Origin of the sequence: Glutamicibacter sp. JL.03c, assembly GCF_025854375.1 — a bacterium.
Lineage (GTDB): Bacteria > Actinomycetota > Actinomycetes > Actinomycetales > Micrococcaceae > Glutamicibacter.
Genome location: NZ_CP107575.1, coordinates 3268287 through 3325957, shown reverse-complemented (window position 1 = coordinate 3325957; position 57671 = coordinate 3268287). Strand labels below are relative to the sequence as shown.

Annotated in this window: 43 protein-coding genes and 5 pseudogenes (2 of these 48 cut by a window edge); 28 read left to right on the top strand and 20 right to left on the bottom strand. The window is 58.4% G+C overall.

The annotated features are described in order from the left end of the window. The 4 genes from OF385_RS15380 to OF385_RS15365 all read left to right on the top strand — a co-directional run. Window positions 1-903, top strand: partial view of an APC family permease gene (locus OF385_RS15380; protein ID WP_264276173.1) — the 3' portion only. 528 nt of this gene lie to the left of the window's left edge; 903 of the gene's 1431 nt are visible here — the last part of the coding sequence; the start codon falls outside the window, past its left edge; the stop codon is at window positions 901-903. Between the two features lie 232 nt (window positions 904-1135). After that, window positions 1136-1456 carry a hypothetical protein gene (locus OF385_RS15375; protein ID WP_264276172.1) on the top strand — a complete coding sequence of 107 codons (321 nt, stop codon included), beginning with the start codon at window positions 1136-1138 and terminating at the stop codon, window positions 1454-1456. A gap of 87 nt (window positions 1457-1543) precedes the next feature. Then, window positions 1544-2074, top strand: a complete 531-nt coding sequence (locus OF385_RS15370) for an ASCH domain-containing protein (protein ID WP_264276171.1) — start codon at window positions 1544-1546, stop codon at window positions 2072-2074. 117 nt (window positions 2075-2191) lie between these two features. Beyond that, window positions 2192-2488, top strand: coding sequence for an antibiotic biosynthesis monooxygenase family protein (locus OF385_RS15365; RefSeq protein ID WP_264276170.1), 297 nt, complete (start codon window positions 2192-2194; stop codon window positions 2486-2488). Window positions 2489-2559: 71 nt separating this feature from the next. Here OF385_RS15365 and OF385_RS15360 read toward each other — a convergent pair whose 3' ends face one another. After that, a complete protein-coding gene (locus OF385_RS15360; protein ID WP_264276169.1) occupies window positions 2560-3972 on the bottom strand; it encodes an MFS transporter in 1413 nt (470 codons plus the stop codon). Continuing rightward, on the bottom strand, window positions 3969-4403 hold the full coding sequence (locus OF385_RS15355) for a MarR family winged helix-turn-helix transcriptional regulator (RefSeq protein ID WP_264276168.1): 435 nt from the start codon (window positions 4401-4403) through the stop codon (window positions 3969-3971). The genes OF385_RS15360 and OF385_RS15355 overlap by 4 nt, the downstream gene beginning before the upstream one ends. 528 nt (window positions 4404-4931) lie before the next feature. On the opposite strand from OF385_RS15355, the gene OF385_RS15350 reads away from it, so the two are divergent. After that, window positions 4932-5555, top strand: coding sequence for a cyclodeaminase/cyclohydrolase family protein (locus OF385_RS15350; RefSeq protein WP_264276167.1), 624 nt, complete (start codon window positions 4932-4934; stop codon window positions 5553-5555). Then, entirely contained in the window at window positions 5552-6439 is an 888-nt protein-coding gene (locus tag OF385_RS15345) for a bifunctional 5,10-methylenetetrahydrofolate dehydrogenase/5,10-methenyltetrahydrofolate cyclohydrolase (protein WP_264276166.1), read from the top strand. The genes OF385_RS15350 and OF385_RS15345 overlap by 4 nt, the downstream gene beginning before the upstream one ends. Before the next feature lie 397 nt (window positions 6440-6836). Here the strand turns inward: OF385_RS15345 and OF385_RS15340 are convergent, their stop codons facing one another. The 3 genes from OF385_RS15340 to glyA form a co-directional block, all read right to left on the bottom strand. Further along, window positions 6837-7796: a 2-hydroxyacid dehydrogenase gene (locus OF385_RS15340; protein ID WP_264276165.1), complete on the bottom strand. Its 960-nt coding sequence runs from the start codon at window positions 7794-7796 to the stop codon at window positions 6837-6839. Further along, complete coding sequence (locus tag OF385_RS15335) at window positions 7796-8992, bottom strand: pyridoxal phosphate-dependent aminotransferase (protein WP_264276164.1); 1197 nt, start codon at window positions 8990-8992, stop codon at window positions 7796-7798. The genes OF385_RS15340 and OF385_RS15335 overlap by 1 nt, the downstream gene beginning before the upstream one ends. Before the next feature lie 115 nt (window positions 8993-9107). Then, window positions 9108-10424: a serine hydroxymethyltransferase gene (glyA, locus tag OF385_RS15330; protein ID WP_319019151.1), complete on the bottom strand. Its 1317-nt coding sequence runs from the start codon at window positions 10422-10424 to the stop codon at window positions 9108-9110. A gap of 211 nt (window positions 10425-10635) precedes the next feature. Here glyA and OF385_RS15325 point away from each other — a divergent pair, with 211 nt between their 5' ends. Genes OF385_RS15325 through OF385_RS15310 form a run of 4 tightly spaced genes read left to right on the top strand, consistent with a single transcriptional unit; the run spans window position 10636 to window position 16457 of the window. Then, window positions 10636-10842 (top strand): hypothetical protein, encoded by a 207-nt coding sequence (locus tag OF385_RS15325; protein ID WP_264276163.1) that lies wholly within the window; start codon window positions 10636-10638, stop codon window positions 10840-10842. A 29-nt stretch (window positions 10843-10871) separates the two neighbouring features. After that, the gene (locus tag OF385_RS15320; RefSeq protein ID WP_264276162.1) at window positions 10872-12821 is read left to right on the top strand and encodes a cellulose biosynthesis cyclic di-GMP-binding regulatory protein BcsB; all 1950 of its coding nucleotides are present in this window, start codon (window positions 10872-10874) and stop codon (window positions 12819-12821) included. Continuing rightward, window positions 12811-14499 carry an ArnT family glycosyltransferase gene (locus tag OF385_RS15315; protein ID WP_264276161.1) on the top strand — a complete coding sequence of 563 codons (1689 nt, stop codon included), beginning with the start codon at window positions 12811-12813 and terminating at the stop codon, window positions 14497-14499. Before OF385_RS15320 ends, OF385_RS15315 begins: the two co-directional genes overlap by 11 nt. Next, a complete protein-coding gene (locus OF385_RS15310; protein WP_264276160.1) occupies window positions 14499-16457 on the top strand; it encodes a glycosyltransferase in 1959 nt (652 codons plus the stop codon). Before OF385_RS15315 ends, OF385_RS15310 begins: the two co-directional genes overlap by 1 nt. 35 nt (window positions 16458-16492) lie before the next feature. Here OF385_RS15310 and OF385_RS15305 read toward each other — a convergent pair whose 3' ends face one another. Beyond that, window positions 16493-16687 (bottom strand): hypothetical protein, encoded by a 195-nt coding sequence (locus OF385_RS15305; protein WP_264276159.1) that lies wholly within the window; start codon window positions 16685-16687, stop codon window positions 16493-16495. A 790-nt stretch (window positions 16688-17477) separates the two neighbouring features. On the opposite strand from OF385_RS15305, the gene OF385_RS15300 reads away from it, so the two are divergent. Continuing rightward, window positions 17478-19124, top strand: a complete 1647-nt coding sequence (locus OF385_RS15300; RefSeq protein WP_264276158.1) for an ATP-binding protein — start codon at window positions 17478-17480, stop codon at window positions 19122-19124. 120 nt (window positions 19125-19244) lie between these two features. Here OF385_RS15300 and OF385_RS16765 read toward each other — a convergent pair whose 3' ends face one another. The 4 genes and pseudogenes from OF385_RS16765 to OF385_RS15285 form a co-directional block, all read right to left on the bottom strand. Continuing rightward, a complete protein-coding gene (locus tag OF385_RS16765) occupies window positions 19245-19706 on the bottom strand; it encodes a DDE-type integrase/transposase/recombinase (protein ID WP_413468166.1) in 462 nt (153 codons plus the stop codon). Window positions 19707-19942: 236 nt separating this feature from the next. Next, window positions 19943-20254 carry a transposase gene (locus OF385_RS15295; protein WP_264276157.1) on the bottom strand — a complete coding sequence of 104 codons (312 nt, stop codon included), beginning with the start codon at window positions 20252-20254 and terminating at the stop codon, window positions 19943-19945. A 742-nt stretch (window positions 20255-20996) separates the two neighbouring features. Beyond that, a complete protein-coding gene (locus OF385_RS15290; protein WP_264276156.1) occupies window positions 20997-22073 on the bottom strand; it encodes a DUF3238 domain-containing protein in 1077 nt (358 codons plus the stop codon). 1005 nt (window positions 22074-23078) lie between these two features. After that, window positions 23079-24124: pseudogene (locus OF385_RS15285) on the bottom strand (IS110 family transposase). A gap of 316 nt (window positions 24125-24440) precedes the next feature. On the opposite strand from OF385_RS15285, the pseudogene OF385_RS15280 reads away from it, so the two are divergent. Then, window positions 24441-25656 (top strand): annotated as a pseudogene (locus OF385_RS15280) (IS3 family transposase). A 290-nt stretch (window positions 25657-25946) separates the two neighbouring features. On the opposite strand, the gene OF385_RS15275 reads toward OF385_RS15280, so the two are convergent. Further along, window positions 25947-26111, bottom strand: a complete 165-nt coding sequence (locus OF385_RS15275; RefSeq protein ID WP_264276155.1) for a hypothetical protein — start codon at window positions 26109-26111, stop codon at window positions 25947-25949. 134 nt (window positions 26112-26245) lie between these two features. Here OF385_RS15275 and OF385_RS15270 point away from each other — a divergent pair, with 134 nt between their 5' ends. The 4 genes from OF385_RS15270 to OF385_RS15255 all read left to right on the top strand — a co-directional run bounded on the left by OF385_RS15270 (window position 26246) and on the right by OF385_RS15255 (window position 29736). Further along, window positions 26246-27256 (top strand): hypothetical protein, encoded by a 1011-nt coding sequence (locus OF385_RS15270; protein ID WP_264276154.1) that lies wholly within the window; start codon window positions 26246-26248, stop codon window positions 27254-27256. After that, window positions 27237-28745, top strand: coding sequence for an EAL domain-containing protein (locus tag OF385_RS15265; protein WP_264276153.1), 1509 nt, complete (start codon window positions 27237-27239; stop codon window positions 28743-28745). Before OF385_RS15270 ends, OF385_RS15265 begins: the two co-directional genes overlap by 20 nt. Before the next feature lie 81 nt (window positions 28746-28826). Next, window positions 28827-29246: a hypothetical protein gene (locus OF385_RS15260; protein ID WP_264276152.1), complete on the top strand. Its 420-nt coding sequence runs from the start codon at window positions 28827-28829 to the stop codon at window positions 29244-29246. 247 nt (window positions 29247-29493) lie between these two features. Continuing rightward, window positions 29494-29736 (top strand): hypothetical protein, encoded by a 243-nt coding sequence (locus tag OF385_RS15255; protein ID WP_264276151.1) that lies wholly within the window; start codon window positions 29494-29496, stop codon window positions 29734-29736. Between the two features lie 904 nt (window positions 29737-30640). On the opposite strand, the gene OF385_RS15250 is transcribed toward OF385_RS15255, so the two are convergent. Further along, window positions 30641-30898: a metal-sensitive transcriptional regulator gene (locus OF385_RS15250; protein ID WP_264276150.1), complete on the bottom strand. Its 258-nt coding sequence runs from the start codon at window positions 30896-30898 to the stop codon at window positions 30641-30643. Between the two features lie 514 nt (window positions 30899-31412). On the opposite strand from OF385_RS15250, the gene OF385_RS15245 reads away from it, so the two are divergent. The 6 genes and pseudogenes from OF385_RS15245 (at window position 31413) to OF385_RS15220 (ending at window position 36763) form a co-directional block, all read left to right on the top strand. Continuing rightward, window positions 31413-32810 carry an MBL fold metallo-hydrolase gene (locus OF385_RS15245; RefSeq protein ID WP_264276149.1) on the top strand — a complete coding sequence of 466 codons (1398 nt, stop codon included), beginning with the start codon at window positions 31413-31415 and terminating at the stop codon, window positions 32808-32810. A 115-nt stretch (window positions 32811-32925) separates the two neighbouring features. Beyond that, window positions 32926-33510: a rhodanese-like domain-containing protein gene (locus OF385_RS15240; protein ID WP_264276148.1), complete on the top strand. Its 585-nt coding sequence runs from the start codon at window positions 32926-32928 to the stop codon at window positions 33508-33510. 118 nt (window positions 33511-33628) lie between these two features. Beyond that, window positions 33629-33925 (top strand): rhodanese-like domain-containing protein, encoded by a 297-nt coding sequence (locus OF385_RS15235; protein ID WP_264276147.1) that lies wholly within the window; start codon window positions 33629-33631, stop codon window positions 33923-33925. Window positions 33926-33983: 58 nt separating this feature from the next. Next, on the top strand, window positions 33984-34880 hold the full coding sequence (locus OF385_RS15230; RefSeq protein WP_264276146.1) for a sulfite exporter TauE/SafE family protein: 897 nt from the start codon (window positions 33984-33986) through the stop codon (window positions 34878-34880). Between the two features lie 54 nt (window positions 34881-34934). After that, a pseudogene (locus OF385_RS15225) lies at window positions 34935-36255 on the top strand (MFS transporter). An 88-nt stretch (window positions 36256-36343) separates the two neighbouring features. Continuing rightward, window positions 36344-36763 (top strand): DUF302 domain-containing protein, encoded by a 420-nt coding sequence (locus tag OF385_RS15220; protein WP_264276145.1) that lies wholly within the window; start codon window positions 36344-36346, stop codon window positions 36761-36763. Window positions 36764-36792: 29 nt separating this feature from the next. Here the strand turns inward: OF385_RS15220 and OF385_RS15215 are convergent. Next, window positions 36793-37543 (bottom strand): annotated as a pseudogene (locus OF385_RS15215) (hypothetical protein); the annotation flags it as partial. A 1343-nt stretch (window positions 37544-38886) separates the two neighbouring features. Here OF385_RS15215 and OF385_RS15210 point away from each other — a divergent pair. From OF385_RS15210 to OF385_RS15195, 4 genes are all read left to right on the top strand, one after another. Further along, complete coding sequence (locus tag OF385_RS15210) at window positions 38887-39555, top strand: response regulator transcription factor (RefSeq protein WP_264276144.1); 669 nt, start codon at window positions 38887-38889, stop codon at window positions 39553-39555. Window positions 39556-39941: 386 nt separating this feature from the next. After that, window positions 39942-40430, top strand: a complete 489-nt coding sequence (locus tag OF385_RS15205; RefSeq protein ID WP_264276143.1) for a hypothetical protein — start codon at window positions 39942-39944, stop codon at window positions 40428-40430. Window positions 40431-40587: 157 nt separating this feature from the next. Further along, window positions 40588-40731 carry a hypothetical protein gene (locus OF385_RS15200; RefSeq protein ID WP_264276142.1) on the top strand — a complete coding sequence of 48 codons (144 nt, stop codon included), beginning with the start codon at window positions 40588-40590 and terminating at the stop codon, window positions 40729-40731. Further along, window positions 40728-41174 carry a DUF4913 domain-containing protein gene (locus OF385_RS15195; protein ID WP_264276141.1) on the top strand — a complete coding sequence of 149 codons (447 nt, stop codon included), beginning with the start codon at window positions 40728-40730 and terminating at the stop codon, window positions 41172-41174. Before OF385_RS15200 ends, OF385_RS15195 begins: the two co-directional genes overlap by 4 nt. A gap of 465 nt (window positions 41175-41639) precedes the next feature. Here OF385_RS15195 and OF385_RS15190 read toward each other — a convergent pair whose 3' ends face one another. The 4 genes from OF385_RS15190 to OF385_RS15175 all read right to left on the bottom strand — a co-directional run bounded on the left by OF385_RS15190 (window position 41640) and on the right by OF385_RS15175 (window position 50575). Further along, a complete protein-coding gene (locus tag OF385_RS15190) occupies window positions 41640-42374 on the bottom strand; it encodes a hypothetical protein (RefSeq protein ID WP_264276140.1) in 735 nt (244 codons plus the stop codon). 340 nt (window positions 42375-42714) lie between these two features. Continuing rightward, window positions 42715-42990, bottom strand: coding sequence for a hypothetical protein (locus OF385_RS15185; RefSeq protein ID WP_264276139.1), 276 nt, complete (start codon window positions 42988-42990; stop codon window positions 42715-42717). Between the two features lies 1 nt (window position 42991). Then, window positions 42992-49927: a DNRLRE domain-containing protein gene (locus tag OF385_RS15180; protein ID WP_264276138.1), complete on the bottom strand. Its 6936-nt coding sequence runs from the start codon at window positions 49925-49927 to the stop codon at window positions 42992-42994. Between the two features lie 261 nt (window positions 49928-50188). Beyond that, window positions 50189-50575, bottom strand: coding sequence for a TraG/TraD/VirD4 family protein (locus OF385_RS15175; protein ID WP_264276137.1), 387 nt, complete (start codon window positions 50573-50575; stop codon window positions 50189-50191). 231 nt (window positions 50576-50806) lie between these two features. Here OF385_RS15175 and OF385_RS15170 point away from each other — a divergent pair, with 231 nt between their 5' ends. Together OF385_RS15170 and OF385_RS15165 are read left to right on the top strand one after the other, a co-directional pair. After that, window positions 50807-51286 (top strand): hypothetical protein, encoded by a 480-nt coding sequence (locus OF385_RS15170; RefSeq protein ID WP_264276136.1) that lies wholly within the window; start codon window positions 50807-50809, stop codon window positions 51284-51286. A 416-nt stretch (window positions 51287-51702) separates the two neighbouring features. Next, window positions 51703-52671 carry a GGDEF domain-containing protein gene (locus OF385_RS15165; RefSeq protein ID WP_264276135.1) on the top strand — a complete coding sequence of 323 codons (969 nt, stop codon included), beginning with the start codon at window positions 51703-51705 and terminating at the stop codon, window positions 52669-52671. 450 nt (window positions 52672-53121) lie between these two features. Here the strand turns inward: OF385_RS15165 and OF385_RS15160 are convergent. The 3 genes and pseudogenes from OF385_RS15160 to OF385_RS15150 all read right to left on the bottom strand — a co-directional run. Next, window positions 53122-53952: pseudogene (locus OF385_RS15160) on the bottom strand (IS3 family transposase); the annotation flags it as partial. 132 nt (window positions 53953-54084) lie between these two features. Continuing rightward, a complete protein-coding gene (locus OF385_RS15155; RefSeq protein ID WP_264277950.1) occupies window positions 54085-56298 on the bottom strand; it encodes a SulP family inorganic anion transporter in 2214 nt (737 codons plus the stop codon). Between the two features lie 1000 nt (window positions 56299-57298). Continuing rightward, window positions 57299-57671, bottom strand: partial view of a PepSY-associated TM helix domain-containing protein gene (locus tag OF385_RS15150; protein ID WP_319019149.1) — the end only. Its footprint extends 689 nt past the window's final position; 373 of the gene's 1062 nt are visible here — the last part of the coding sequence; its start codon lies off the right edge, out of view; its stop codon occupies window positions 57299-57301.

The following is a 57671-nucleotide window of genomic DNA, read 5'->3' as shown; positions in this document are numbered from 1 at the left end:
GTGGCCATCGTCGTTGCGCTGGACGCCGTGGTGATCTTCTCCGGAGGCGGCCCGGAAGGATTCTCCCGGGGAATCGTGACCCCAGCGGAAATTGTGTCCGGTGCGCCGGGAATAGGAATACTCTTTGCCATCTTGTCCTTTGTGGGATTCGAGGCGACTGCGGTGTTCCGCGATGAAGCCAAGGACCCGGACCGCACCATCCCGCGCGCAACCTACATTTCCTTGATCGCCATTGGCGTCTTCTACACCGTGTCCAGTTGGGTTCTGATCAGCGCCAACGGCCAAAGCGGCATCGTGGCCAAGGCCAGCGAGAACTCCGGGACCATCCTGCAAAGCACGACCGAAGCCTATCTGGGCTCCGTCGGCGGGCATATTGTCCAGCTGTTGTTCGTGACCAGCCTCTTTGCCTGCATCCTGTCGTTCCACAATATATCCTCGCGCTATTTCTTCCAGCTGGGGGTGCGGCAGGTCTTGCCTGCCTCCTTGGGGCAGGCGCATCCGACCCTGGGCTCCCCGGCCAAGGCATCGGTACTCACCTCTGCCGTCACGGGCGTGCTGGTGCTGCTCGCCGTAGTGCTCCAGCTCGAGCCAATCAACCAGTTCTATACCTGGCTCGGAGGGATCTCATCGGTGGGAGTGGTCCTGCTGCTGACGTTGACATCCATCGCGGTCCTGGCCTTCTTTTCCCGCAAGCAGCCCGGAGGGCCGAAGTGGGGCCGGCAGGTGGCTCCGGCCCTCGGGCTGGCGGGCCTGCTCGGCTTCCTGGGCATCATTCTGGTGAATCTTCCAAGCCTTGTCGGCGAGGACGGCTACGGGCCGTTCTCCATCGGTGTGCTGGCCCTGCTCGTGGCCGGCATGGTCGCGAGGGTGCTGCTCTCCAAGCGGCGCGAAGTGCTGCTGTAGCCGGGGAATGCCGCGCCCGCCGGTGCCCTGCGCGGCAACCCGCAGCCGCTTCTGGGCGAGCCGGCCACGAGGGGGTCCACGGCAGGATTCGGGGATCTGATCGTGATCGGGCGCGCCCCGCGTAACGAACCCATATCAATTACCTGAGAAACCGGAAGATTCCGCGGCCCGCGTTCTAGGCTGGACTCCTATGGGGACAACGTGGCGGTTTCTTTCGACTACAGGAACAGGTATGGATACGAGCTCTGCACCCTCATTGCTGACCAAAGAAATCAATGATCTGTCCCAGGGCGAAATGTGGCTGATTTCGCTGGTCCTTGCCGGCGTCCTCTTCGCGGTGCTGCTCGGTTTCGGCATCAAGACCTATCTTCATCAGCGGAAATCAGCACCGGCCAACGCCGAGGCCGAAGAAACAGCAGCCGCCGTGCCGCCCAGCAGCCAGCCCGTCCACCCAGGCGCGGTCCGCGGTGCCTCGACCCGCCAGCGGCCTTCGCCGCCTGATGGCCTGCGTGCCGTCGAGCCGGCCCTGAGCAGAATCGAAAACGGCAGCTGAATCAATTTTTCCCTCAGCGCAGCGGCCGGTCCTTGCCACGGCCTGCCGGAATGCCGGATCCGGGCGGTCGCACCGTAGGATCAGGGCATGGCAGAAAATACCATGCAGCCATTGCCCCCGGTCAATGCCGAAGCGGCCGCAACAATGTGGGCGGACTATTTGGCCAGCCGAAGCATCGATGCCCAGAACGCCCCACATCATGTTGCCGAATCCTTTGGCGATCATCCGGCGCTGGCTGATGAGCTCTTGAATGAAATTCTGCACGGAACCAAGCGGGCCACGTCCTCGCTGGCCTGCGACTACGACGACTGCAACGAGCGTGTGCCCCGGCCGGAGGACCATTGCATCATTTGCGACGGGGCAGGGGAGCCGCGGGCCATCCTGCGGATCATCAGCGTGGATCGCGCCAGTTTCTTCGAGGTGGACGCGCAGTTCGCCGCGGCGGAAGGCGAGGGGGATCTGAGCTTGGCTTCGTGGCAGCGCGAACATGAGAAGTTTTGGCGTCGAACCCAGAAAGCCATGGGGCGTGACTGGTCGCCGGAGGATACGCGGTTGCCCGGTGGCGAGCTGATCCTGGAGAGATTTGAAATCTGCTGGCCTGCACGGTTCGCCGGCTAGCAGCGGCCTGCCCGCGGCAGGATGCACTCGGCCATGAACTGCGCGGCCACGGAATTCGGGCGTAGGCTGGGCTTGAAAGCTTCCAATCAGGTGAAGCGCAATCACGGAAGGTCGAATATGTCGATTGTCGTCATCAATGCCCTATCGGTTCCCGCAGAAGCCGGCGAGGAGCTGGAGAAGCGCTTCGCGGCCCGCAAGCATTCGGTGGATTCCTCGCCCGGCTTTGAAGGCTTCAAATTGCTCCGCCCGGTCAGTGGTGAAGACCGCTATTTCGTCTACACGCAGTGGGCTACGCGAGAGGACTTCGAGAACTGGCGAGAGCAGCGCGCGGACGCCGCCCATGCCGGCGGCGAGGCGAAGCGGCCTGTTGCCCACGGTGCGGACTTGATGGAATTCGACATCGTTGAGCTCTAAGGCGAGCTGACATGCAGGGCGGGGCGGGAAGATCCAGCGGATCTTCCCGCCCCGCCCTGCATGAGTGGCAATCAGTCGACGCGCATAGGTGCCGGGCTGGTGGGCTGTGAGGCACGGTGGGCCGAATGGGCCACCAGTGCCACGCCCAGGATGATGCACAAGATCGCGCCGATCATGAACGTCATATTGATGCCCGCAGGGGTGGCAGCCCCATGAACCCCGGCATGGGTGGCGATGATGGCGGCCGAAATCGCGGTGCCGAAGGAAGAGCCAACGGTGCGCAGCACCTGGTTGAAGCTGACCGAGCTGCCCAATTCCTGGGTCGCGACGCTGCGGGCAATCAGCGCAGGCATCGCCGCGTAGCTGGCGCCCATGCCAAGGCCGAAGACCAGCATGCTCACGAGGATTTCCCACAGCTGCGAGTGCACTAGCCACAGCAGGGTGCCGGCCAGGGACATGATGATCGCGCCAAGAGGCAGCATGATCTGGATGCCCACCTTCTTGGCCAAGACCCGGACGACCCGGTTGGCCGTGAAGCTTCCGACGGACAGCGGGAAGATGACAAACCCGGCCCAGAGCACCGGAAGGCTCAGGCCATATCCCGTGGATTCTTCGGCTTGGGCCACCAGGGAGGCCACCGACATGCCGATGTACAGTGCCGCGCCGAGCGCGATGGCAGAAATGTTGGCCAGCAGGACATCGCCCTGCTTGAGCGTGCGCAGGTTGATCAGCGGGTGATCCAGTTTGTTTTCAACCGGCACCCAGACGGCCAGGATGACGGCCGCAACGACCAGGAGCACCAGGATCGGCAGCGAACCCCAGCCCCATTTCGGCCCCTCCGAAATGGCCAAGAGCAGGGACCCCAGGCCAAGGGCCAGCAGGACTGTCCCCAGATAGTCGAACCGGTGGGAGGCGGCCTGGGTATCCGGCCCCGAGGGCAGGACCTTCCAGGCAACGATGATAGTGGCAAGAACGAAGAGTGCGCCAAACCAGAAAGCGAAGCTGTAGTCGAACAGTCCGGCGATGATGCCGGTGAGCGGGTAGCCGATGCCAATGCCGGAGGAGACCGTCACGGACAGCGAGGAGATCGCGGGCTGGACCTTGCCCTGCTCGATGTACCTTCGGGCGATGGAAATCGTGATGGGCACGATGCCGTACGACAGGCCCTGCAAGGCGCGGCCGGTGAGGAACAGCGAGAAGTTCGGCGCCGCTGCTGCCAGGACGGAGCCAACGAACATGATGCCCAGGGAAACCATCAGCAGGCGTTTCTTGTGCGGCCCGTCGCTCAGGCGGCCCAGGATCGGCGTGGCGATGGCGCCGGCGAGCAGGTTGACCGTCAGCATCCATTGCGCGGTGGCCACGTCGACATCGAACTGCAAAGCAATCGAGGGGACCAGCAGCATGCCCAGCGAGGAGACGATGGCTGTGGACAAGGCGGCGAAGACCAAAGCGGGCAGCAGCGCTTTTTGATTGGGCGGGTTCATGCGTGCACCACCGTCCGGATTTTCGCCAGGGCCGGGATGGCGTCGCGGACCAGCTTCAACTCTGCTCCACTGAGTTCATTGCCGATGGCATCTTTGAGTGCTTGGCGCCCGAGGGCGATTTCGGCCTGCAACTTCTGGCGCCCGGCCTCGGTGAGGCGGAACCAGAGCTTGCGGCGGTCCAATTCATCCTTGTGGCGTTCGATGAATCCGAGCGATTCCAGTTCCTTGGTGCTCAGCGAGATCGCTTGTTGGCTGACGCCGATGGCGTGGCTCAGTTGCGTGGCGCTGACGTGTTCTTCTGCCGCGAGAGCCCGGAGGATGCCGATTTTCCCGGGAGAAATGGTTCGCGCTGAGTGCACGATTCCCAACATCGGGAAGATCGCGTCAAAGAGAAGCTGGGGTAGGCCGTCATCCTCCGAAGAATATTGCATAGCTATAGAATACAATTAACTTGTACAAGTTTGCTGAAGATCCCAGGGCACCGAGCGAGAGTTCTGAGGATCCAGGGGGACAGGGTGTGGCTCGTCCGGGATGGCTGGTCGCCATGTGTGCCATTGAGCCGGAAACTGGTGGCGAGGTGTGCGCTTGCCGGTAGTCTGGCATGTCGAGACTCGAAAGCTCCCGGGCGCGCTTTGAATGGCTTGGCATTTGACTTGGCGCAGCTCCTGTCCCGCGCGGTGGATGATGCCAGGGTCCACCGATGGCCGGATGGGGGAAACCGGGCCCAGGCGGCCGTGCCGGCGCAACGAGCGCACCCTGCTGCGCGGAAGAAAAACCTTGACCCGCCCGGAGAGGTGTTCTAGGCTTCACAGTAAACTGATATACCAAGTGGATATTAAGCCGACGAGCTTCACGGCGTTTTTTCCGTGCCCCGCTTTCCGGTTGAAATGCGCTGCATTCCGCCGGATCCACTTGAATTCAGGAGTGTCTTGCCGTGCATGCTGAGCGAGGAAAATTCCATGATCTCCACAGAAACCGTCACCAACTATCTTGAGCGTCTCGCCTCGCGAGCGCCCGCACCCGGGGGAGGGGCCGCCGGTGCACTGCACGCCGCCCAGGCGGCGGCACTGGTGTCCATGGTCGCTGAATTCACCTCCGGCCCGCGCTATGCCGAGGTACAGGCGCAAGCTGCGGGCATCGCGGAAGAAGCAAAGAAGCAGATGCGCGAAGCACTGTTCGCGGCCCAAGAGGATGAGCGTCTTTTCGGGCTGCTCAGTACGGCCTATGCCCTGCCCAAAGATACCGAGGAGCAGAAGGCCAGCCGCCGCGAGGCCATCAACCGCGCCACCATCGATGCCGCGGCCCCGCTGGTAGCCACCGTCGAAGTAGCGTCCGGAGTCATCAGGCTGGCCCAGGAGCTATTGCCCATCGGCAACCGCTCGGTCTCCAGCGATGTGGCCGCCGCGGCCGAAGCCGCCCGCGCCGCCCTGGGCACCGCGCTGGTCACCCTGGAGATGAACATCGCCGCCATCAAGGATCAAGCGCAACGCGAACAGCTGAGCCGTGCGACCGGACGAGCAGCCGAGATGATCGGAGAAGCCGAAACAATGACCGCTTCGGTCCGTTCGGCGGTGTCGGCATGACGGCCCGGCGCCTGGGCGGCAAGCCGGTGGCCGAGGAGATCCGCGCGAGAACCGCTCACCTGGTTCAGGACCTGAACCGCGACGGCTTCACCGCCAAGCTGGCTGTGGTGATGGCCACCGGGAACGAAGCGACCGCCTGGTACGTGCGCTCCATTGAGCGCGCGGCGGCGCAGCAGGGCGTCGACTGCCAGGTGCTTCAGATGCCTGAAGCCAGCCAGGACCAGCTGGCGGCGGCAATCACGGCGCTGAATAACGACGAATCAGTGCACGGAATCATCCTCCAGACCCCCTTGCCTGAAGGCGTGGATACCGCAGTCCTGGTGCAGCTGATCGACCCGGCCAAAGATATCGATGGAGCCAATCCGCTGAGCCTCGGCCGGCTCAGCGTGGGCCAACCGGCTTTTGCCCCGGCCACCGCGCGTTCGGTGCTTGAGATCCTCGAGCATTACCGGATTCCGCTCTCCGGCCAGCATGTGGCCGTGGTAGGGCGCTCTGCCGTGGTGGGCAAGCCCCTGGCCCAGCTGCTGCTGCAGCGCGATGCGACCGTGAGCATCTGCCATTCCAGAACCCCCAAGCTGGCCGATTTCACCAAGGCCGCTGCCATCACCGTCATGGCCGTCGGCCGTGCCAACCTGCTCACCGCGGAAGAGGTGGCCGACTGTTCGGTAGTCATCGATGTGGGCACGAATGTGGACGAAGAAGGCCAGCTGGTCGGGGACGTGCACGCGGCCTCGGTGCAGCCCAAAGTGCGCGCGCTCAGCCCGGTCCCCGGAGGCGTCGGAACCGTGACCACATCCCTGCTGATCTGGCATACCGTGCAGGCCGCCGCGAAAGTTTGCGAGTCGATCATGTGGAGAGGAGAGCCCATGGCCACACGCCGGTAGCAGTACGCCAGCGTCCGGGTTCTGCCCTGGCGGGCAATCCAGTCCGCCGGGCCGCGAAGGGTGCTGGAACGGCCGGTGCCAGGCGCAGCGATGATACGACACGGGTCGTTCCGAGAGCGTGATGACAGGGGATCTGTTGAACGGATACGGCCCGGACAACCGCCGCATCATTGATCTGAGGATTAATGATGCGGCGGTTTTCGCTGTCTTGACGCTGGGCTGGCCCGGATTTACGCACCCGCCGATTGGCCAGCGTACCTGTTCCGGGCCACGGACTTGGTGCAATGCGGAACCAGGGCTGGGAGAACCGTCACGGTGCCCGCTTAAAAGCTTGAGGACATCGACAATCGATGTCCTCAAGCTTTGTTCCGCCGTGCTGTCCCGTGCGGGACGGCGCCTAGTTCACCGGGGTGGCAGGATCCTCGCCGCGCAGCACCGCCAGCGTGTTCTCGCAGGCAAGCACCGCCATCGCGGTTCGCGTTTCTATGGTCGAGGAGCCCAGGTGCGGCACCAGGGCAACGTTCTCCAGTTCCAGCAGGTCCGGGTGGACCGCTGGCTCCTTCTCGAAGACGTCCAGCCCGGCGCCGGCGATAACGCCGTCGCGCAGGGCCTGGGCCAGCGCTGCTTCGTCCACGATCGGGCCGCGGGCGGTGTTGACCAGATAGGCTTCCGGCTTCATCGCCGCCAGCTGCTCCGCCCCGATCAGGTGATGGGTGTTCGGGCCGTAGGGGCAGTGCAGCGAGACGACATCGGAGGTGGCCAGCAGCTCATCGAGCTCCACCTTCCGCGCACCCAGTTCGGCGGCGATCGCCGGATCGATTTCGCTGCGCGACTGGTAGACCACCTCCATGCCGAAGGCCTTGGCCCGGCGGGCGGTGGCCTGGCCGATGCCGCCCATGCCCACCACGCCCAGGGTCTTGCCCTGCAGGCTGGAGCCGAGCAGGAAGAACATGCCCCATTTCCACGGGGTTCCGGAGCGGATCAGGCGTTCGCCTTCGCCCAAGCGCCGGGTGGCCATGAGGATCAGGCCGAAGGCGATATCCGCGGTGGCCTCGGTCAGCACTCCCGGGGTGTTGGTGGCGCGCACGCCCCGGGCGGTGCAGTCGGCCACGACAATGTTGTCGTAGCCAACGGCGACATTGGAGACCACCTTCAGCTGCGCGCCGGCGGCGTCCAGCAGTTCCGCATCCACGCGCTCGGTCAGCAGGGTGACCAGGGCATCGGCCCCCGACACCTTGGCCAGCAGCTCTTCGCGGGAGATCGACTGCTCGCCGTCCCACGCGTCGACCTCGTGCTCGGCGCGCAGCTTGTCCAGCGCGGCTTCCGGGATCCGCCCGGTGACGACTACCTTCGCCATTACGCCGCGATCCATTCGCGCAGCCGGCCCAGGCCCTCGCGGATGTCCTCGGTTTCAATGCCCGAGTAGGCCAAGCGGATGTACTGGCGCTTCTCGCCGGGCAGGCGGCGGCCGAAGTGCTCGCGGGTGCAGAAGGAGACGCCGGTGTTCTCCAGGGCTGCGGTGGCGAAGTCGCCGACGTCGGTGAATCCCTTGCGCTCCATGGCCTCGGTGACATCCGGGAACAGATAGAAGGTGGACTGCGGCACGGCGACGCTGAAGCCCGGGATCGAGTTCACGATCTCGCAGGCGACGTCGCGGCGTTCCTTGAGGGTGTCGAGCATTTCCTGGACCGGTTCTTGCGGCCCGGTCAGCGCGGCGATGCCCGCCCACTGCACATAGTGGGTGGTGCAGGACTCGTCGTTGGTGTTCAGCTTGCTCATCACCTGGGCGATCTCAAGCGGTGCCACGGCGCAGCCCAGGCGGGAGCCGGTCATCGCGAACTTCTTGCTGAAGGTGTAGAGGATGACGGTGCGCTCTGCCATTCCCGGAAGCGCGGCGATGGAGCTGGACGCTCCCTCGTAGCGGGTTTCGAAGTAGGCCTCGTCGGAGAGCACCCAGAGGTCGTGCTCGATCGCCAGCTGGGCCACGGCTTCGCGTTCGGCGGCCGTGGATTCGGCGGAAATCGGGTTCTGCAGGTCGTTGTAGATGATCGCCGTGGTGTTCTCGGTGATCGAGGCGCGCACTTGCTCCAGGTCGATGGCGAAGCCCGACTCGGTGGGCACGTAGTTATAGGGCACTGCGGTGCCGCCGAGGTACTCGATCTGGGATTCGTAGATCGGGAATCCGGGGTTCGGGTACAGCACGTCCTGTCCCGGATCCATCACTGCCTGCAGGAACTTGGTGATCACCGGCTTGCCGCCGGTCATGACCACCACGTTGTCGGCGGTGAAGTCCATGCCGCGCCGGGAGCCGATGTCATGGGCCAGGGCTTCTCGCAGCTGCGGGATGCCGGGGCCTGGGCAGTAGCCGGTGTAGCCCTCGGAAATGGCCTGGCTCATGGCGTCGACAATGTGCGGCGCGGTGGGGATGTTGATGTCGCCCAGGTGGAATGGGTAGACGCGGTTGCCCTTGGCTTTCCAAGCCGCGGCGGCCTGTGCCACGCTGAATGCCGTCTCGGTGCCAAGCCGGTCAAGGCGTTGTGCCAGTTGTTGCATAGTGTAGATCCTTCGTTGGTTGGGAGTGGGCGCAGGGCTGCTGCGCGGATTCCATGGACGACGGCCCGAAAAGCGAATGTTTCCGCCTTCCGGGCCCCATCGTCACAAGACGGTGCTACTCGGAAACCTTGGCCAGATCCGGGTACAGCGGATGGGCTTCAGCAAGCTTCAGAACACGGTCCTTCAGCTCTGGCAAGACCGAAGTATTGCCATCAGCGCCAGCGATCAACGCCTGGGCGATGATCTCGGCAACTTCAGCGAACGCTGCCTGAGAGAAGCCGCGGGTTGCCAGCGCCGGGGTGCCGATGCGCAGACCCGAGGTGGTCATCGGCGGGCGTGGATCGAATGGCACCGCGTTGCGGTTCACCGTGATCTCCACCTGCGCCAGCAGATCTTCGGCCTGCTGCCCGTCGAGCTCCGAGTTGCGCAGGTCCACCAGGACCAGGTGCACGTCGGTGCCGCCGGTCAGCACGCTGATGCCCTTGGCCGCCACATCGTCCTGGGTCAGGCGCTCGGCCAGGATCCTGGCACCAGCCAGGGTGCGTTGCTGGCGCTCCTTGAACTCTTCGGACGCGGCGATCTTGAAGGCCACGGCCTTGCCCGCGATCACGTGCTCCAGCGGGCCGCCCTGCTGGCCCGGGAACACTGCGGAGTTCAGCTTCTTCGCGATCTCGGCATCGTTGGACAGGATGATGCCGCCACGAGGACCAGCCAAAGTCTTGTGGGTGGTCGAGGTGACCACGTGGGCGTGCGGCACCGGAGATGGGTGCAGGCCTGCTGCGACCAGGCCAGCGAAGTGGGCCATGTCCACGAACAGGTATGCGCCGACCTTGTCAGCGATTTCGCGGAAGCGCTTGAAGTCCAGCTGGCGCGGGTAGGCCGACCAGCCGGCCACGATCATCTTCGGCTGGTGCTCCACAGCGAGGCGCTCGACCTCGTCCACGTCCACCACGTTGGTTTCCTCGTTCACGCCGTAGGGAACGATGTTGAACAGGCGGCCGGAGAAGTTGATCTTCATGCCGTGGGTCAGGTGTCCGCCGTGGGCCAGGTTCAATCCGAGCACGGTGTCGCCGGGGCGGACCAGTGCGTGGTAGACCGAGGCGTTGGCCTGGGCGCCGGAGTGCGGCTGGACGTTGGCGAAGTTCGCGCCGAACAGTTCCTTGATGCGCTCGATGGCCAGGGTCTCGATGACGTCGACTTCTTCGCAGCCGCCGTAGTAGCGGCGGCCCGGGTAGCCTTCGGCGTACTTGTTGGTCAGTACCGAGCCCTGGGCCTGCATGACGGCTTGGGCGGTGTGGTTCTCCGAGGCGATCATTTCCAGGCCGCGCTGCTGGCGGGCCAGTTCGGCGTCGATGCGCTGCGCCACCTCCGGGTCCAGTGTGCCGAGGGTTTCGGTCAATGAGCTGATGGATAGATCCTGGGTGCTGATCAACGATTTCTCCCTAATGTACGAATTGCAGACAACTGATATATCAATAGTTCATGACAAGGCTATGAGTCGAATCCCGATGAGTCAATAGGAAGGAATGACATTCCTGCCCAGGAGATGGCGCAATCTGCTCGGCGGCTACACCCCACAATCGGTGGCACCCCTCCGGTCGCTCGCGCTGGCTGGGCATGGATGGGCTGTTGACTAGGGTAGGATGAAATCGCAGACCCAACGCGAGTCGCTGACCACAGCACTGTTCTGGAGCCAGGGTCCTGCTGCCTCCTTGATCAAGGAAGCTACGAACTACCTTTGCTCGACCCTCAACACTCTTGTCGCGCCTCAAAATGACGACAAGCAACGTTTGCCTGCGCGCTTGAATACCGACCCTTCGCCCAGGACCCCTCTGCCAGCCCGGGCCTAGGCGCTCGGGCAGAAAACCCAGGAGTAGCTTTGCCCCGTTCCCATTACGCGCTGGCCCTGGCCGCCAGCGCCCTCCTCGTCTTGCAACCGCTGGGACCAGCTGCAGCCGACGAAACATTGACCGTTTCCAACCCGGCATCCACCAGTGATACCGGGGCGTGGGCTTCGAGTTCCGTGGCTATTCCCGAAGGGCAAAGCCCGCGTTCGGTACAGGGGCTGATCGAGACCACCGCCAGCAGTGGAGAAATCCAGCTGCGTGTCGGCCAGAAGATTCTCAAGACCTTCCCAGCGCAGCAGGCAGGAGAGTTCGCGATCGACCTGGATGAGCCGGCGCGCACGTTGCTGGCGGACGGGGAAAGCGACGGCCGCCTGAGCGTGGGCGCAAGATGGGTCCCGGAGGACGCTGCCGGGCGTTGCCTGGCAGCGCAACCCGAAGAGGTCAGCCTATCCGGCCTGCGCATCAAGGTCGAGGGCGAGGCGGCCGCCCCGCAGTCGATCGCCCAGTTCTTCGCCATGTCCCCGAAGCGCGTTGCCATCCAGGCCACCGACCAGTCCGCAGCGGCCGCGATGACCGCTGTCCCGGCGATCGCCACGGCATTCAGCGATGCCGATGTGTCCTGGGAAGCCAAGAACCCTGATCTGACGGTTCGCTTCGACGCGGCTGGCGGGAAACTGAAGCTGAAGCTGGACCGGGCGGGCACGACCCTGACCGTGTCCGGGGATGCACAGGAATTTGCGGGGTTGGACTCGGTGCTGCGCACGGAGGCCATTAGCCTTGCCACCGGCACCGAGACCACCGCCGAAGTCACGCCGGACGAGCCGGTGCGATGGGCGCCACCCGAGGAATTGAGCCTGAAGGATCTGGGGCTTGAGAATCCCCGGTTGGAAGGCTACGGGCAGTCCTCGCTGTATACCGGGGTTGACGAAGCCGACTTCGGCGCCAGCATGCACAGCGTGCAGATCCACCTCGCGGGAACGCACAGCGCGCTCCCGAGCAGCGCTGAGGCGGCATTGAACGTGTACTGGAACGACAGCCTGGTGGGTTCCTCTGTGCTGGATGCGCAGGACACCTCCATCAACACCGATATAGCCGTGCCCGAAAGCCTGGTGAAGGGGCGCAACGGCCTGCGGATCCAGCTGGATGCCGCGGCCGTCGGAGCCGAATGCCGCACGGCCGGATCGCTGCCGGTCCAGGTGCACCTTGACGGCGCGGCCAGCTCGATCACCCCGGCCTACGGCACCGGCACGACCCAAGGCTTCGAGATGCTGCCCCAGGCCGCTTCGGGCCAGATCGGCCTGGCACTTGGCCAGTCCGCGGAACCATCCGACGCCTACCTGCTGGCCACGGGTCTCTTGGCCTCCCTGCAGCAGGCCAGTGGTGTTCCGCTGCAGGTCACGCTGCTGCCGGAAGAGGAGGTGGCGTCCTCCCCACTCAGCGCTGTTGTCGTCGGGGCCTCGGCGGACACCATCAATGAGCTGGGTGCGCCACTGCGCCTGGAGGCAATGCGCACCATCGACGCGCAGATGCTCTCTGCCGGGGTCGGCACCGAGGCGCCATACGCGGCACTGCAGGCATTTACCAGCAACTCGCGCACCATCCTGGCCGCCGGTGGCTGGGCCCCGGGTGATGCCACCGGCGCGGCCGAGGCGTCGCGGACCGGTGGCAGCTCGCTCTACGCCGACCTGGCCCACCAGGTGCTCGCGTCCGAAGGCGGATGGTCCGCGCTCTCGCGCAATCTGCTCATCGCCCAGCCGAATGCCGAACCGGTACTGCTGGAAAGCAATTCCGTCGTGCCCCAGCCATCGCGCACCGATGACTATCGGATTTATGGGTGGTGGGCCGTCGGCGGACTGGCCGTGCTGGTAGCACTCGGTGCTGCTGGCGCCCTGGCATACCGGCGCACCAACCGCAAGGCGCGGGCGCAGGCAGAAGCCGAGGCGAAGGCCGCCGCCCCATCTGCTGCCCACGATGAGCTCTAGTTCCGCGGCGGCCACCGCACCGGTGGCGCCAGTTCGGCCCGCACTGCGCGGCTGGCGACGCGCCTGGCAGCTGCTGGATGCGCCGCCGGAGGACCGCAAGGTCCCCGGCACCCTGCTGATCGCCGGCTTCGCGCTGGCAGTATCCCTTGGGGCCAGCGTATATACCGTCAGCACCGGCTGGGCGCTGGCCTATTCGGATGCGCAGAGCCACCTGACGATCGCCCGGCGCATCGTTGATTCCATGGCTCCGGGCTTCGCCCAGCTGGGCACCGTGTGGCTCCCGGTGCCGCACCTGCTGCTGGTGCCGCTGGTCCAGCTCGATCCGCTGTTCCATTCGGGGTGGGCCGCCGCGCTGCTGGGCAGCTTCTCGCTGGCTGGCACCGCGGCCGGCCTCTACCGCATTGTGGCCAGGCTCGGTATCGGGCGTGCCGGGCGGCTGGCCATGGTCCTGATGCTCGTCGCCAACCCCAGCGTGCTGTATCTGTACACCACCGCGCTCACCGAACCGGTGCTCCTGATCTTTCTCGTCGCGGCGCTCGCCGGTCTCACCCGGTGGGCGCTGGGCGCGCGGCGCATGAGTGCAGGGGAGCTGGCCATCTTCGCTGGCCTGCCGACGGCCGCGGCCATGCTCTCCCGCTACGAGGGGTGGATGCTGGCGCTGACCGGGACCATTTTCGTGATCCTGGTGACCATCAGGCGCACCCGCTCGATGCGCCAGGTCATGATCATGGGCGCCGGATTCGCCTGGATCCCGGCATTGTCGGTGCTGTGGTGGCTGGCCTACAACTGGGGCATTTATGGCGATCCGCTGGAGTTCATGTTCGGCCAGTATTCGGCCAGCGCGCAGCAGTCCTCCATTAGCGGCAGCGGCCTGCTGCCCACCAAGGGAAACCTCGGATTGACCCTGGTGACCTTCCATGCCTCGGTGCTGGGAACCGCGGGGACGCTGCTGCTGGTCTTGGCGGGAGCCGGATTGCTCCTGGCCGCATACCGCTGGCGCTTGTCCACGGCCGGACTGGTATTCTGGCTGACCGCCAGCGCCTACGTCTTCGCGGTATTCAGCATGTACATGGGCCAGACCGCCATCAACAACGCCCACTCCTTGCCGAGCACCTGGTGGAATAACCGCTTTGCGATGACCGCCATGCCGCTGTATCTGGTGGCCGCCGCGCTGGCCGTGGATCGGGTATTCGCGCGCTTTCCGGCGCACCGGGCAAGGGCGGTGCTGGCCGGGATGCTGCTGGTCGCGACCGTGCTGCAGGCCAACTGGTGGGCCAATGGGCCGCTAGCTCGTGTCCCCGTGTTGGCCGAGGCGCAGATGAGCCGGGACTCGACCCGCTACTCCAGCGAGGCCGCGCGCTGGCTCTCCGAGCACTACGACGGCGGGTCGGTGCTGATCGATGAGAGCGCGCGCGGCAATTCGGTCATTCCACTGCTGGGGATCGACATCTCGCAGATCTACCTGCGGGCCTCGGGTGATTTGTTCGACCGGGCCCTGGCCAATCCGGCAGCGCACGCACGCTGGATACTGCTGAACGTCGAGGAGGAAGGATCCGCCATCAACTCGGGCCCGGTGGATCTTGTGGATCAGGCGTTGACCAGGCTGCCGGCAGTCCGGGCGCAATACCACACCGTCTACAGCTCACCCACGCATGCCGTGTTGCAAAGGAACGACTGATGAATACTCCCTCCATGCCCCTGGGGCAGCTGCTGATCGAGCATGGTCTGGTGGATCAAGCGGCGATCGAGCAAGCCCTGGCGGACCAGCGCCGCGAAGGCGGCCGGCTGGGCCGCCACCTGCTGCTCAATGGCTCGGTCGACCGCCGCGCGATGTACCGGGTGCTTGCCGCGCAATGGCAGACCGAATTGGTGGACCTGGTGGCAGATCCGCCGCAACTGGATCTGCTGGTGCAACTCGACCACACCTGGGCACTGTCCTCCACATGGCTGCCCTACCGTTGCGAGGGCGAGAGCACGGTCATCGTCACCTGCGAGCGTCCGACCGAGCTGATGCTGGCCGAAGCCGAAGAGCGCCTGGGCACACCGGTGCGGGTTGTGGCGGCCACCGACTGGGACATGCAGCAGGCGCTGCAGTCCGCGTTCCGCCGAGAAATGCTCTATGACGCCTCCGATAAGCTCTCCGCCGAGGAGCCCTCGGCGTCAGCGCGCGTGGCGCTGACCACTTGGCAGAAAGTGCTGCCGGTGCTGCTGGCCGCGGCGCTGGCCGCCGGTTTGCTCCTCGACGTGCGGCTTACGCTGATCGTTGTGCTGTTCATCGCGAATATCAGTTTTGCCTCCAGCATCCTGTTCAAGACGCTGGCCAGCGTCAACGCCCCGATCCAGCGGGCCCGCGAACGCCTGGGCGCGCGGCTGCTACAGCGGTGGCGGAAGGATCTGGGGGTCGCCGTCGATAGCGGTGGACGCATCCCGGATGATGAATTGCCGGTCTACACCATCTTGATCCCGGCCTTCCATGAGGCCAATATCATCGCGAAGCTGCTGGATAATATCGGGGCGCTGGACTACCCCCGCTCCAAGCTCGAAGTCCTGCTGCTGCTGGAGGAGGATGACGCGGAAACGATCGCGGCCGCCAAGGCCGCAGCTCCGCCAATGAACGTGCGGATCCTGGTGGTGCCCCGAGGCGTGCCGCAAACCAAGCCCCGCGCCTGCAATTACGGGCTGGCGCTGTCCAGCGGCGAGTTCTGCGTGATCTACGATGCCGAGGACCGCCCCGAACCGGACCAGCTGCGACTGGCCATTGCTGCTTTCCGCGAGGATGAAAGAATCCGGCGCGACGTGGATCCCACCGCCCGACCGCTGGTGTGCGTCCAGGCGGCCTTGAATTACTTCAATGCCGAGCACAATGTGCTCACCAGGATGTTCGCTGTGGAATACTCGCACTGGTTCGATTCCATGCTGCCGGGCATGGAGGGCACCGGCATCCCGCTGCCGCTGGGCGGCACGTCGAATCATTTCCGCTCTGCGCAGCTGCGTGAGCTCGGCGGTTGGGATCCGTGGAACGTCACCGAGGACGCGGATCTGGGACTGCGCGCCAGCGTGCGGGGATTCCGTGTGGGGATCATCGACTCGACGACCTGGGAGGAAGCCTGTTCCAAGGTTCCGGCGTGGATCAAGCAGCGCACCCGGTGGATCAAGGGCTACATGATCACGGCCGCCGTTAACATGCGTCGTCCCCTGCGATTCGTGCAGCGCACCGGACTCGGGGGAGCCGTGGGCATGATCGGCCTGATTGCCGGGACTCCGCTGGCGTTCTTGTCCTACCCGCTGGTTCTCGGGTTCACGATCTTCACCTATGTCGGTGTCCGGTTTATCGGGCTGCAACTTCCCACGGGTTTGCTGGGTCTGGGCTGGGCGACCATGCTCTTTGGAAATGCCATGATGATTCTGGTTTCGGGGCTGGTGTCCTGGCGCCGCTACGGAGCCAGGGTGGCCGTTTTCGCGGTGCTCAACCCGGCCTATTGGGTCTTGCACTCCATCGCCGCTTGGCGTGCGGCGTACCAGATGGCACGCACTCCGCATGTCTGGGAGAAAACCCCGCATGGGCTCGATGAGGAGGAAGGCTTTGCCCTGCCAAGGGCGAAGGCCCAGCATTCCACGACGCTTGGAGAACCTTGAGCCCTGTGCTGCCGTGGCTTGCGGTGATGGAGGTGCTACTTCGCCTGATCGCTATTGATTGACCGTTGCCTGCGGTTTGCAATGGTACTGAGCACATAGGTCACGACCAAGCTGGCGGCGATGGCCAGGAGCCATCGAAGAAGCATCGGGATATCGGTCAGAATATCCAGCGCCACATTGGCGGCAAAGGCGACTATGACGCTGGGGATGACAATCATGTAGGTGGGCATGAAGTCGACTCTTCACGTGATCTGTAGAAAAATCAATGGACTGGCCATTATTTGCCCTGGTTAATATGAAATCACCTGCCTCGATCCCGCGATTACGTGGTGGCGGCATCGAAGGCCCCCGGGCGAAGAAGGCGTTGCCCAAGATGCCAATGGTGCCATGTCCCGTCCGGCGGGGTTCATGACCGGCGGCAGACTGGCCATGCGTGGTAACGCACTCAGTTCGGGATCCAAAGTTCGAGGAGATTGAGGGGGGAGGGATCGAATTACCCCAAAGCAGCCTTCACGAAGCTGCTGCATGCCTGCAGTGCAACGAGCTCCTTATCCGTGGCGTTGTGCGGAGAGCGATTCGGAGGGTTTGCGGCCGATGTAAGAGCCATCGCGCAGTCCTCAGAGACGAAAAGGTCTTGGTTCCGGCGATCGGCTTCATGGGTTCTGATTGACATGCGACCAAAGCCGATTCTGGTGGCCTTCCGGTCGTCGAGAATGTCTCGCAGCTAGTGGCGCAGTTACGATTCCATGTCATCGGTTGCGACACATAGATGTAAGAATTTTTGCCCATTGAGTTTCCGCGGATTTTTCGTTGGGGGAGTGAATGTCGACGAGACGTCTTGCAACCTATGGGTTGCGAGACGATTTTCTGCCTGACGTTCGGGAGTGTGAGCGAAGTCCTTGTTATTGAGAGATGAGGCATTCGTGTGCCGTCCTTCCCTAATAGGCATTGCTTCGAAGAAACGTTATATAGGCGTGGGCGACGGAGAGGAAGAGGCTGGCGAGAACTAGGATTGCGTGTATGAGCGATGAATTACTTTCCGAAGCCACGATCACTTCGTGGACTATCCCTCGCGTTAACGGAGATCCTCTAAATTTCGACGCTGCCGTTGGTCAAGTCATCACCATCGTTGGGGCGAATGGGACAGGCAAGTCCGCTCTCGCTACGCATCTTGCAGCAACAGCCCCGCGAGACAAAATTCACCGTGTGCTCGCGCAGCGGAAGATTTGGTTTGCAAACTCAGGCCCAAACATTAGCGCCTCCCGTCGTGAACAACTAACGGGGACTATTGAGCACTGGAACATCTCAAGTGACTCACGTTTCATGGATCATGCCGACGCACAGCGAACTGATATTGCATTGTTCGATCTGCTCGGAAAAATCTCTGCAGAGGACCATCGCATCGCCGAGCTGTCTCAAACTGAGCGTCGTTCGCCGGAAGAAATCGATGAAATCATCGGTACCCGACTTTTCGACGTCCTAAACTCGGTGCTCGAAAAGGCTGGGCTTGTCATCCAAGTGAAAACTACCGACAGGCAGACGTTTAACGCTTTTCATCGGGAATTGGGCATTGAGTATCCGATCGCACAGATGTCAGATGGAGAGAGGAGCGCGTTGCTTCTGGCCGCAGAGATCTTGGTAGCACCTGACAACTGCATCATTTTGCTGGACGAACCAGAGCGTCACCTGCACCGTTCCATATCTGCAGGATTGGTTGAGGCATTGGTTGACGCGCGAGCAGACTGCTCGTTTGTTGTCTTGACTCATGACCTCGATCTCGCGCTCGGCCTGAGCACTCGTCCCGGAATGGTGCTTGCTGCTTTAGGTGTTGAGTGGTCTGAGAATGTGCCAGTCCGTTGGGATGTTAAAGAGCTCACTACAGAAGCTAACCTGACAGAGGCCGCCCGCCGAGCCATACTGGGTGGGCGCAGACGCATTTTATTCATTGAAGGAACAGCCAGTAGCCTCGATTATGCCCTCTACAGTCTCCTTTTTCCTGAGTGGACGCTCTCTGCTAGCGGTAACTGCGAATGGGTTATCCGCAGTGTTGAAGGAATCCGAAACACAAAAAATCACCATTGGGTTTATGCTGCAGGGATAGTGGATGGTGACGGACGTTCAGAACAAGAACGCGAGGCGCTGAAATCCAAGGGCGTTCACCCCATCAAAGTGAGCGAAGTCGAGAGCCTTTACTACATGCCGGCTGTTCTCGAGGCTGTGGCCACCAAGCTCGCCGAGTTAGATGGCGGAAATGTGGAAAATCGTGTGAGCGCAGCCAAGGCGGCCGGCGTCACTGCACTCGCTGCGAATCAGGGATTGCACCGTATAGCCAAGAAGCTGGCCACAGATGAGGTTTGGCGAAATCTTGTCACTACTGTTCCGTCTGAGATTACGGATCCTGTGATTACTTTCAGTCTCCCATCTACATATACGGAAATCAAAGCAAAGTTGGAGAAATTTTGTACAAACAACAATTATGAGGAACTTGTCCGGCTCGCTTCAATTCGCGATTCCGCATTCCGTGACAAAGTGACTACCGCTTTGGGCGCGAGTTCTAAAGAACAGTACCAAAATGTTGCGCGGCGCGTGATTGCGCAGACCCCCAAATTAATTGCTGACCTGCGACACGAAGTCGCGGACCTGATCATTGATGACATAGACCATTGAGCGTTCTAACCTCCTAACCCAGATATATCATCGTTTGATTAATGACCGCTGAGTCTCCGATCATTCCGGGGCGCAGCGGTACTTCTGCACTTCGGGTTTGCTAAAGTCGGGTAAAGAGCGTCAGCATTCGGACGTCGAAGTCCATCTCCTCGAAATGGCATTCGCAGTGATCAGTTTGAAAAGCGCTGTTTTTGTGGCGTACTTTGCAATGATCAATCGTATTTTCTGGTTTCGAGGGTCACATCGTGTTGAAGGTGTATGCCTAGGCCGCCAGGGGAGATGCGAGGTTGACGAAGCCCAGGACAAGATTCTGCGGGAGAACAAGTCGATCACGAAGGACACGTAAGCAAACCCGCCCCGAATCGGAACATAGGTAAAATCGGTGACCCAAGCCTTGTTAGGGGCATCAGTAGAGAAGTTCCGATTCAACAGGTCCTTCGCCCTGATCTTATCCTTTGAACGGATCGTCGTCGTCGTTCTCCGGCCCCGCACCAGACCCTTCATCCCAGCGACGCGCATCAGCCGGTCCACGGCGTGCTTCGAAACATCAGGGAACCCGTTGCGCTGCAACCAGGCCCGCATTTTCCGTCGACCATACAGCACCTCAGGCTTCGGCCTGCCGGTCTTCTCATCAGGCTGTTGCAGATCATGCAGGGCATTCAAAACAATTGCGTCCGTGACGACTGGTGGTGCCGGCTCCTTCCTCTTCCAGCTGCGATACGTGCGCGCAGAAACCTTCAAACCCTGAGTATTCAGGGCCTGACAGATCTGCTGGACTGCGTGGCCGTGCTCGCGTTGCTGGTCAATGAACTCGGTGATTAGTGTCGGCGAGGGGCCAGCTCCCTCGCGAAGAAAATTGCTGACGCTTTCAAAATGTCATTGGCTTCTTCAAGGTCCCGGACCTTAGCTTTGAGTGCTTTGATTTCAGCGAGTTCCTCGCTAGTCGGCCCAGAACGTTCACCCGCATCAACTTGCGTTTGGAGGACCCAGCGGCGCAGGGTCTCTTTACCGACATTCAGCTTCGGTGCCATGTCAGCGCACGCGGCATAGACCGACTTGTATCGGTCAAGGCGTTCCAGGGCGTAGGCCACTGCGCGGGCTTTGACTTCTGGGGTGTACTGCTTGGGCATGCTTTCCATTCTCTCTCATAAGAAAACGGCATAAAACCCGGGACGATTCACAACGAAGAATCACGGTGGTGGGTGTGTTCGTGTCGTAGTGCGTTGTGTGGTGTCGTTGGTTCATGGGGTTGGAGAAATAGAAAGTTCGTTCACTTCGCAATTTGTGTGATGTGAACGAGCTTTCTTTATTTAGTTGTGTGTATGCCTATGAGTTATTTCGGTATAAATTTCTGCAAGGTTAGCGGTACCGGGCACTGTGGGAGAACCCGTTATCTGTTGAAGTATGGTTCGGCTTTGTTTGGGGAGATTTTATTCTTCTGAGTATTCCGAGTGCGCCTATGGAGAGTAGTCCTGCGAGAGGTCCATGTAGGGTTGCGAGATCGGACATTGCAAAGACTATAATCCAATTCAATACTTCGTTAAGCGGATATCCAGTCCAGTTGCCTGCTGAGATTAGGATGGGTGTCGAGTAGGCAACCATGGCAACGCAGAAGAAGATTGCCCATTTGATGGGTGACATGGTCCGTATGCGTGTGCCCCCTAGGACGAGAGCTAATACCAGGAGTGAACCAACCCAGCGCCAGGGATCGAGAAGCGTTTGATCGACAAAGGTGAGTTTGTTGTGAATCGCTTCGTTCACGAGTCCAGTTGATGCGATGTAAGAAGGAAGGATTGGAACAATTAGGAGAAGGCCTAGTAGTGCTGCGTAAATCGGTACCTTCAGTATCGATTGGGATGTTTTCATCGTAACCTAGTACCCTCCACGGTATCCTGCAAGCTTGACCACTGGGCAGACAAATCGCACCAGGCAGGTGGCATCTTTATATGCACGAGTGTAGACGTTCCGGAACGCTCCGTTGCCTCCGTGAATGGCAATTTCATGGTTTGGCATCTGTCGGTGTTCGCCGGAGATGATGGACCAGCTGCCTGCTCGTGTCACGGTCATGGTGAATGCGGCTTCAATTGCATTGGGCACACCAGTGCAGAAGGGATTTCCTGCATGTACCTTGAATCGAAGATCGACTTCTTTGCTGTTGCTCAGTGAAAGGCGAGAGACGGAGATGTTTGCTGAGCTTGCTGTTTTGGTTGCCAGTAGCTTCTTCGTCGATTTGTTGTAAACCTTGGTCGAAGAAACACCCTTTGTGGCTGATGTCAGTTTTCCATTTTGTGTCCAGTCGATCCCGGCTGTTACGCGGGTTTTATAGCTTCCTGTGGGATTCCATGAGCGATTATTTCCATCGAATTCGAACTTTGAGCCACTGTACTGTCCGCAGCCTGCTGGTGGTGCATTAACCTTTGCCATAGGGATAAATGTTTGATGTCTTACTGCAGACGTAGTACGAGCGGCAGCAGCAACCGAAATGTCAGAAGCAGCGGAAGAGATGCTGGATTGGCTCCCGCTTCCTTCCGGTACTGTGACTTCCAATCCCCACGTAGCGGTCTCCGCAGAATCGTTACCGACAGTTTCGACACGGTAGGAAGCGAGTTCGCCAGGCACGACGTCTGTATCGCGGAAGTTATCCGAATCGACAGATGCAATCTCTAAGTTGTTCTTGAAGATTACTGCTCCAGTAGCTCCCCGCGGAAGTTGCCATGACAGATCCACGAAGTCTGGCGCGGCTGCCCACATCGCGCGCCCTTTTTCTCTATCGGCATTTGCCATCGTGAGGTCGGCGACGGCGTAGCTGTCTGAAGATCTGAGAATTTGTATATCCGCGGCTTCGCTGGCAATGTTTTGCGCGGCTTTCAAGGATTGGTATGAGGCTGTTGGTGCTTTGATTTTTTGTGTCGCTATATTTTGAATCGTGAAGCTTGCTTTCTCTGCCACGTGGGAGTTCGTAGGGGGTTGGGGCACAGTGGATGCTACTGCCGTACTTGCGCAGAGGCTCAAAGTGGCAACCGATGCGAGAACGATTGATCCAGTCTTTGAAAGAAGGGGCATGTGAATCTCCTTAAGCGTGTGTGGGGTCGCTTGCTTCATTGCAGCGATCAGAAGTCCTGCTGGCTTAGAAAAGTGAATGGCTTAGCACGAATCTATCTATCGACAATTTAAGAAATTACTCTAGTCGTATGATTGAGAATAAAAATAGAAATCATTGAATTCGTTACCGGAACGTTAGAAATTGACCTTTGACACGTTATTAATTTGATTTTTAGCGGTCTTGCGATGGAAAAGATTTGCTATCTTTAGCTATTTGATGTAGCAGGAGTTTGATCTTATGCCTGGAGCCCGTTCGCGGATCTGAGAATTGCTTCGACTCGTGATCAGTGGTCAATCAGTATTTCTCCGGTTTCGTTTCAGGCTTTTGAATCGGGAAATCTGAAGCGCGCCATGTCCCTCAGGAAAGGTGTTCCCTGTCCGTTCAGAGAATTCAATTTGATGATTGTTGTAATGCCTGCAATTGATCGGTCTAAACGCAGTGGCTTTGATCGACTGTCAGCACTCGGGCTCTTATTGCGTGGTGTCTAGTTTCTGCCAGGTCAGTCGATCCTTGGGGCAGGTGGGGTGCTTCTTCCTCAGATGGCGGCAGTGCGAGATGTTTTTGTCGTGCAGTGGGTGCAGGACTGAGATGTGGCTTGGCAACGGATGAGCCTGGCAAGGTGTGGTTGTGTTGGTCCGGCCTGCTGTGGTTGTGCAGGAAGCGGGCGTCCGCTGGCGCGGCCGGCTGTGGACCGGTCTGGCGACTGCTCTTTTCCTGTTTTTGCTGCTGTCCTTCGGAGTGTACGGGCCACCTCCAAACCCCCAAGCCACTCGCTGCGCTTCGGGCGTGCTTCACCAGAAATTCTTGGACCGCGCTCCAAATGAGCTGTCATGACCCTTCTATGACTACTGTCAAGCCATAAGAACCTCCAACTTCCGATAGATGCTGCGGGCGATATAGCGCTTGAGGATCCGTTTGATTTCTTTCGGACTCAAGCCTTCAGCCGTACGTTTCTCAACATAGCGTTTCGTCGCGGCGTCATGCCCCATCCGCGTCCGCGCGACCACGTCCAACGCCTGGTTCAATTGCGATCTCCATGACGGTTCAGGCGATGGCGTTCATGGTTTCCCGACGAAGCCTGCAACGGAGCAACACCAGCCAGAGCGGCAAACGCGGCTTCAGAATGAACACGCCCACGGTGAGAATAAGCCATGAGAATCCATGCTGTAGTCATAGGTCCTAAGCCGAAGTCCTGCTGCAGTGCCGGCGCGAGTTGCTCATCGAGCTCAGACATAGCTCGGCTGTTCTCCTTCAGCATCTGGTCAGCGGTCATGACGCTTGCCGCCAGGAATTTCGCTTCGTCCCGGGCGAACTTTTGCTCTATCGTGTCAGCCTCATGCTCTCTCCAACTGCTGATCTGCTTGATCTGGGCTGCGCTCAATGGCTTTCGCGCATCAATTCCCAAGTCGTAGGTACGCATGAGCGCTGAGAGCGAGTTGCGGTTCACGGTTCGTTGGGCATCGATCCGTGCGCGGCTAGCCGAGAGGATGCTCAGGGCCGCTCTGGCACCTTCATCACGTGGTTGCAGCAGCTTGGTGATGTCTTTCGGTAGCAAACTCAGGGCTGCGGCGGTCGCGTCGATTTGGTCTGATTTTCCTCGGCCGGCTTGGTCTTTTCTCCGTGGCGGTTTCGCCTCGACGACTGCTACCTTGTGCTCGGTCAGGGCGTGGGTGATCGTCGCCCCGTGGGATCGGGTTCCTTCGACTGCGGCGATACACCGACCTTCCGTATTGCGCTGGATCCAGGCGACGGCTCCGTTCATCCCCGGGGCACTGACGGGGAAGGTCTGGCAAGCTTCCCTGCTGCCGGTGCGGGTATTGATAATGGCGTAGGTGTGGGTTCGTGCGTGAGTATCGATTCCGATGACGTAATCGTATTTTTCTACAACGATGGTCATGACGGTTTCGCCTCCTTCTGCGGTGTGTGGCCGTTACGGTTGGCACCGGTCCGGGAGAAGTACTTGACAGGCGGATCTCTAATGAGTCACACGCCCAGTCAGGGAGTGGACAACCTTCTATGAAGCCATATCAAGTGGCCGGATTGGTGCCCCCACCCTGACGGACAGGTCATGTCCAAGTCATCCACTCACTTGTGAAGACAATGTTGTGATGAGTCACATCGTGGTGGGTGGCATCTATCTTGCCAGCGGGTCCCAGACCTGCCAAGAACCATTAGAGATGTTGTGAGACACGCGTTCGTAGGAGAATGAGTGCATGTCCAAACGTCAGAAATTCACCCCGGAATTCCGCGCCGAAGCAGTTGAACTGGTGATCTCATCCCAGAAAAGCCTGATCGAAGTCGCAGCATCCCTGGGCATCAACGAACGGACCTTGGGCAACTGGGTCCGTTCCTACCGCGCCGAGCATCCTGAAGCTGAAACAGAGGAACGCGGACCAGTGGAATGGGCCCAATACGAGAAGCTGAGAAAAGAACTGCTGGAGGTGAAACGGGAGAACGACTTTTTAAAAGATGTCAGCGCCTATTTCGCCTCGAACAGCAAGAAATAAGCGCAGTCTTCACCTTCATCAAAGAACACAGAAACCAGTACCCGGTGAACTGGATGTGCCAGAAACTCAGCGTTTCCCGCGCCTCGTACTACCGATGGGTGAACCCGCCAAAGGACCTTAGCGAAGCCAAAGCTCTGAGGATCCGCCGTACCGAACTGGTCCAAACCGAGTTCGCCGCATCCAACCAGGTCGCTGGCGCCGGCCAATTGGTGGATCTGCTGCTTAACAACCACAACATTCGGATACCGAAATCCACAGTTCTCTCGGTCATGAAAGAACTAGGAATCCAGGCCAAACGAATGAGCGCCTTCAAAACCACGACGGTGCGTGACCACCAAGCGCGAACAGCGCATATCAAGAACCACATGGTCGACAAGCTCGGCCGGCGCGACTTCCGTTCGTCCCGGCCCGGAACGAAACTGGTCGGTGACATCACCTATCTGCGCACCGGTGAGGGATGGCTGTACTTGGCCACGGTGATCGACTTGTATTCACGTCAGATCGTGGGCTGGTCTATGGCTGAGCATATGCAGACGCAGCTGGTCATTGATGCGATGGAGCTTGCCGCGTCGCGAGGCTTCATCCAGCCTGGCAGCGTGTTCCATAACGACCGGGGCACGCAATACACCTCCGACGCGTTCCAGAGGTGGTGCGCTGCGCATGGCGTGCGCCAGTCCATGGGCCGCACGGGGGTGTGCTGGGACAATTCTGTCGCAGAGTCAAGTCAGCCTTCTCGACGATCAAGAACGAAATGTATCACCACCGGGCTTTCACTAGCAGGGTGGCAGCGCGTACCGCGGTGATGGAGTTCATCGAGGTTTGGTACAACCGGAAGCGCCCGCATACCGCTAATGGCGGGGTCAGTCCCCAGGCGATTCTGGACTCGTACCAGGAGAGAATTTCTTTAGCCTTGGCGGCTTGAGAATATTTAGAAAAGATCAAAGATCGTGTCCTAGAAACTTGACCAACTCAGAAGTTCACAAATTGGTACTCGGATAGTGTGCTTCGGGCACGCATGAAAATGCTCCCCGAAAGTTGTTGACTTTTACAGCCCAACTTTCAGGGAGCAATTGACTGCACGGACCTCAATCGGTAGATACGTCGACGCGGAGAGTTGCCTCCCGGCTACTGAAGTTACTAGACAAGGTCCATGGCGTACTCGGGATTGAATCGATTTACGACGGGTAAATCAAAGAAGCGAGCAAAGCACTCTTAGTATGGCCAGAGCCCACCTGCTGGATTTGTAACGGAGGCTTTATAAGGCCACAATCCACCGGCATCAGTATCACCTTGTGTTGGAGCATTGACGGTTACACCAACCAGCAACGCCACGACTGCTGCCGCCAAAACTAGTAACTTCTTGAACTTCTTCATCATGGGTGTGCGTCCTTCAATTGTAAAAAGCTGCTATGCGACACGACGCACTGAGAACATAGTGAGCGTCGTGCCTAATTTTAGTGAATGCCCAGACTCCCGACAACTGCTTGGGTCGACAATGAAATACTACATACATGAACCCAACACTCCCTTCAGCCTCTTTCCAGTTGCTGGTCTCTAAGCTGCTGAGTAACGTGCGACTTAAAGACCACGATGCGGTGATTATTCTGGGCAAAAGTATGCTTAGTCAGATGTCGCCAAACACGGATCCTTCAACAGTATGGCTTGTACAGGAAGCTATCTGTACTGCCGCGCACGAGACAGACAACTACGAACTGATGAATACCCTCGCTGAAGAGTTGCTGCATACCGCACATCTCATGGACCGTCCTGACCTGCATATCATGGCTTTGTGTAAATCTTCGACGGCCAAAAGATGCTTAGGTGATGGAGGCGCAGCGCTGGACCTAGCTGAAGACGCGCGTGTACAGGCTGCTAATTTTCCCGATAGTTCCCCATTGCGCGTTCAAGTTCTCCAAGTCCTTCTGGCCGCCCTAGTAGAAACTGGCCAGCTACATGAGGCATGGAAACTGCACAATTTGCTAGATAGCTCGCTTCACCTGATCGCTGATCTACATGAACAGGGTAAGGCCTACTGGACGTTGGGAAATCTGGCGTTCTTGGTTTCAGAGTCCATTCTGGGCATGCGTTATCATGACAGGGCGGCGACACTGCTTAGCCCGACGAAAGACATGCTGCTTTGGGCACGTTTCAATAGAGCTTCAGCAGAGCTCAGATTGCAAGCGGGCCTGCTCGAACCCGCCACCAGCGATTGCCTTAGTAGAGCCGAGATCGCTTTCGGGCTGGTCCAGCCCGGAGAATTAGACCGGGTGGGATTGTGCATGACTAAGTCCCGGTTCGTAGCCTTAGGCGGAGACCCTATTCTAGGACTGAAGATGCTCGAGGAATTTAGTGCTGACTATTCGGGTTCTTCTGAACACCTCATCCCGTTGTACCGGTGCCGGTCAGAATTGCTGGCCCTCACGGATCAACCCGAGCTTGCGGACGAAAAACAGAAGTACATCACACAAATTGTCCACGAGAAGAATGATGAATCGAGAGAGAATGTCACTGGCGGATTCTGATCCACGCATCCAAGAGATCGTTGAATCAATAGTCAAGATCTCCGCTGGCGACTTTTCAGTCTCACTATCTCCAAGTCCACTACGTGACGAGGTGGATGCAATCATCGTCGGCATTAAGGCTATGTCGGTAAGGCTGGAAGCAACCTACGATGCTTTAGAACAGCGAGTCCGGCAACGAACTGAATTATTGGAAGTGGCCCGACGCGACCTTGAGGTTCTCGCATTTACCGATGCATTGACCGGACTGGATAATCGCGCTGCAATTCTGCGTAAACTTGATGCCCACTTAGCTGCTCTGGGTCGAGGTGAGCCTTCAGCGGTCCTCTTTCTTTTGGATCTCGATTCCTTTAAGCACATCAATGACACCCAGGGCCATAATGCCGGCGACTTAGTTCTCAAGGAAGTCGCGAAGCGCTTGAAGAAGAATATTCGCCCAGGAGATGTTGCGGCCCGTTTAGGTGGCGACGAATTTGCTATCCTGGCACACACTGATGTCGCTGCAGCGGAAACAATGGGGCATCGGATCCTCAACGCGCTGCATGAGCCAATGAACATCGGTTCATCGGTCATTACACCTGGTGGAAGTATCGGTTTCAGTGCATGTGCACCGTCCCAGCACTTCGAACAATGGATAGAACAAGCCGATACAGCGATGTATGTCGCCAAACGCAGAAATATCAGTAAAGTTCAACAGTTCGAAGAGTACATGCTCCATGAACGACAATATAAAGCTACGCTCAGTTCCGAATTGCGCACAGCTCTAGAACGTAAAGAGATCTATCCGATCTACCAACCGATCGTTAGCTCGGCTACCGATAAGCATGTAGGTGTAGAAGCATTGGCTCGATGGTCTCATCCGAGTTTAGGAATTCTGCCACCAAGTGATTTTCTGCCATTGGCAACCAGTGCGGGGTTGGACCATAGATTGACTGAGCGGATCCTTTCTGGAGCTCTTGCCGATCTGGCTAAGTGGCGAGCCAATGGAAGTGTCACTGAAGAATTTCGCATGCATATAAACGTCACGCCTTCAGAACTGAATAATCTGGCATTTCCTGACATCGTGAAAAGTCAGTTGCGGGAGTATCAGATACCCGCCTCTTCTCTAGCCATTGAGCTCACTGAGAACGAATACATTTCAGGTGGAAGCCTTGAACTATATTCACTCAGAGGGCTCCAGAGCATGGGCGTTAAGGTCTACATTGACGATTTCGGGGCCGGGTACTCCGCTTTTGGTTATCTTGACAAGCTTCCGATCGCCGGAGTGAAGATTGACCGTTCACTGATAACCGAAATAGATACCAGTGCAATGCAACGGTCTATATTGCGTTCTGTGCTGGATTTAGGACGAGCATGCGAACTAGATTGCATTGTGGAAGGCGTGGAAACCCAGGGGCAGGAAGCTGCACTGCATGATATTGGAGCCACTTATTTCCAAGGCTACCTCTACGGAAAACCTGGCTTTTATATACCTCCCTTGGAACGGTCCTGATAAGTTCACTAACCGTAGGGTAGGCTGTTTCCATAAAATATAAAGTGACATTCGCCTCAGCTTCCAAAACAAGCTACTTCGGTGATTTCAGCGATCAGGATATGGGGAACAATGATCATCCAGCCGCTAGATTCACCGTCAACACCGATCGTAGAACCTCAATGGACAATGAATCGCGGTGATTCAGAATTTTATGAAATTAATTTCACCCAAGGCACTACGCTCGATTGCTTCATGCTCGACGAAATCGATAGCCAATATCGTAGGCAACATCAAGATGACCGCATCCGTGTAATCGTGCATTTAGGTGGACTAGTAGACGTGTGTCCTGATGTGGCTGCGCGCCTGAGCGCGGCACCAGAATCGACTCGTTTGGCGCTCTTTGGGAGCAGCCATGTCGATCAGGTGCTTTCTGGTTTTCTGATGGCTGACCTCTCTAACGCTAAGATCACAAAATACGTCACTAAATTTGATGATGCCATCGCATTCCTAAAAGAATGATCTGCTCTGATTCTCATCTGCGACCAAACCCGTCCTTATTTCCTGGCAGCCAATTTACTGCTGACTGAGCAAGCACGGAACTAGGTACAAAGTGAAACGAACGCCCTTGATAGTTTGTGCAATCCAACGCTTTCCCTGAAATACGGACTTTCGGCTGCCCAGAACACGGTCTTCACATGCTGAAGTGACTGAGTACATTTGAAAAATTGGCCGTGTCGTACGCCTCTTAATAACAGCGCGATCTCATATGTGCTCGCCTTACAAGAACAAGGCGTTCAAGGCCGTATCGATCATTGATATTTTCTCCCGGCAGATCGTGTTATACCGGGTGGAGGAGCGCGAAGCTGGCCATCCGGCCGCGCAGATGTTCGAGCAGGCGTTCAAGGATTTCGGTGCGCCCATCTTCGTGCACGCCGATCCGGGGGGCAGCAATGAAGTCCAACGCGGTGAAGAATGCGCTGGAAGCCCATGGCGTCCAGTTAGGCCATAACAGGCCCTATGTGTCCAACGGCAATTCCTTCAGCGAGTCCGGATTCCGCACCAGGAGGTATCGTCATGGGTACCCGAAAGTCTTCGCCATCTTCGAAGATGCCCCGCACCTATCTGGCGGAATATGTGCCGCGGTACAACCGGCAGCATAAGCGCTCGGGAATTGCCTTGTTCTCACCGGCACATTCCAAGACGACTCACTGTGTATCGCTCGCCGATCATGAAAATCGAGGGAACTCAGTTGTGGAGAATTCTCACGACTTCGCGTCAGAAGCGATGAAATGAAATCGTATCCATAGCAGCAGTTGCGAGACACGTTCTACGGCTCGGTGGCCTAACTGGTTGGCTGTGTCAGCCTATTCACCAAAGCCCAGGACGCTGGCCGGCGAACATGAGTCCTGCTCGCTGCCTTCGTACACTGCGATGACTTCATATCGGTCATTGCCAGTCCTAAACACGGACCGAAAGACCAGGACTGGCTAACGCTGCCGATGCGTGCGCCGGACGAAACCCTGGTGATCATCTGGACTGGTTCGGGTGCTCGGCCTGGACAATGCATGAACCTGCCAAAAGATTCGCACTATGGATAACGAGAAGCGCGTTTTGGTCTTCGGCGATGGAGGCTTTGGTGGTAGAAGCGCTACACGCGTCGACTTACCGACCCGCACCGTCGTGGATCTCTTTCATGACGGTTGATCTGCGAGCCATGTTCCTAAAGATATGCGAATTTCCAGGTTAGTTTCCTGACGCAGATTCGAAGGACAAATGACCTACGCGCCGAGCTCCCCTCAATCTGAGAGCTTTCCCTGGCCAATTGGCCTTGCTCTTTAGGAAAATGTACCGCTACAAGCGGCATTCAGGATGTAGCGATATCCATGGTTGGTTCTCAAGATGCCCGTTTCCAGCTAGGCAAGCGAGAGGAAGAGCTTTTCCATATCTGCGCGGTCGGCCGTGGGATCCTCGCTTTGCAGGCACTGTTCGAGGCCGGTGGAGATGATGGAGAACCCGGCGCGATCGATGGCTTTGGATGCAGCGGATAGCTGGGTGACGACCGCCCGGCAGTCACTGCCCTCCTCCAGCATGCGGATCACGGCGTTCAGCTGACCCTGGGCGCGCTTAAGCCTGTTAATGGCCGGCCTCATGGATTCCGCTTCAAGTTGCATTGTGGGTCCTTTCGAGGAGTTAGTCTCTTCGATTATATACCCCGAGGGGTTTCCATGGCAGTGCTGGCCAAGTGATTCTCGATACCCCTATGGGTATATGGCATACTCGAGTGCAGGGGGTGCTCAGCCCTCCGTTGATGCCTTAGATGCAAGGAGTTGCCGTATGTGCCGCACGACCAAATGCTGCAAGTGCCAGAAAATCACCTGGGCCGGGTGCGGCCAGCATGTCAAGCAAGTCATGGCCCATGTGCCGCGGAACGAGCGTTGCTCCTGTGGTCAGAATGCCCAGAAGGTGCCGGTCGGTAAAGGCGGCCTCTTGGCGCGTCTCCTGGGTCGTTAGGCTCGACCTCGCTTTCGCCCGCGGCGATCCGTACCACTTCCCGTGGTGCGGATCGCCGCTTTTTTACGCATTTCAGAATGGGTTGACACATACCCTCGGGGGTATTACTGTTGGTTGTGAAATAGATACCCCTGGGGGTATCGAAGGTAAATTAGCAAAGCACAAGGAGAATCAATGCTTCTCGAACGGATCTATGACGAGGACCTGGCGCAGGCCAGCTACTTCATCGGCTGTCAGGCAAAGGGCGAGGCGCTAGTGGTGGACGCCCGCCGCGACATCCAGGTCTATCAGGACCTTGCAGCGAAAAACGGCATGAACATTGTGGCTGTCACCGAGACCCACATCCACGCAGACTACCTCTCCGGAACCCGCGAGCTGGCTGCCGCCACAAACGCGGCGATTTACGTTTCGGGCGAGGGCGGGCCGGACTGGCAATACGAATTCGAGGCCGAACGCCTCCTTGACCAATCCAGCATCACCCTGGGAAACATCATCGTCACCGCTCTGCACACCCCCGGGCATACTCCCGAGCACCTCTCCTTCCTGGTGACCGACGGCGCCTTCAGCGACGAGCCGGGTTTCCTGCTCTCGGGTGATTTCGTCTTTTCCGGTGATCTAGGCCGACCTGACTTGCTTGACGAGGCTGCCGGCGGTATCGACACCCGTTTTGCCGGGGCCCACGACCTGTTCGTTTCGCTGCAAACCAAGTTCCTGACTCTGCCCGATTACGTGCAGGTCTATCCAGGGCACGGGGCTGGCAGTGCCTGTGGCAAGGCGCTGGGCGCGATCCCTTCTTCCACTGTCGGATACGAGCGCAACTTCGCCTGGTGGGGGCCCTACCTCAAGGCGAACGACGAAGAAGGATTCATCCAGGCATTGCTTGACGGGCAGCCGGACGCCCACGCCTACTTTGGACGAATGAAGCGCGAGAACCGTCAGGGTCCGGTGGTGCTGGGCGACCGCGCACCGCTGGTTCAACTGGACGCCGCGGATGTAGCCGCCAGCTTGGCCGCTGACGAAATCGGCGTGGTGGACACCCGCCACCACTGCGAGGTTCATCAGGGCACCGCCGCCGGAGCATTGAACATCCCGGCAGGTAACAAGGCCGCAAGCTTCGGCGCCTGGGCCGTTGACCCGGAAACAGACCAGCGCCCGCTGGTGCTCTTGGCTCCGGACAACGGAAGCGCCATGGAGATGTGGGACCATCTCATCCGCGTGGGCATCGACAAGGTCGCCGGATTCATCACGTCCCTGGACAACCTGCCGGTCTATGTTCCCCCGACGATCGCCCCCGCCGATCTGGCAGGCTTTGAGGCAGCCATGGTCTTGGACGTTCGCAACAAGACCGAGCACAGCTCCGGGCACGTGCCTGGCTCCGCCCAGCTCAATGCAGGACGGGTGCTTTGGCACACCGATCAGCTTCCGTCCGACGGAGTCATCGTTAGCTACTGCCAGTCCGGAGTCCGCAACTCAGTGGCCGCCGCCGCGCTGCGCCGTGCAGGGTTCGACGTGGTCGAACTCGAGGGCAGCTACGCGGGCTGGGCGGACTGGAAGCAAATGCAGAACGCGTAAGTTCTCCTGCGCGCAGCTCTCAATAAGAAAATTCCACGTATTCCCCGGTCCCTCATCGCTTTTCCCGATGCGGGACCGGCCGGGCGATACGCCTGGCAGAAAGGCCCACACCCCTATGAACACCATCCCCCAGACCACCAGCCCCGAAGAACTCAAGGATTGGATCAATGCCGGCACCGACGTCGTGGTGCTGGATGTGCGATCCGCCGCCGAATTCGAATCCCTGCATATCAAGGGCTCCTACAACGTTCCCCTCCCGTTGCTGGCCGAGCACACCGAAGAACTCGCATCGAAGCTCGACACCAAAGTGGTGCTGGTCTGCCAATCCGGCGTGCGCGCCACCGAAGCCAAGACCAACCTCGCGTCAGCCGGATTCAGCAACGCCCACGTCCTAGCCGGCGGCGTCCCGGCCTACAAGCAAGCCGGCGGCCGGATCGTTGAAGGCTCCAAGCGCTGGGATCTGGAACGCCAGGTGCGCATGGCCGCCGGTTCCCTGGTAATCGCCGGACTGGCCGGGGGCAGGTTCCTTTCCCCGCAGATCCGGACCGTTGCAGGGGTCATCGGGGCCGGGTTGACCTTCTCAGCGGCCACCAACACCTGCGCCATGGGCAAAGCCCTGTCCAAGATGCCGTGGAACAGGACCGCCAACGAACCGACCCGCGCGTCGGTCTTCGCCCAGCTTCCCTCCAAGAAGCCCTAGAACACACCCTGCTGGGCTGCCGCCCACCGGATTTCTCCCGGTTTCCAGGCCCGGATCGTATTGCTTCGGGCCCGGAAAGCACCCACATGCCGCTTGAACTCACCCAAAGGAGCACACCATGCCCGAAATCACCATCACCGACACCAACCGCCGACCTGCCACGGACCAAATCCTTGACGTCCGCGAAGACTTCGAAATCACCGAGGGCATGATCCCCGGAGCCATCCATATTCCCATGGGAGAGCTCAACACCCGCCTGGACGAAATCGACATAAACCGCCCCATCGTCGTCGTCTGCCGCAGCGGCAACCGCAGCGCCCGCGTCGCCGAAGCACTCACCGGCGCTGGCTTCACCGCCGACACCATGGCTGGCGGCATGACCGCCTGGCAACGTGCCGGCCTGCCCGTCGACTAAAGCCACGCACCAATGCCACCCCGCCCGCGAACTTCTTCCCCAGACAAGGCCCCCTTCCATGACATTTACCCTCGTGCTGACCCTCTTGCTTTCGGTGCTGATCGGGATCTCCCTCGGATTGCTCGGTGGGGGCGGGTCCATCCTCACCGTCCCAATACTCACCTACGTCGCGGGCATGAACCCCAAAGAAGCCATTGCTGCCTCGCTGTTCGTGGTGGGAGCGACCTCCGTCGTCAGTGCCGTGACCCATGCCCGCAATAGGCATGTGCAGTGGCGCACCGGACTCGTCTTCGGCGCAGCCGGCATGGCCGGGGCCTTCGGTGGCGGCCTGCTCGGTGGATTCATCCCCGGATTCATCCTCATGATCGCCTTCGCCCTCATGATGGTTGCCACCTCCCTAGCCATGATCCGCGGCCGCAAGAACCATGCCGGCACCCACCGCGAAAACGAACTGCCGGTATTCAAGGTCATTGCCGAGGGACTGGTCGTGGGCCTGGTCACCGGATTGGTTGGTGCCGGCGGTGGCTTCCTCGTCGTCCCGGCACTCGCCCTGCTCGGCGGCCTGTCGATGCCCGTCGCCGTCGGAACGTCGCTGGTCGTCATCGCCATGAAGTCCTTCGCCGGACTTGGCGGCTACCTTACTACTGTCACTCTTGACTGGACACTTGTCGGTGCAGTCACAGCCACCGCGATCCTCGGCTCCTTCCTGGGCGCCAGGTTGGCCGGCCGCATTCCAGAAGCCGCCCTGCGCAAGGGGTTCGGCTTCTTCGTCCTGGCCATGGGAATCTTCGTGCTTGTCCAGGAACTACCCTCCCCAGCCAATATCGTCATGGGCCTCGCGGCCACCGCAATCGCCGCAGCCGCGACTCTGTGCTGGTTTGCGATTCCCGCATGTCCACTGCGACGTAAATCGCTAACACCTCCTGTTGCCGCTTCGACGACCGAGTCACACTAGCCGCGGGTCTCTTACGAGCCAGTTTTCCCATCCCGTGTTGCGAGGAGCCCGCATATGAAACAATCCGCCCCCGGCCCGCTCTTGGGGCTGCGCGCCAATGCAGCGCAGTTCATCTTGCTCGTCGCGATCAACGCGCTGGTCGGGGGAATGGTCGGGCAGCAGCAAGCCGTCCTGCCACTGCTCGCCCATACCTCATCGGTGTGAGTGGGTACACGTTCTTGTTTGCCTACGTGGCGGCTTTCGGGATCGCTAAAGCGACCTCCAACTGGATTGCCGGAACCTTCTCCGAGCATTACGGACGAAAGCCCGTGCTGCTGGCCGGCTGGCTCTTCGCCATCCCCGTGCCGCTCATGCTCATTTTTGCCGAAGACTGGAGCCGGATCGTTGCCGCGAACGTTCTGCTGGGCATCAACCAGGGCCTGACCTGGTCGACCACAGTCATCATGAAGATCGATCTGGTGGGCCCGGCACAGCGCGGCCTGGCCATGGGCCTGAACGAGGCAGCGGGCTACGGTGCCGTGGCCGTCACGTCCCTGCTGGCCGGATACCTTGCCGAACAGTACGGACTGCGTCCGGCTCCCTTCCTCTTGGGCCTCGCCTACACCTCCTTGGCACTTCTGCTGTCGAGTCTTTTCATTCGCGAGACCCGCCCTCACGCCCTCCTGGATGCCGGAAACATGAAGAGCCAGGGCGCCTCCGCTGGACATGGCCTGGATGCCAAGCTCACCAACAAGCAGATCTTTTCCCTGACCAGCTTCCGGGAACCTGCCTTGTCCTCAGCGAGCTTGGCCGGTCTGGTGAACAACCTGAACTTTGGGCTCTCCTGGGTCTTGTTTCCCCTGCTATTCGCCACCGCGGATCTCGACTTGGGCCAGACCAGCCTAATTTTCGCCCTCTATCCAGGAGTCTGGGGAATAGGCCAAATCGCGACCGGTGCCCTTTCTGACCGGATAGGACGCAAACACCTGATTAGCACCGGCATGCTGGTCCAGGCCGCCGGCCTGTCGATCATCGCGATCGGGGGCGGCTTTGGCGCCTGGGCCTCGGGAAGCGTATTGCTCGGCGCGGGAACCGCCATGGTCTACCCCACAATGCTGGCGGCGGTGGGTGACGTCGCCCATCCCGCATGGAGAGCACGCGCCGTGGGAATCTTCCGCGTCTGGCGTGACCTCGATATGCCGCCGGTGCGATCCTGGGAGGGATCGTCGCCGATCTCTTCGGGCTCAACGCCAGCATCTTGATGGCAGCCGCACTCAGCATGGCCGCAGGGCTGATCGTCGCTACCCGCAAGTATGAAACACACCCGCCGCGCCCCCGGCCGATCTCGGCGGATCAAGCCCCGCCAGCACTACCGCGCGAGCACACCAGCCAGTAGCATGGTCTCGACACCGAGGCCCCGTGCAGCGGCGTAGCTGCTATCTGCACTCGGCATGCCTCCACACCACAACCCGAGGTGAACCACCATGGCCTACACCCACACCATCACCATCCCATCGTCCTGGGAAGAGAGCGTCAAACTGACACGTAGTGCCCTGGCAAAACATGGATTCGGCGTTCTGACAGAAATCGATGTCAGGGCGACCTTCACCCAAAAGCTGGGACAGGAGTCCGGGGACTACGTGGGGGACTACCTGATTCTCGGGGCATGCAACCCCCAACTGGCCCAACGAGGCATTGCTGCGGAGCCACAGCTGGGAGCGCTACTCCCGTGCAACGTCGTCATACGTCGCGCTCCCACCGCTGCAGAAACCACCGTTGAGGCCATCGACCCGCAGACCATGGTCAAGCTCAGCCAAAGCGATGCGACACGCGAAGTCGCCAACGAAGCCGACGCCAGGCTTCAAGCAGCGTTGACGGAAATCTCAGCAACAGTAGATAACTGAATTCTCACCCCATTAGCTGTGTTCCTTGCGAGGTTGTGAACACGAACGGACGGGACAAGGCCACCGATCCCGGTGTGGGGTCGACGGCGATGAGAGTGGGGAAGCCAGGCGCTGCAGGCTGCGGCCCAGGCTTCCCCGCTGCCGCATGGAAACCTCGGGCTCGTTCCCCAAAGCGTGCCCCGGTTTCCTTCTTCTTGTTATGGGAATCTCGCAATAGTCCAACCTCGAATAGACATCGACCGCGTGATGCGGGAACAGGTCGCCCCGTGAATTCGAGGCGCCCAGGCCTGCCACGCGGTTCGGTCCGTTGCTGGCCGGGCGGTCTTGTACTAACTTCTCGTCCGTGGACGCGATACCCTCCGCCCTCCGGGATGTCCACAGGAACCAGCGCGCCAGGTCCCTGCCTCTCGTAGTGCACATTGATCGGCGTGCGCACCGGCAGCCAGCTGGCCCGGTCCAGATGGGCCAGCTTCGGCATCCGGTAGCCGTCCGGGATGCGATCGACGGTGCTGCGGGGAACGCCATGGCGGTAGCTGGTTCGGTGCCGGTCCCCATTGGCGGTTGCATCGCAAGGAAATGATGCGGTGTCCGCAGCCGCGGCGTAGCAGTGCCGGACTGTACTGGGGCGCGAAGAGCGGCCGTCGAGGGTCTCGTCGGAGAGGTATCGGCCCACCCATTTCGAGGACGTGGCCGGTGAAACCTGAACTTTTCGGCGGCGCGGCGGATGGGCCAGTGGCTATCGATGATCCAAGAAGCCGAAAATGGTCTTCCTTGAAGCATGTCTTCCTTGTGGCGCGGAGGTGCGTTAGCGCGGGACGTGAAGGACCCCGCGCGGAATGGTGAATGCGGCACCTCGCATCCTGCCGGAGGTCTACTTCAAGTTCCAGTGTTCACAACGTCCCGGGACGACATCTAGCTCGCGTGCAATAGCCGAGGAAAAACAAGATACCGAGCCTCTGCAAACCGGGGCTTGACGCAGGTCTGGGTGGTTACTTGACGACTGTATCCCGCGACTGAGTGGCGGCTATCTGCGCCGCTTTGGCTGACCTTCCCGGTTCGCTTGCTGGCGCTCGACTTGCGCGCCCTATTCCGGAACGAGCATTCCGACAGGGCTCAAGGCTCTTCGCGCTGATCATGGGTGACTTCGTTCTCATCCAGGATTGCCAGCACAGGCAAACCCGGTAGCCGGCAACATGGCACTTGGCTTAACGGTAGCTGCTAGTGCGTGCTGGTTCTTGTTGCCGTTCTGCTCGCTACAGCAATTTGGCCTCCAGCCCCGCACTGCGCTTTGAGCGTCGAACGCCATCTGGCACCTGTGATCAGGAGCGTTCCTTAGGGTGAGCCTTGTGCCCAGTTTGCGCTCTGGAGATGAGTCGTGGGCGCATTGAGGACGGGTTGGCCAGAGGTGGCCGTGCGCAAGTTTGCAGAGCGTTTCTGGTGCTCCAAGGAAATGTCTGCAAGCTGAAACAAGTGCAGCCGCTACTCCTTGCGCTGGATTCGCTCATCGCCTTCCGGGGCGCAGATATGCCCGGGCTCTTCCGCATCCACTGAGGAGCACGGACGCCCTATGGGCACGAATGGCCAGACGCCCGCTGCGGCACCCGGCCATTCGCTAGGGGTTCCCGCGTGGATGAGTGAGGTGAAACGCTCGATCCACACAGAGCGAGGTGCAGGTCGAAGCCCTGACCGCGCTCGAATCTAGGGTAGCGCACCTGCCGCGCATCTGATGTCCACCACGCAAATTTGACCCAAGCTTCTTGGCATTACTCCCTTGGGCTGTGATCCAGCAGCGCGGTATGCACGGTGCGGCGTCCCGGGCCTTCTGGCTAGGGAGATTGGGTCCGCTTGGTTCATTGTTTCCCGAGTAACCTGTGGGTGCCTGCAATCCTGAAGCAACGGGCTTTTGATCGAATGTGAAACTGCGCTCACGGAACCTGCGGGCAACAATATAAAACGCATTTTTTCGACTCAACGCGCATTAGTTGTACTGCCTGTGTTCCTTGGGGTGTTCTATATTTACTACAAAGGAGAAGTCAATTTACTAAAACCAATGCGAAAGGCGCCACGGAATGTCTAGCGATGATTCCCGAAACTCGTGTCACCTCAGAGCTCGAATTCACCTCGTGGATTCCGATGAGTTTTCGAGAACTGCGATCTTAAGCCAGCTCAATGCGGCGAGTGATTTGAAGGTCGAGGCTTCTTTCGTAAATATTGACACTGCGCTTTCGCAAAAGGATTTTCCGGCACCAGATATGGTGCTGATCAATACAGCGGATGCTGAGCTGCTGGAAAACCAGTCAATAGGTCAAGCCATAAATCATCTGCCACAGAGCAAGATCGCACTGCTGGCGGCAAACCCGTCGATGCAGTCATTGGATGATGCCTATGAAATGGGAATAGCTGGTGTGATTTCTAAGAGAGTTGGGACGGCACAGCTGGCTCATTATGTGAGAGCGATGATCCAAGGCTATTGGGTTTTCATCCGCCCCGAATCCGGCGCTCCAAAGGGTCGTTGCTCCGGCCTTGAATCACGATACAAGAAGTACATTCGAGCTTTGGACCCGCTGAAACAGCAGCTCCTGCGGTGTGTGGCTTTGGGAATGACAAATTCACAAATCGCTGAAAAAGTATTTATCAGCGAGGGAGCTGTGAAACGGTACTTGACGGATATGTGCCTCGATTTGGGTATTTCGAAAAGGGTGCAGTTGACTCTTATTGCCAGCGATGCTGGTCTCGTGACCGCTGCAGATTTGATTGCCGACTCATCGGCGAATCGCGATGGTGTTGGATAGCCTGAGCCACGCTCGCTGGACTTCAAGCTGCCAGAACCCGCTGGCCTCTTGGCGCTGGCACCGTGAGCCATTCGACGAGCCGCAATCTGCAAATGCGCACAGCCGCCATCGTAGCGTTTGATGCCGAGCAGGATTTGGGTCGTGGACTTGGCATCACGAGATCCGGGGAACTTTTGTGACTGCTAGTGTCAGGTGATCCGTCGACTATTTGCGAGGTTCCACCAGCAAAAACACTAATGCACCCCGCGATGACTGCGAGGCGCATTAGTGCGAAAAGGCAATTTTTCAGTTATACAAGTATTTACCCTAGTCATCGTGGTCGAAGTGCGGGTAAAGCTCACTACTTCGTCCAGGAAACACACAGGTTGCACGAGCCCCTTAGAATAGTGGCCCGTCCGGTCAGCGTGCAGCAGCTGGATCGGATGATGAGCCACAAGACCGGTCCGGATACGCTGGCGAACAGTTACGCCCGCTTGTCGTTGCAGTTCGAGCGCGGCAAGCCAGGAACTTTCCCACAGCTATCGGAGTCCTACGCGCGGGCCGCCCAAGGTTCAGGAAACGTGCGCTACGCGGCACGACTGAACCAGCGATTCAACGCCCGCAAGGGCTATGGGTGGGTGGCTTTGGCGAAGCAGGCAGGGCGCTTAGGACGGGTCATGATGCAAAACCAGATGGCAGCGGATCGGCCGCGTTTTGCGTCAGGCGTTGATCGGCTGATCAACGATGCCGAGAACATCGTGAACGCGGAAATGCAGCGCCTGCGGGCGCAGGAAGCCCAGAAAGTGAACGCGTCGAAGGCACCGCAGGTGCCTTACCGGGATTGGAACGCCGGGGCGCATCCGGGATCAGGGACTGACCAAGGGTACGAACGATAGGGCACATACCTAGCTAGAGGAAACACCGTGGAAAACCAGAAAGAAACCGAGATGATGCAGGACTTCGGCAGCATTTGGCCAGAGCGATGGAGCCAAGCCCGGCACTGGTGAGGGACAGCAGGGGCAGAACAGTGCTGCCGCACAGCGACTTTTGACCGTGTGGAAAGAGAAGGGCGGCAAGGATGCTGATTTCCCGTTGGCACCAACTACCGCTAATCCGCAGACAGCGATGAAGAACCGCAAGCGGGTCATGGCCGGAGGGGGCCCAGCCCGCTCCCAGGGACAGGAGCTTTCGCGATGATCGGCATGCCCCCGAACGATGACGAGCTGGATCTGGATGGCGGAGAGGGAAGCGAGCCAGCGCCCGGGCCATCAGCGGCCGGCCAGGAGGCGGAGGGACGTTCCTTCGTCTATGAGGACGCAGAGCAGTGGCTGCATGGGTATGCGTTGCCGCGCTACCTGCGCAAGCAGGGGCCGTCAGGACGCGCGTGGGCACCGAATTGGTACGAGTACCCGGAAGTGTATTCGGTGGTTACCGCGTTGTGGGAGACGTGGGAGCAAATGCGGTGGGATGGCCCGCTGCAGATACTGGTGTTCTATCGGGACTACTTCTACCCGTTGATGGACAGGGTTACCGCGCAGGATGGCCCGTTCCATGAGTATGACAAGGTGATGCACCCGGAACTTCCCGGGATGTTCCCAGTGCATCAAGCACCGGACGGTTATTTCCGTTCCTCGGTATAGCGGCAGCAAGAAGCTGGCCAGCGAATTTCGCTGGCCAGCTTCTTGCTTTTAATGCCATCTCTTGTACACACGGCGCCCACCGGAGAGACAGAAGCATGGTTCCGCACACATACATTTTGTGAACACTCAACAACTGATTCTTGCTGTCCTTACTGTCCTTGCTGACTTAGCGGCCTACGTGAGCGATTGGTACCAGGCGGTGGAACTAGCCATCAACGCAGGCAAATACTATTTAGCAACTGCCAGGAACAGTATCGGCCGAGATTCATAAAGGTTCGTCGCCTACGGCCTGTCCGGAATCAGAGCGCAGCATAAACCAGGATGGAAAGATTTTCTCTCCACCCTGGTTTATTCTGTAGCTTTTCTATCGAACTACCCAAAACCCGGCAATTAGCTTGGCAGAACGAGGGCAATTCAGAATCACCTTATAGTTGTGATCCTCCTAGCGCTCAACCATGATTCTTGTCAGGTAGTGGAATTAGTCCAAGATTCCAGATCAATTTTCTGCTGCACCAGTTCGCTTTCATCCCCGAAGTTATCCGTGAGAACCTTCAATGATTTAAGCGCTTTTTTGTGACCGCGCGGGTCTATCCTTCCAGTAATGCGAATCAATGCGAACGCAGCTGATGAAATGAACACTGCGTCATCCACAGCTTCCTCACCTTTTAGCACCTGACTCCACTCGTCGCTAAGTGGTGCGTCTATTATCTCCAGCAGCTCTTGAACGGTTGTTGATGCGGAGATCTCATCTCGATGGTCTTCTGCCGAGGAAATTACGTCAAAGCCTTCATCCGAACCAAATGGAGCGAACTCGTTGGCTAGATCTTCATAGAACTCCGCAGTGAAGTGCCTTGCATAATTACCATGCGGCTGGGTTAAATTATCGTCATTCATATATGGCTCTTCCTCAAAGTCAAGAGTGGATACTGAGTCCATCTTAGAATCAGGGTTATCCGAATCATCAGCGTAGTGCTTCGTTTCGGTCCCTGCAGCGTTGGTGCCTGTGGAGGTTACCGATAGTCGGCGCCTTGCCGGGTCGCGGGCGATGGTGGAGGTGGTGCCGTTGCGGGTAATGGCTGCAGTAGCATCATCAGCGAAGTACTTCACCGTGATTGCCCCGGCACCAGCCTTCACTCCACCAGCAGCAGCCGGCGCATCTACTGCTGGAATCGTGGTCTGGCGTCCCAATCCGTCATACACGTATCCGGCGCCTACACCGACCCGGTCAGCAGCGTCGTAGGCCCAGGACCGCGTGTTGCACGCGTATGCCAAGGTGATGCACCGGAGCTACCGGGTATGTTTCCGGTGAATAAAGAACGGGAATGTTATATGCGAATTCCCATAATCAGAGCTCGTTGGGAGGTCTTGTGCTTTACTAGGCGGTCCACTTGGTTTCCTGCGCTTATCATGTAGTCGATGCATACCGACAACCGGAATCTATCGGACCTACCAGTTCGTGAATGAGTCTTATTGTCGGTCGGTCGATCTCACGCAAAACACTCGAATGGAAATTCGTCCGAGTGTTTTGCGTGACGTCGTACTAAGATTCTAAATTTAATCTTTCTTGAACTTTTTCAATTATTCTTGTAAATCCGTTCATCTGTTTTTCATCTATGAAAGTATTGAATTCATCTTCCATGAATTTTGATATTTCGATGCTGGCCTCATTTCTTCCCAGCTTCATAGACACTGATAGGATTTTTGACTCAAGTTTTTCGTACTCGTCATCCGGTACGTCGTTCATCGGAACGGGAAGCCGAACCGATTGCAATTCATTTCTAATGAGACGTAAGAGTTGCTTGTGCTGATTCCGCATTTTATTTCCTTCCCATTCTCTTCATTTTTTTCCAGAGTTTGGATGACTTGTATGCTGTTACGACCTTTCTGGATTTATTGAGCACTACATTGCCTTTTCTTCCAAAATATAGGGTTCCGTGATATTGGGGCTTCATCGCAATGGGGTGATTAACTGTATTTCTTATTATTCGAGGTGAAACTCCACGAGATACAGTCTGATTAAGGCCGTGCCTGGTGAAACCTTTTACCGACCGGAAACGTATTGCAGTTCTAGCAACCCTCGCTGCCCGATGCATTCCTCCTATCCTAGAAACAATACCTATTCCTGCTCGAACAGCTAAACCACCGGGGATAAACGCTAGACCAATCCCAAGCCCGACTTGGAACCACGGGTTTCGCCATATTCGTTTTGCCGTACCCCAAGCTCTTTTTAAACTCCATAGGCCGGTGATGTCACTCATCCCCACAGGATCCTGCGGGTAGGTGTAGCTTGTTGTGTTGCCGCCTTCTACCGGGTCTCGGCTGGTGAACAGCCCGGTGACCGAGTTATACAGCCGCGCGCCCATCAGGATCAGTCCGCTGGTATCGACCGCGCGTTCATCGGCTCCATGCCAGCCATACGATGTGGCACCGGTATTCACTGGTTCCGATAGCTGGTTGCCATACTCGTCGTACTGCGCCCACCCGGTGATTCCCTGTCCTGCGTTGGTGCCGGTGACTGGCACGGTGGCCACCACATCGCCATGGGGATTGCTCAACGCCAGTTCGACAGTGTTATCGGTGATCGTCAGAGCCAGGTCGCCCCCGATCGTCGACTCATACCTTGTCGTGATCGTCTGGGTTCCTTGAACACGGCTGCTCCATGCAGGGTTATCCGAATCATCAGCGTAGTGCTTCGTTTCGGTCCCTGCAGCGTTGGTGCCTGTGGAGGTTACCGATAGTCGGCGCCTTGCCGGGTCGCGGGCGATGGTGGAGGTGGTGCCGTTGCGGGTAATGGCTGCAGTAGCATCATCAGCGAAGTACTTCACCGTGATTGCCCCGGCACCAGCCTTCACTCCACCAGCAGCAGCCGGCGCATCCGCTGCTGGAATCGTGGTCTGCCGGCCCAATCCGTCATACACGTATCCGGCGCCTACACCGACCCGGTCAGCCGCATCGTAGGTCCAGGACCGCGAAGCAGTCTGGGTGCCATTGACGGTAGTGGTCAGTGAGGTGCGGTTGCCGTTCTTATCAAATGCGTACTTCCGAACCGTTGTAGGAGTCACCGCGCCTTCGACGGGGTCGGTGTTGACCGTCTCGCCTGGCTGCGCGGTCACATCCTGCACTTCGGTCAAACGGCCAGCCCGGTCATAGGTGAACGCCCTGTCGTAGGCTGCACCACGGTCACCGGCAGTGGAGGTACCAGCAAGGACGTCACCCTCGGGGGTCGTCTCGCCGACAATCTGTCCGGTGGTGTCGCGGTTCAGTTCCCACGCTATCCACGTGCCGTTCGACGTAGTCCCGTCCTCGGCTTTCAGCGGTCCGTCGTAAGCCAGGCGGACCTGCTTGCCGGATTCGTCGTAGTCCATCTTCTGGGTGAATCCGCCCGGGATGCTCTGGGTCAGGATGTTGCCATCGCCATCGTAGGACGCCTTGTAAGTGCCGGTTCCCGTTCCACCATGCTTGGACACGGTCATGCTCGTGACCACGCCCTGGTATTCCGCGGTGCCGTCCCCTGAGAGCGCCCCGTACTTGTAGGTCGAGGTGGACACCGGCGAAACGGTCTTGGACACGTTGCCGAATCCGTCGTACTCGGTGGTAGTCGTCTCTCCCAGGGAGTTCGTGTAGGAGATGGTACGCCCCCACAAATCCTGGGTCCATTTCACCTCTGACTGCGGCAACGTGCCCGAGGCCAGGGCCCGTACACCGTTCTGGACACCGGTAGCGTCATAGAGCTTCTCCACCGGTTGCACTGCAGTAGTAGTGATGCCACTGGTAGTGACCGTGGTTTTCAGCTCCTGCCCGTCAGCGCGGTAGGTCTGGGTTGTCGTGCGCTTTGCACCATCAGTCCCGGTCGACGCTTCGGTGAACGTCGCCGGCTGGCCATAGATGTTGAACCCGGTCTGATGCTTCGACACCGAGCCAGCACCCTTCGGAGTGTTCTTGCACAGGTATCCCGCATATTCTGGAACGTTGCCGCACACAGCATCAACGGCATTGGCACCAGCGGTGTAGTAGATGCTCTGGGTGGTTCCGGCGTCGGCTCCTGCTGACTTCGGCTGGCGGGTCTCGATGACGCGGCCCTGGTCGTCGTACCTGGTTTCGGTGACGATGTTGTTTGTCGTCGGGGAGAGGACCTGAGTGACCTTGGTCGGTGTGCCGATCACCCAGCCTGAGCGCAGGTTGTTCTTGTCGGTAGCCGCCTTTCCATTCTTGTCGACGGTGTACGCGTCATAGCCGTTGTGCACCTCAGAAAGGACAGGCTCGCCAGTGACCGATAGGTCAATGTCGCCGGAATTCGCTTTCGAGGTGACCACTTTCGTGGTGAGCATGCGTGGCATGCCGCCAGCATCGACCTCGCTCAACGCGGTGTAGGTCGTTTTGGTCTGCATGCGGGCCGGCTCATCGTTCTCATCGGTGGTCACCGGTGAATAGGAGTCAGTGACATACCCGCGCAGGAATTCAGCGGTGGCTTCATTCTTCGCGATTTCATCAGCTTTGACGACAGGGTCAGTGGCGGTGGAGATGCCCTCGCCGTTCTCATCGACATAGGCCGACAGATCCGACCAGTAGAAAGACAAGGAAGCTTGGTCCTTGTGTCCGTTGACGACGCCGCCAACAACATTCTCAGGGGTTGCCGCCGAGGTCTGGATCATGCGCAGGGCACGCTCGTCGTAGGACCGTTCGACATTGCCGTCTTCGTTGAAGACGCTTGCGGTGCTCTGCCAGGCGCCGGCAGCGTACGAGGACGTATTCACGACCCGGTTCTGCGAATCCACATACTGCAGATCCGCATACTTGAAGTCGCTGGCAGCGACGGATCCGGCCTTGGACGAAGCGATGTTCTTTCCTGCCCCGAACACCGCATAACCGGTCACGGGACGCTTGGTACCCTCCTGTTCCCAGAGCTTGACTCGTGCTTCACGCAGATCTGGCAGGATGTTTCCATCCGCCACAGGATTGATCCCGTAGACAAAGCGCGCTGTTTGCACTCGCGTATTTCCGTCGGTGGTGTTGCCGCGCTCGACCTTTTCCAGCCAATCAGCACGCCCGGATCCGGTGTTCCCGAGCCCATAGGAATAGTAGGTCGGGGCATCTACACGTGTGCCGCCGCTGGTCTTTTCCTCGGTGGAAGCAATCAGCGGCACGCCAGCGGCCGAGTCAGCGGCATAGGTGTAGGAAGTGATATCCCCTGTGCGGGAATCCTTCACGCTGACCAGTCGTGCATCAGCAGTCGTTCCGTCATACCCGTACTCGGCAATGTTCACGGTTTTCATCGCGTTGGCGGCTGGATCCCAGGCGGTGTAGGTGACTTTCGTGATCTTGCCGGAGGCGTCATAGGCCAGGTTGATGCGCCGGCACCCCTTCACTGGGGTGGTCGTGTCGCATGTCAAGTTGGTCTCGGTGCCAGCAACAACCATCGTGGTCTGCCCGGCAGTGTTCGAAACGAACTTGGCTGTGCCCGTGCCGTTGCCGCCAGTGACGGTTTCAGTGATCCATTCATAGATCTTGGAGTTGCCCTCCAAGATCGCACCACGCTTGAACGTGGTCACCGTGCCGTCTTCCTCAGTGATCTTGATCCGCGCCGAAGTACCCGTTCCGGACAATGCGAGTTTCCAACCGGAAGCGCTCGCGTCGTCATTCGCCGCCACATAGGTGCCGGTTTTCAAGGAGACACGGCCGCCTCCTGGTTGGCGGAAGACCGCTGCGGTTTCATCATCATTGATCAGCGTGACGGTGCCATCCAGAGCAGTGGATTCAGCGACCATCAGCCCGGAAAGCCCTTCGTCGGGACCTTCGATATTCACCCGCCAGCCCTTGCCGAAGATGCGGGAGTTCGCTCCAATCCCCGAATAGGAGGAGTAGGAGCGGCTCACGGATAAACCGGTGTTGCCCGCATTGACTTCGACGTCGGTTTCCGAGAGGTTCAGCTCGCCGGTGGTCAGCGCGACCTGTCCGTCGCCGGCTTCGGCCACAGGGTAGTTATCCCCGAAGGCATGCGGCAGTTTGGTGACTTGCACTGGTTTCTTGGATTTGTTCGTGGTGCACTGCAGCTTCGAAGCGGCCGGGGCGCCCGCATAGTCGAAGCAGACCTGCAGCTCCACCAATGTAGCCAGGCGGTCTTTGCCGAGTTCTTTCAGTTTGCCTGCGGGAGCTGCTGCGACGTTCACCATGGTGTCGACTTTGACCGGTTGCCCCGCAGCGATATCCGGCAAGGTGGCGGCTTCATACCATCCGCTGTTCGAACCGTAGGTCGTTGTATCTGCGCTGACGCTGTCCGCTTCACGCCAATACACTTTCGGGGTCACCACGCCGGTCGATGAACTCGGTCCTTGGCCAGTGACCTTGAACGAATCCGAAGTGGTGGAACCGCCTGCTGGGGAGGTCAATGAAGCAGCGCCGTTGCCGAAGGTCCACGTGGTCGTGCCCGAGGTGTTGGTCGCCTTGTCGTTCGCCTTGACCCTGAGGATATTCGCTCCCGTAGGGTTCCACGACAAGGTTGCCTTGCCTGAGGTCGCGGTGACCGTCTTCCAGGCATCGTTGTTCAACTGGTACGAGAACTTGTCGGTATCAGCGCTGGAAGAGAACGTGAAAGTATTCGAGCTTGGTTTTGACGTTTTCCACCCGTTGTTTGTGATGCCTCCTGAGGAGGAGATCGAAGGAGCAGACGGCGCCACCGAGTCAACAGTGAAAGTCGTCGAAGAGCCGGCTGCCTTGGAACGCAGCGAGCCGTCATTGGCCCAGGCCTTGACCGTGTAGGTGCCGTTCTCAGCCAAGGAGGCCTTATAGGTGGAGACCTGCTTGGAAGCAACCGTCGAGCCAGCCTGCTTGGTCAACGTGCTGGTGCCGGACATGTCGAACTCAGCCTTGACGTTACCGCCATCAGGGTCCGTCACGGTCGAGCGGAATGTCGGAGTCTTGGATCTCACCCATGTCTTACCGGCAGCGTCCTTGACTGACTCACCGGAGTTGAAGGAGACACTTGATGGGGTGCCCGGGTAGGAGTTATAGGTGACGATGAATTGCGGTTCGATGGGGTCGTTAGATCCGGTGATGTAGTTTGCAGACCGGTACCGTTTCCACGAATAATTATTCGTTTCATCCGCAGCGATCAGTCGAACACCAAAATTCTTGGTGGGGTTATCAGCCCAGTACTGGGCGATCGGGGTGATCGGGTAGTAGACGTAGCCGGCTGCGCAACTGGAGGAGTAGCCTTTGGAAACGTTGTTTTGTCCTTCACCTGTGGACGTTGCCGTTGGCTGGTCAGTCCATCGAACGTCAGAGGAAATCCAGGCGCTTGTTAACCGCTGGACCTTGATCGGTGCCGAGGTGCACGAGTACGAATGATAGTTATGCATCCGCAGCTCGGCCTTGGTGATCTTTTTCCCGTTCAAGGCGGTGGAAGCGAACTGCACGAACGAGCGGGACTTCAACGAACCGCCGTTGAATGTACCAACTCGAAGTTCAGGGTCGCCGGCCTTGGAGCCGGGAACATCGGCCTGAACCCATGTATCGGATACGCCGGAGGACCACGTGGGGTCAATCGTGACAGGATATTGGCGGTCTGGATCCTGCAGCCACTCTTTATCGACGGTTAGCGTGAGTACTGGGACGCCGTCTTCTTCGGTGAGGTCGGTGTCGACGAAACGCTCAGCAGATGGAAGGCCGGAAGCCTCATCGATTTTGGCATCCCACATCGTCGGTGCTGGGGCGAAGAACACAGTCTCGCCCTTGCCGTTCACCGCGCGCAGGTCTCCGGTGTCCTGGTCTTTGCTCAATTTCAAGCCCTTGGACAGCTTGATCGGGAAACGCAGCGACACCTCACCCTCAGGAGCCTGCTCCAGCACGGTGCGGTGCGAGAAGCCCGACCGCAACGGCTCAACGACCACGCTCGCATTCACCGGCTGGGTGTCGGCGGGCATATCGAGTGACGGCGCTTCTGATTCGTCCGATGGCTCCGATGATTCAGTGGAGGACTCTGAAGGCTCGGGAGTCGGATCGGAGGAAGAAGCGGCTTCGTCCTCTTCGGGCTGTTCATCAATGATCTCTGGAGCCTTGGTGTCGCTGGGAGACTCGGAAGGAGTCTCCGAAGGCACTGGGTCCACGGTGGAGGATTGTGGCATGATGTCGCCGGATGGATCTTCGATGACGGGCACCTGCACCTGATCGGTGTAGGTGGCTTGGTTCTCACTGATCTGCGGGGCGGGCAGTTCACCCTCCCATCCCAGTTTCAAGGTGGAGCCTTCGGGATCCCCGGTGGATTCCAGCTCAGCGAGCACGACCGAATCCTGGGTGGGACCATCGCCGAGCGCGTCCTTGCCGTCAGCGATGGTGAGTTCGGTGCCATCACTTACGACCGGTGACACGGTGTCAGTCAGTTCACCGTCGGTGCCCAGGGGTACGAAGTTGCCTTTTTCTTCTTTGAAGCGGGCTGCTGGGGTCGTTTCGGACGTCCAGGTTCCGTCCGGGTTGGCGAACACTTGTTCGGTGGCCGTGCGGAGGGACAAATCTTCGACGCGGTGGCCGGTGGCTTTCGCGGTAATTTGGGCGGACACCCCGTCGGGACGTTCGGTGACGTCTTGAACGGTTTGTGTGGTGTCTTGCGGTTCTTCGTCGGCGAATGCCGACGGGGCGATTAAACCCGAGGCCAGCAACGCGCTGGTGCTGGTGATCGCGATAGTCGATAGGATTTTTCTCTTGCGTACTGTGAAATCTGTCCACAGGCGCGCAGAGGTATCCCCTCTGAGAAGGTGCACTTTGACCCCGATTTTCGATAAGAAATTAAGCTGTCACATAGCCAGCACATAGATTCTGCTATATCTGGCACGCGCGAAATACCAAAAAGGGCCTCACAAGGAAAAAGTTGCCCAAATGTTATTTACTTAAACTCTTTACGAAACGAGTAGATCAATCGATACGCATAGGCTGCGGTTCTGTTTCGGCTAGTCAAGTCCCTAGTTTTCATCATGTGCAGTAGAAATGCGCACAAGCAGCACTCCACGGCAGGTGTTATGTGCTCAGTTGACCTCGTAACATTCCTGCGAGAGCTTCACATCTTCTCCGTACGGTTTGGTGGAGTAGTGCTGTAGCTCGATCAGGCCTGCTGGAAGCCCGGAGCTGGTGAGGATCGCCCGCCCCCGTGGCAAGGCTGCCAGGTCGGCCACATCCAGGATCTTCTCGCGCTGCATTGAGCTGAACACTGAGCGGCCGGTGCGGCCGCTGGCGCTGGACGAGCGTTTGAGCACGTCCCGCTCACCGATCTCCTGGGTGAGGAACGGAAGGAACTTGTCATCAGACAGGCCCGATCCGGCCACGCGGATATTCGCGGCTCCCCAGAGCTTGTTCATGCCTTTCTTCCCGTAGGCTTCCACGCCTTGGTTGTAGGATTGGAGGAACGTGGACACGACAATGCCCCGCGATCAGTAGTGCGAATACACGTCGGGCGCTCGCGTCATCGCACGCCGTACGCTGCCTCGTCGAGCACGGCTGCGAGCAGGGTTTTAAAGCGGCCTGCTGGCTGGCTGGTTAGTTGGCAGCGGTTTTATCAGCCTAGGTCATGACCGCTATGACCAAAGCTGCGGTGATCGCACGGGCGGAACCACCGCCCTTGCCGCGAATCGGAGGGAGCGTAGGCCATGGATGGGGCTGATAAGCTCAAACGCCTCTTGGTCGAACAATCCGCAAAGGTGGATGTCGCGGTAGAAGTTGCGTCAAAGCAGTCAATTTCGGGAGTTGCTCATGTTCTTCGCAGCATTGCGGGAGAGCGCCCTGACACCGTTGATGAGTTCATCACTGCTTGGATTTCAACGTTGGAAGGCGCCGAAAGGCTGGCAGCTTCTCTCGCGGTGTCTTCGTTGTATGTCTTGGACCTGGTGCATCTTGAGCATGCCGAAGATCGGATGCTGAAATCAGTTTTGGATGCTTCGATCCAGACACTGCAAGAACTTCAACGTGAGCTTACGGATTACGCTCAGGTTGCCAGTAGCCCCGACACTAGTTTCGATACCGGATTTGCAGAAACCCTGCACAAGATCGCCGTGGGCCCGATTGAGCAAGCAACCACCCAGCTTCAAACACAAACTGAGCAACTGGACAGTTCGATGAATAACGCGTAGCTGCAACGGACCTCCAGCTGAAGTTGGAGGTCCGTTGCGCTCATACAGGTAACCAATGGGCCTGCTGCACCTGTCACTGAAGTGTTCGCATGGCATACAAGCAACAGGGGAACCGGTCCTAGTAGGTGCCGTAACCACCACTACAAGCGAATACAGGCTAGCGATACTTACCCAAGTTCTGAAACTATTCCGGTGCTTGTCTCAATCAATGCTTGATCTTTCGTTAGATACCCAAACGGCTCTGGTGGGATATAGAGAGGACATACATCAATTCAGCACCTGATGGTTGTTATCCTGAGTACCAGGAATCGGTTTCACACAGGATCCTTGTTCTCGTTGAGAGTATAAGTTTGAATAATTTCGTATGGTGCTCTGAGGGTGTTATCGCCTGAGCTGCATGGAGGTTAAGGCCTAAAATGACACGCATTGCGAAAGACGCACAGGTATTTAACGGTGCTCAGATATTCACAGATTCGGCTGAACAGGCTATTTCTTACCTTAAACTGCATACCCCGCTGACAGATTGGTCAGTTTCTCGCGTAATCGATGGAGAGCAGGTCCACTTGCACGTGCAACCGGATCAGTTGCTCAAAACCGGTCAACGTGTTGAGTGGGAGGAATCTTTATGCAGTCGAATGGCCAATGGTGCTGCGCATATTGTGAACAATACGCAGCTAGATCCCGACTATTCGTGTATGCGATTTTCAGCCGAGGTAGGGGCCTATGCCGGGTACACCATCAATGATGACCGGGATGAGATGTTTGGTGTCCTGTGCGGGGTGCGCACCGATCCGCTCACTGAAGGAGAGGCAATAGATGAAGAACTCGTTGCCCTCATCAGTTCACTTCTATCTGCCCAATTGAAGTTAGCCAGAGTAGCTGATAGAGAGCGGAGAAATAGTGAGCTATCCGATGCCTTGGCGCAAACAGATGCTTTGACTGGTCTGTTGAACCGACGCGGCTGGGACAAGATCACCAGTGATGCGCAAGAACGTCTCGACGCTTTTGGCGATTCCGTCTCGGTTGCTGTGATTGACCTCAATGGGCTTAAGCAGGTCAATGACAGCCAGGGTCATGCAGCTGGGGATCTATTGTTGCAGCGCGCTGGTGAGATCCTGAGAAGTAAAAGCACCGAGTCCTGCCGCGTCGCTCGATATGGGGGTGATGAGTTCATGATTTTGGCCAACGGAGTAGCTCCATCCCAGACAGAAGCTTATTTCTCAGTATTCAGAGATTCCTTGGAAGAGGCAGGGATTCCTTCAGCCATGGGATTCTATTCAGCACAGCCAGGTACTACCAACATTGATCAGTGTATTGCCGCGGCTGATGCCTTAATGTATCAGCAGAAATACCAGTGTCGTGATCAAGCCAGGAAAAACAGCTAACAGGCTGTCCTCGCAACGGCCTGCAGAGAACTGTATCCATCTAAATGCGCACTTGTCAGGAAGATCTCGGGATCGAAAGCTGTGTTCACCAAGGCACTACCGATTCTTTAGTCGAATGCTACCTGCATTGTGTTTTCCTGCATTTTTTGGGGATGCGCGGGTGTTTCCGCACGTACGATATGCATAGGTTTTGCGGCTGACTCAGGGCGCGGGGCGCCTATAGGAGCCTTGACCTGTACCGTCTAGGGGCGGCAGCAGTCTCCGTTCAGTCCACTCGCAGATGCCCTGCTGCAATTGTGCGGCAGGGCGTCGTCTTCTGGTGTTGCTCAGGTTCGACCGGGCCAATCCGGAAAGCTTCTTTCAGAGCGTTACGCCGCCATGAAGATTGTTTCTTCTTAGCGGACCGTGAACGGCTGGGGTTGCCCGCAACTAGTGGACACGCGGTCCGCATCATGCAGCCTGCGTGAGCACTCCTGCATCCGACAAACCAGTCCGGACAGACCTCGCCCGGAGCACGTGCGCAAACTCCACCGGAGGCACCCTCCCCAGCTTCGAATGAAGACGCCGGCGGTAATAGAAAACCCCGATCCAGTGTACGAGAGCAGTCTTCGCTTCGGCCGCGTCAGCCAAGAACGACGGTCAAAGCATTCGGACTTCAACGTCGACCTAAACGACTCTTGCATCGCGTTGTCCCAGCGCACTCCAGTACGTCCGACCGATTGCAGGACACCTAATTCTTTCGCTGCTTCCCAGAGTTGGGCTGATGTGCATTGGGCCCCGCGATCTGCGTGGAACACGATGTACCGAGGCAGCTCGCCACGCAACGTGCGAGCCATCTGTAGCGCCCGTTCCACCAGGTCGGTGTTCTGCACCGAATCCATGGCCCAACCCGATACTCTGCGCGAGCACCCGTCGCGAACAGCACACAGATACAGCCATCCTGCACGAGTCCGCAGATAGGTGATCCCACTTGTCTGAGACAGGATCCGGCAGGTAATAAGCATTCGCTCCTGGAATCGTTGTCACCGGTTTGAAGCGCCGCGGGCTGGTCCCTTCATTCCCTTGCCGGCGCATCGAGGCAGCTATGTTTTCGGGTCCACCGGCTCACCTACTCTCGCTCACTGTGCGGCCACTCGCCATGCACCATTTCTTTACCCACGTGCCGAGGGTTTGCTCGCCGATGTTCAGCTCTTTAGCGACCGCGGTGATGGTTCGTCCGATATCGACGAATAGGCCTGCTGCTTCGCGGCGGTACTCCTGGTTAAATGTCCGGGGCTGTTTACCATATTGCCCATTAGTGACATCCTCTCAAATTTGGGATCTGTTGATCCCGCTTATCCGGGTGTCCACTAATTCAGGTCAATCTCGGGAATCTGCTGCGCCGAATAGATTCGAGGCTCCGTCAAGATCGCTTCAGACTTGTTTCAAAAGATCTGGTTGCTCGATACCTTGGGCAGAGACTCGGACGACAGCAGCAGTGGACAGGTCATAGAACAAGCCGACCAGATTTAGCGATCCGTCCGCAACACGAGCACTTATTCGCGGGTGCTTTGACAGATTCTCCAACTGAACAGCAACGTTCACTAGGGCAAGCTGATCGATACGAGAGTATCCTGCGGCTTCGGCATCTAGCAGAACAGGGTGTTTTGTTGACAATGCTTGGCGGCTCTCAATCATGCCTTTCAGCCATTGGTCAACCGGAGCGTTACCTTCGTCGTTTAGGCGATCATTTCCGAGAAGGGCGGTCATAGCACCACAATTTGAATGACCACAAACGGTGATGGTATTGACATCGAGTCGGTCAATTGCGAATTCAAGGGCGGCCTCAAAAGACAGGTCACTGCCTGCCCCACCGACAGAATTGCCCACGTTGCGAACAGTCAGCATGTCACCAGGACCACTCGAAGTGATGACATTGGGGACTACCCTTGAATCCACGCAAGTTAGGAACAGGGTGGAGGGATTCTGCCCCTGCGCCAGCAGTTTTGCATCTTGCATCATCAACGCAGCGTTGTGCTGATGGTATTTGTTCACTCCACGTAACACGGGCAGAGCGTCCACGTTTGAATTGCCAGAAGCCACGTCGGGATGTTGCCAGCGTTTCCAGGCAGCTAGGCCACTGCTCAAGACGCCAGTGGAAAAACCGCGTCTAGGAGAACCTTGTGCAGCGTCGGTCAGACGACGCGTCCCGTAGTCTTCAACATGGACTTTTCCTCCATTGCTTTCGTGTTGGCTTCGCCATGCTTCGACAACTTCGAGAACGGAAAAATCTATGAAATCAGCTTCGATGTGGAGCAACACGGTAGCACTGGCAGGAATTGAGTAGAGTTCGCGATTTATACGGGGAAGAGACAGGAAACTGCAGGAACCCTCTATGCCCACTCTCCAGACTGCGCGGCCATCTTGCATAGGAAGTCGTTGCGTATTGACCGAACTACGGGCGACCCTGAACAAGACCAACGCCATGGCAAGTCCGACTCCCACAAGCACACCTTCGAGCAGGTTAGCGAAAACCACCAGAGCGACTGTTACAAAATAGACCAAGAAGTCTCCAGTACGCAAAGCCGTCTTGATGTGAGCGAATTTGACTAACTGAACTCCGATAATGACGAGCAGACCTGCCAGCACAGACTGCGGAACCATCATGATCACCGGGGCGAGAAAAATGGAGAATACCAGGACCCACAAGCCATGCAAGACAGCAGATGCGCGTGTACGGGCTCCTGCATCAACATTGGCAGCGCTTCGAACGATGACGCCCGTGACTGGTAGTCCTCCGAGAGCACCAGAAGCCATGTTTGCTGCGCCCTGACCAATGAGTTCGCGATTAAAGTTGGTTCTCGGTCCGGACTGCATTTTATCGACGGCCACAGCGCACAGTAGCGATTCGACGCTGGCAATCAACGCCACGGTCAGAATGCCGATGAATACAGCTCCCCACATGCCCTGAGGCAACACTGGGGCGCTGATGGCTTCCAATAGAGAACCGTCGAACTTGATGCGTTCAACAGAATCGCCGAACCCAATCGATAGAAGTGTCACAAGCACCACGGCGGCTAGTTGCCCGGGGATCTGCTGAAAAAACCGCGGGAGCTTTTTCCAGAAAAGAAGGATCGCTATCACGCTTGCACCAAGAATCATGGCCTGGGGGTTAGCGTCTCTGAAGCTCTCGGGAATAGACGTGAGATTACCAAGCGCATCGCCTCTTGGAGTGGATCCCAGGACGACATGTAGCTGTTGCAAGACGATCGTGATCCCAATGCCGGCGAGCATGGCATGAACAACTACGGGTGAGATGGCCAGCGCTGCACGGCCAACGCGACTGATGCCCAACAAAATTTGGAGTACTCCTGCAGCAAGAGTGATTGCGCATGTAACCTGCCAACCGAATTGGTCTACCAATCCAGCTACGATAACGGTCAGCCCTGCAGCCGGCCCGCTCACTTGAAGTGGTGATCCTCCAAGGCAACCAGCAACAATACCGCCCACAACCGCAGCTATGAGTCCGGCCATGACGGGGGCCCCGGAAGCTACGGCGATCCCTAGCGACAATGGAAGCGCGACAAGAAACACGACGATTGAGGCGGATGCATCCTGCCTCAAAGTCGATCTTGAAGGCAACTCCATGAATCTGCGCTTTGCGGTGGATTGAGTTTTCGAGATGGATGTTCTCATGGCCGCCCTTTGTGTACTTGTTCCTGGGATGAAAGAACTCTGTGCGTCGGATACGTTTAATTCTCGATCCTACAGATTAATAAAAAAATCCCATTCAAGATGGCCGCACTATTTCACGATATTACAAACTGAATAGTGAAAATTCAGAATATGACATGGGGGTAAAGAGCAAGTTACTCGCGCAATAAGTTCCACTGGAAGTCGTCTGGCAATAAGCTATTAATGTTGTGAATAATATTTTCCACTCTTGAGTATCTGAGAAGATCTGCGGCGCATGGGTCGTTCCTCTTCCGGCCCGCCGCATAGAAAGTACGGACAAGAGGCTGGCCCCACGCACACATATGCAGTGCTGAGATCATCAAAACGTGATAATTCTCGGCATTGAATCGCGCGTTCCGTTGACTGCCTGCGTTCTTTTCCGCAACGCCTCGAGCTCATCGGTGCTCGATCTATCCCCCTGGCCGGCATCCAGCTGGAAGTGCGCCACCCAGCGAGGCAAGGATTCCGGCCCCACATCCAGTTTCGGTGCTACTGCCTAGCAAGCCGCGTACACGGAGGGGTGCTCGAAGAGCCGGTCGAGAATCATCCGCGCGGCACAGTCACAGACCGCGGCGACATCTTTCGTGGGCATGGTGGCTATCTCTTTCAAGAAAGACAGCGGAATCAAACCCGGGATGGTTCAGGCACCCAGATGCGTCAATGATGCCGTCCGATGGGGCCCATTCGCAGAATACATCAGCAAATGCACTTGGTATTCCATCCCATTAAGCGTTGCGGGATACCGGGGAGCCAGTGCATGCAGCGGCTGCCACGGTGCTGTGGTGCTTGTCTGAAGCGCCACAGCACCGGGCTGCCCTTCGGCAGTCAAGCGGGCACCGCCGCGGCCGGTGAGTAGTCGCGCCGGAGCGCACGACCACCATCAATATCGAACACGGTGTGGGCGATCCTTTGGCTAGCGGGTCGCCGCCGTCCGGGATCGCGATCGCTGAACCCAGCCAACAATCACATCGATGAGCATGAACAGCGCGAGGCTTGCCCCCATCAGCGGCAAGAACAGGCCCACGAGGACCGCTGCGGCCAGGACCAGAAGGGCCGCCCACCACGGGGCCCGCAACAGGCCGCCCCGGGCTGGAGCCTTGCCCATGCGCCGGCTCGGGTTTTTCGTGGGTCGGCGTTTCCACCACATCGCATACCCCAGTACCACCATGGCGGCGATGGTGGAGGCAACAAGGAACAGCAGGATCTGGTTCGGCAACCCGAACATGGATCCCATGTGGATGTCGATGCCCCAGCGGGAGAGCTTTGCGGCCAGGCTGAAGTCCTTG

Excerpts from the sequence above, each read along its gene's own strand:
- OF385_RS15365 (WP_264276170.1), top strand. The coding sequence starts at position 2,192 with ATGTCGATTGTCGTCATCAATGCCCTATCGGTTCCCGCAGAAGCCGGC.
- OF385_RS15375 (WP_264276172.1), top strand. The coding sequence starts at position 1,136 with ATGGATACGAGCTCTGCACCCTCATTGCTGACCAAAGAAATCAATGAT.
- OF385_RS15275 (WP_264276155.1), bottom strand. The coding sequence starts at position 26,111 with ATGATGAAGAAGTTCAAGAAGTTACTAGTTTTGGCGGCAGCAGTCGTG.
- OF385_RS15350 (WP_264276167.1), top strand. The coding sequence starts at position 4,932 with ATGATCTCCACAGAAACCGTCACCAACTATCTTGAGCGTCTCGCCTCG.
- OF385_RS15220 (WP_264276145.1), top strand. The coding sequence starts at position 36,344 with ATGGCCTACACCCACACCATCACCATCCCATCGTCCTGGGAAGAGAGC.
- OF385_RS15265 (WP_264276153.1), top strand. The coding sequence starts at position 27,237 with ATGTCACTGGCGGATTCTGATCCACGCATCCAAGAGATCGTTGAATCA.
- OF385_RS15305 (WP_264276159.1), bottom strand. The coding sequence starts at position 16,687 with ATGCCCACCTACATGATTGTCATCCCCAGCGTCATAGTCGCCTTTGCC.
- OF385_RS15240 (WP_264276148.1), top strand. The coding sequence starts at position 32,926 with ATGAACACCATCCCCCAGACCACCAGCCCCGAAGAACTCAAGGATTGG.
- OF385_RS15360 (WP_264276169.1), bottom strand. The coding sequence starts at position 3,972 with ATGAACCCGCCCAATCAAAAAGCGCTGCTGCCCGCTTTGGTCTTCGCC.
- OF385_RS15355 (WP_264276168.1), bottom strand. The coding sequence starts at position 4,403 with ATGCAATATTCTTCGGAGGATGACGGCCTACCCCAGCTTCTCTTTGAC.
- OF385_RS15155 (WP_264277950.1), bottom strand. The coding sequence starts at position 56,298 with ATGGAGTTGCCTTCAAGATCGACTTTGAGGCAGGATGCATCCGCCTCA.
- OF385_RS15235 (WP_264276147.1), top strand. The coding sequence starts at position 33,629 with ATGCCCGAAATCACCATCACCGACACCAACCGCCGACCTGCCACGGAC.
- OF385_RS15345 (WP_264276166.1), top strand. The coding sequence starts at position 5,552 with ATGACGGCCCGGCGCCTGGGCGGCAAGCCGGTGGCCGAGGAGATCCGC.
- OF385_RS15310 (WP_264276160.1), top strand. The coding sequence starts at position 14,499 with ATGAATACTCCCTCCATGCCCCTGGGGCAGCTGCTGATCGAGCATGGT.
- OF385_RS16765 (WP_413468166.1), bottom strand. The coding sequence starts at position 19,706 with ATGCGGGCCTGGTTGCAGCGCAACGGGTTCCCTGATGTTTCGAAGCAC.
- OF385_RS15245 (WP_264276149.1), top strand. The coding sequence starts at position 31,413 with ATGCTTCTCGAACGGATCTATGACGAGGACCTGGCGCAGGCCAGCTAC.
- OF385_RS15340 (WP_264276165.1), bottom strand. The coding sequence starts at position 7,796 with ATGGCGAAGGTAGTCGTCACCGGGCGGATCCCGGAAGCCGCGCTGGAC.
- OF385_RS15295 (WP_264276157.1), bottom strand. The coding sequence starts at position 20,254 with ATGCCCAAGCAGTACACCCCAGAAGTCAAAGCCCGCGCAGTGGCCTAC.
- OF385_RS15170 (WP_264276136.1), top strand. The coding sequence starts at position 50,807 with ATGGATGGGGCTGATAAGCTCAAACGCCTCTTGGTCGAACAATCCGCA.
- OF385_RS15250 (WP_264276150.1), bottom strand. The coding sequence starts at position 30,898 with ATGCAACTTGAAGCGGAATCCATGAGGCCGGCCATTAACAGGCTTAAG.
- OF385_RS15230 (WP_264276146.1), top strand. The coding sequence starts at position 33,984 with ATGACATTTACCCTCGTGCTGACCCTCTTGCTTTCGGTGCTGATCGGG.
- OF385_RS15370 (WP_264276171.1), top strand. The coding sequence starts at position 1,544 with ATGGCAGAAAATACCATGCAGCCATTGCCCCCGGTCAATGCCGAAGCG.
- OF385_RS15315 (WP_264276161.1), top strand. The coding sequence starts at position 12,811 with ATGAGCTCTAGTTCCGCGGCGGCCACCGCACCGGTGGCGCCAGTTCGG.
- OF385_RS15300 (WP_264276158.1), top strand. The coding sequence starts at position 17,478 with ATGAGCGATGAATTACTTTCCGAAGCCACGATCACTTCGTGGACTATC.
- OF385_RS15325 (WP_264276163.1), top strand. The coding sequence starts at position 10,636 with ATGAAATCGCAGACCCAACGCGAGTCGCTGACCACAGCACTGTTCTGG.
- OF385_RS15185 (WP_264276139.1), bottom strand. The coding sequence starts at position 42,990 with ATGCGGAATCAGCACAAGCAACTCTTACGTCTCATTAGAAATGAATTG.
- OF385_RS15335 (WP_264276164.1), bottom strand. The coding sequence starts at position 8,992 with ATGCAACAACTGGCACAACGCCTTGACCGGCTTGGCACCGAGACGGCA.
- OF385_RS15195 (WP_264276141.1), top strand. The coding sequence starts at position 40,728 with ATGATCGGCATGCCCCCGAACGATGACGAGCTGGATCTGGATGGCGGA.
- OF385_RS15270 (WP_264276154.1), top strand. The coding sequence starts at position 26,246 with ATGAACCCAACACTCCCTTCAGCCTCTTTCCAGTTGCTGGTCTCTAAG.
- OF385_RS15255 (WP_264276151.1), top strand. The coding sequence starts at position 29,494 with ATGTGCTCGCCTTACAAGAACAAGGCGTTCAAGGCCGTATCGATCATT.
- OF385_RS15165 (WP_264276135.1), top strand. The coding sequence starts at position 51,703 with ATGACACGCATTGCGAAAGACGCACAGGTATTTAACGGTGCTCAGATA.